The sequence below is a fragment of the Microbacterium sp. SA156 genome (genome assembly GCF_049065455.1).
Lineage (GTDB): Bacteria > Actinomycetota > Actinomycetes > Actinomycetales > Microbacteriaceae > Microbacterium > Microbacterium barkeri.
On sequence record NZ_JBAKGU010000001.1, the window covers coordinates 286,088 to 341,084 of the forward strand.

Annotated in this window: 54 protein-coding genes and 2 tRNA genes (2 of these 56 cut by a window edge); 37 read left to right on the forward strand and 19 right to left on the reverse strand. The window is 72.1% G+C overall.

Annotation, left to right across the window (positions count from 1 at the left end):
• Both mmsA and mmsB read left to right on the forward strand, forming a co-directional pair.
• A protein-coding gene (gene mmsA / locus ACOWU6_RS01145; protein ID WP_271172858.1) for a multiple monosaccharide ABC transporter ATP-binding protein crosses the window boundary here: on the forward strand, positions 1-902 show its 3' portion. 625 nt of this gene lie to the left of the window's left edge; only the last 902 of its 1,527 coding nucleotides appear in the window; its start codon lies off the left edge, out of view; the stop codon is at positions 900-902.
• Positions 889-2,106 (forward strand): multiple monosaccharide ABC transporter permease, encoded by a 1,218-nt coding sequence (gene mmsB / locus ACOWU6_RS01150; protein WP_271172693.1) that lies wholly within the window; start codon positions 889-891, stop codon positions 2,104-2,106. The genes mmsA and mmsB overlap by 14 nt, the downstream gene beginning before the upstream one ends.
• Before the next feature lie 60 nt (positions 2,107-2,166).
• Here the strand turns inward: mmsB and ACOWU6_RS01155 are convergent, their stop codons facing one another.
• Genes ACOWU6_RS01155 through ACOWU6_RS01165 form a run of 3 tightly spaced genes read right to left on the reverse strand, consistent with a single transcriptional unit; the run spans position 2,167 to position 5,083 of the window.
• Positions 2,167-2,958 carry an ABC transporter ATP-binding protein gene (locus ACOWU6_RS01155; protein WP_271172692.1) on the reverse strand — a complete coding sequence of 264 codons (792 nt, stop codon included), beginning with the start codon at positions 2,956-2,958 and terminating at the stop codon, positions 2,167-2,169.
• The gene (locus tag ACOWU6_RS01160; RefSeq protein ID WP_421074432.1) at positions 2,955-4,025 is read right to left on the reverse strand and encodes a FecCD family ABC transporter permease; all 1,071 of its coding nucleotides are present in this window, start codon (positions 4,023-4,025) and stop codon (positions 2,955-2,957) included. Before ACOWU6_RS01160 ends, ACOWU6_RS01155 begins: the two co-directional genes overlap by 4 nt.
• Positions 4,022-5,083 carry a FecCD family ABC transporter permease gene (locus ACOWU6_RS01165; protein WP_421074433.1) on the reverse strand — a complete coding sequence of 354 codons (1,062 nt, stop codon included), beginning with the start codon at positions 5,081-5,083 and terminating at the stop codon, positions 4,022-4,024. Before ACOWU6_RS01165 ends, ACOWU6_RS01160 begins: the two co-directional genes overlap by 4 nt.
• A 92-nt stretch (positions 5,084-5,175) precedes the next feature.
• Here ACOWU6_RS01165 and ACOWU6_RS01170 point away from each other — a divergent pair, with 92 nt between their 5' ends.
• Together ACOWU6_RS01170 and ACOWU6_RS01175 are read left to right on the forward strand one after the other, a co-directional pair.
• Positions 5,176-6,195, forward strand: a complete 1,020-nt coding sequence (locus ACOWU6_RS01170; protein ID WP_421074434.1) for an ABC transporter substrate-binding protein — start codon at positions 5,176-5,178, stop codon at positions 6,193-6,195.
• A 138-nt stretch (positions 6,196-6,333) separates the two neighbouring features.
• Positions 6,334-8,139, forward strand: a complete 1,806-nt coding sequence (locus ACOWU6_RS01175; RefSeq protein WP_421074435.1) for an ABC-F family ATP-binding cassette domain-containing protein — start codon at positions 6,334-6,336, stop codon at positions 8,137-8,139.
• Positions 8,140-8,150: 11 nt separating this feature from the next.
• Here ACOWU6_RS01175 and ACOWU6_RS01180 read toward each other — a convergent pair whose 3' ends face one another.
• Both ACOWU6_RS01180 and ACOWU6_RS01185 read right to left on the reverse strand, forming a co-directional pair.
• Positions 8,151-8,699: a GNAT family N-acetyltransferase gene (locus ACOWU6_RS01180; protein WP_421074436.1), complete on the reverse strand. Its 549-nt coding sequence runs from the start codon at positions 8,697-8,699 to the stop codon at positions 8,151-8,153.
• Positions 8,696-9,349, reverse strand: a complete 654-nt coding sequence (locus tag ACOWU6_RS01185; protein ID WP_421074437.1) for a GNAT family N-acetyltransferase — start codon at positions 9,347-9,349, stop codon at positions 8,696-8,698. The genes ACOWU6_RS01180 and ACOWU6_RS01185 overlap by 4 nt, the downstream gene beginning before the upstream one ends.
• 168 nt (positions 9,350-9,517) lie before the next feature.
• On the opposite strand from ACOWU6_RS01185, the gene ACOWU6_RS01190 reads away from it, so the two are divergent.
• The 3 genes from ACOWU6_RS01190 (at position 9,518) to ACOWU6_RS01200 (ending at position 12,460) form a co-directional block, all read left to right on the forward strand.
• Positions 9,518-10,060 carry a GrpB family protein gene (locus ACOWU6_RS01190; protein ID WP_421074438.1) on the forward strand — a complete coding sequence of 181 codons (543 nt, stop codon included), beginning with the start codon at positions 9,518-9,520 and terminating at the stop codon, positions 10,058-10,060.
• A 171-nt stretch (positions 10,061-10,231) separates the two neighbouring features.
• Complete coding sequence (locus ACOWU6_RS01195) at positions 10,232-11,692, forward strand: DUF222 domain-containing protein (RefSeq protein WP_421074439.1); 1,461 nt, start codon at positions 10,232-10,234, stop codon at positions 11,690-11,692.
• A 240-nt stretch (positions 11,693-11,932) separates the two neighbouring features.
• Positions 11,933-12,460 (forward strand): hypothetical protein, encoded by a 528-nt coding sequence (locus ACOWU6_RS01200; RefSeq protein ID WP_421074440.1) that lies wholly within the window; start codon positions 11,933-11,935, stop codon positions 12,458-12,460.
• A gap of 115 nt (positions 12,461-12,575) precedes the next feature.
• On the opposite strand, the gene ACOWU6_RS01205 is transcribed toward ACOWU6_RS01200, so the two are convergent.
• Positions 12,576-12,938, reverse strand: a complete 363-nt coding sequence (locus ACOWU6_RS01205; protein ID WP_271173817.1) for a MerR family transcriptional regulator — start codon at positions 12,936-12,938, stop codon at positions 12,576-12,578.
• A gap of 53 nt (positions 12,939-12,991) precedes the next feature.
• Between ACOWU6_RS01205 and ACOWU6_RS01210 the strand changes: the two genes are divergently transcribed.
• Positions 12,992-13,936, forward strand: coding sequence for an aldo/keto reductase (locus ACOWU6_RS01210; protein WP_421074441.1), 945 nt, complete (start codon positions 12,992-12,994; stop codon positions 13,934-13,936).
• Positions 13,937-13,942: 6 nt separating this feature from the next.
• On the opposite strand, the gene ACOWU6_RS01215 is transcribed toward ACOWU6_RS01210, so the two are convergent.
• Positions 13,943-14,446 carry a MarR family winged helix-turn-helix transcriptional regulator gene (locus tag ACOWU6_RS01215; protein WP_271173815.1) on the reverse strand — a complete coding sequence of 168 codons (504 nt, stop codon included), beginning with the start codon at positions 14,444-14,446 and terminating at the stop codon, positions 13,943-13,945.
• Positions 14,447-14,547: 101 nt separating this feature from the next.
• Between ACOWU6_RS01215 and ACOWU6_RS01220 the strand changes: the two genes are divergently transcribed.
• From ACOWU6_RS01220 to ACOWU6_RS01245, 6 genes are all read left to right on the forward strand, one after another.
• Positions 14,548-14,619: transfer RNA gene (locus ACOWU6_RS01220), tRNA-Gln, on the forward strand.
• 85 nt (positions 14,620-14,704) lie between these two features.
• On the forward strand, positions 14,705-16,111 hold the full coding sequence (glmU, locus tag ACOWU6_RS01225) for a bifunctional UDP-N-acetylglucosamine diphosphorylase/glucosamine-1-phosphate N-acetyltransferase GlmU (RefSeq protein ID WP_421074442.1): 1,407 nt from the start codon (positions 14,705-14,707) through the stop codon (positions 16,109-16,111).
• Positions 16,086-17,120: a ribose-phosphate diphosphokinase gene (locus tag ACOWU6_RS01230; protein ID WP_271173813.1), complete on the forward strand. Its 1,035-nt coding sequence runs from the start codon at positions 16,086-16,088 to the stop codon at positions 17,118-17,120. The genes glmU and ACOWU6_RS01230 overlap by 26 nt, the downstream gene beginning before the upstream one ends.
• Before the next feature lie 108 nt (positions 17,121-17,228).
• A complete protein-coding gene (locus ACOWU6_RS01235; protein WP_271173812.1) occupies positions 17,229-17,681 on the forward strand; it encodes an FMN-binding protein in 453 nt (150 codons plus the stop codon).
• Position 17,682: 1 nt separating this feature from the next.
• Entirely contained in the window at positions 17,683-18,546 is an 864-nt protein-coding gene (locus ACOWU6_RS01240; protein WP_421074443.1) for an FAD:protein FMN transferase, read from the forward strand.
• Positions 18,543-20,090 (forward strand): FAD-dependent oxidoreductase, encoded by a 1,548-nt coding sequence (locus ACOWU6_RS01245; protein WP_421074444.1) that lies wholly within the window; start codon positions 18,543-18,545, stop codon positions 20,088-20,090. Before ACOWU6_RS01240 ends, ACOWU6_RS01245 begins: the two co-directional genes overlap by 4 nt.
• Positions 20,091-20,142: 52 nt before the next feature.
• Here the strand turns inward: ACOWU6_RS01245 and ACOWU6_RS01250 are convergent, their stop codons facing one another.
• Positions 20,143-20,826 (reverse strand): ABC transporter ATP-binding protein, encoded by a 684-nt coding sequence (locus ACOWU6_RS01250; protein WP_421074445.1) that lies wholly within the window; start codon positions 20,824-20,826, stop codon positions 20,143-20,145.
• 26 nt (positions 20,827-20,852) lie between these two features.
• Positions 20,853-22,313, reverse strand: a complete 1,461-nt coding sequence (locus ACOWU6_RS01255) for an ABC transporter permease (RefSeq protein WP_421074446.1) — start codon at positions 22,311-22,313, stop codon at positions 20,853-20,855.
• 170 nt (positions 22,314-22,483) lie between these two features.
• Between ACOWU6_RS01255 and ACOWU6_RS01260 the strand changes: the two genes are divergently transcribed.
• Both ACOWU6_RS01260 and ACOWU6_RS01265 read left to right on the forward strand, forming a co-directional pair.
• Positions 22,484-23,224, forward strand: coding sequence for a response regulator transcription factor (locus tag ACOWU6_RS01260; RefSeq protein ID WP_271173807.1), 741 nt, complete (start codon positions 22,484-22,486; stop codon positions 23,222-23,224).
• Positions 23,221-24,717, forward strand: coding sequence for a sensor histidine kinase (locus ACOWU6_RS01265; protein ID WP_421074447.1), 1,497 nt, complete (start codon positions 23,221-23,223; stop codon positions 24,715-24,717). Before ACOWU6_RS01260 ends, ACOWU6_RS01265 begins: the two co-directional genes overlap by 4 nt.
• A gap of 171 nt (positions 24,718-24,888) precedes the next feature.
• Here the strand turns inward: ACOWU6_RS01265 and gndA are convergent, their stop codons facing one another.
• The gene (gene gndA / locus ACOWU6_RS01270) at positions 24,889-26,352 is read right to left on the reverse strand and encodes an NADP-dependent phosphogluconate dehydrogenase (protein ID WP_271173806.1); all 1,464 of its coding nucleotides are present in this window, start codon (positions 26,350-26,352) and stop codon (positions 24,889-24,891) included.
• Between the two features lie 99 nt (positions 26,353-26,451).
• A complete protein-coding gene (locus ACOWU6_RS01275) occupies positions 26,452-26,574 on the reverse strand; it encodes a hypothetical protein (RefSeq protein WP_271173805.1) in 123 nt (40 codons plus the stop codon).
• A gap of 123 nt (positions 26,575-26,697) precedes the next feature.
• Between ACOWU6_RS01275 and ACOWU6_RS01280 the strand changes: the two genes are divergently transcribed.
• From ACOWU6_RS01280 to pth, 3 genes are all read left to right on the forward strand, one after another.
• Positions 26,698-27,681, forward strand: a complete 984-nt coding sequence (locus ACOWU6_RS01280) for an alpha/beta hydrolase (protein WP_324014396.1) — start codon at positions 26,698-26,700, stop codon at positions 27,679-27,681.
• A gap of 214 nt (positions 27,682-27,895) precedes the next feature.
• Positions 27,896-28,489, forward strand: coding sequence for a 50S ribosomal protein L25/general stress protein Ctc (locus tag ACOWU6_RS01285; protein WP_271173803.1), 594 nt, complete (start codon positions 27,896-27,898; stop codon positions 28,487-28,489).
• 70 nt (positions 28,490-28,559) lie between these two features.
• A complete protein-coding gene (pth, locus tag ACOWU6_RS01290) occupies positions 28,560-29,144 on the forward strand; it encodes an aminoacyl-tRNA hydrolase (protein WP_271173802.1) in 585 nt (194 codons plus the stop codon).
• A 16-nt stretch (positions 29,145-29,160) separates the two neighbouring features.
• On the opposite strand, the gene ACOWU6_RS01295 is transcribed toward pth, so the two are convergent.
• Complete coding sequence (locus ACOWU6_RS01295) at positions 29,161-29,724, reverse strand: hypothetical protein (protein ID WP_324014398.1); 564 nt, start codon at positions 29,722-29,724, stop codon at positions 29,161-29,163.
• Between the two features lie 72 nt (positions 29,725-29,796).
• On the opposite strand from ACOWU6_RS01295, the gene mfd reads away from it, so the two are divergent.
• From mfd to hisS, 4 genes are all read left to right on the forward strand, one after another.
• Positions 29,797-33,414: a transcription-repair coupling factor gene (gene mfd, locus ACOWU6_RS01300; RefSeq protein ID WP_421074448.1), complete on the forward strand. Its 3,618-nt coding sequence runs from the start codon at positions 29,797-29,799 to the stop codon at positions 33,412-33,414.
• Positions 33,415-33,501: 87 nt separating this feature from the next.
• Complete coding sequence (locus tag ACOWU6_RS01305) at positions 33,502-34,662, forward strand: Na+/H+ antiporter NhaA (RefSeq protein WP_421074449.1); 1,161 nt, start codon at positions 33,502-33,504, stop codon at positions 34,660-34,662.
• A gap of 17 nt (positions 34,663-34,679) precedes the next feature.
• Complete coding sequence (locus tag ACOWU6_RS01310; protein WP_421074450.1) at positions 34,680-35,360, forward strand: MazG family protein; 681 nt, start codon at positions 34,680-34,682, stop codon at positions 35,358-35,360.
• Between the two features lie 25 nt (positions 35,361-35,385).
• Positions 35,386-36,681: a histidine--tRNA ligase gene (hisS, locus tag ACOWU6_RS01315; RefSeq protein WP_421074451.1), complete on the forward strand. Its 1,296-nt coding sequence runs from the start codon at positions 35,386-35,388 to the stop codon at positions 36,679-36,681.
• Between the two features lie 3 nt (positions 36,682-36,684).
• Here the strand turns inward: hisS and ACOWU6_RS01320 are convergent, their stop codons facing one another.
• Complete coding sequence (locus ACOWU6_RS01320) at positions 36,685-37,944, reverse strand: APC family permease (protein ID WP_421074452.1); 1,260 nt, start codon at positions 37,942-37,944, stop codon at positions 36,685-36,687.
• A gap of 86 nt (positions 37,945-38,030) precedes the next feature.
• Here ACOWU6_RS01320 and ACOWU6_RS01325 point away from each other — a divergent pair, with 86 nt between their 5' ends.
• From ACOWU6_RS01325 to ACOWU6_RS01380, 12 genes are all read left to right on the forward strand, one after another.
• Positions 38,031-38,381, forward strand: a complete 351-nt coding sequence (locus ACOWU6_RS01325; RefSeq protein ID WP_271173795.1) for a GntR family transcriptional regulator — start codon at positions 38,031-38,033, stop codon at positions 38,379-38,381.
• A 27-nt stretch (positions 38,382-38,408) separates the two neighbouring features.
• The gene (locus ACOWU6_RS01330) at positions 38,409-39,455 is read left to right on the forward strand and encodes a DUF1648 domain-containing protein (protein ID WP_421074453.1); all 1,047 of its coding nucleotides are present in this window, start codon (positions 38,409-38,411) and stop codon (positions 39,453-39,455) included.
• A 99-nt stretch (positions 39,456-39,554) separates the two neighbouring features.
• Complete coding sequence (locus tag ACOWU6_RS01335) at positions 39,555-40,562, forward strand: ABC transporter substrate-binding protein (RefSeq protein WP_421074454.1); 1,008 nt, start codon at positions 39,555-39,557, stop codon at positions 40,560-40,562.
• Between the two features lie 21 nt (positions 40,563-40,583).
• Complete coding sequence (locus tag ACOWU6_RS01340; protein ID WP_421074455.1) at positions 40,584-41,549, forward strand: ABC transporter permease; 966 nt, start codon at positions 40,584-40,586, stop codon at positions 41,547-41,549.
• 5 nt (positions 41,550-41,554) lie between these two features.
• Entirely contained in the window at positions 41,555-42,346 is a 792-nt protein-coding gene (locus ACOWU6_RS01345; protein ID WP_421074545.1) for an ABC transporter ATP-binding protein, read from the forward strand.
• 10 nt (positions 42,347-42,356) lie between these two features.
• Positions 42,357-43,025: an O-methyltransferase gene (locus tag ACOWU6_RS01350; protein ID WP_421074456.1), complete on the forward strand. Its 669-nt coding sequence runs from the start codon at positions 42,357-42,359 to the stop codon at positions 43,023-43,025.
• Between the two features lie 87 nt (positions 43,026-43,112).
• Entirely contained in the window at positions 43,113-44,393 is a 1,281-nt protein-coding gene (gene eno / locus ACOWU6_RS01355; RefSeq protein WP_271173789.1) for a phosphopyruvate hydratase, read from the forward strand.
• Positions 44,394-44,426: 33 nt separating this feature from the next.
• Positions 44,427-44,975 (forward strand): FtsB family cell division protein, encoded by a 549-nt coding sequence (locus ACOWU6_RS01360; RefSeq protein WP_271173788.1) that lies wholly within the window; start codon positions 44,427-44,429, stop codon positions 44,973-44,975.
• A gap of 9 nt (positions 44,976-44,984) precedes the next feature.
• Positions 44,985-45,503, forward strand: coding sequence for a DUF501 domain-containing protein (locus ACOWU6_RS01365; RefSeq protein ID WP_282979592.1), 519 nt, complete (start codon positions 44,985-44,987; stop codon positions 45,501-45,503).
• Positions 45,500-46,870 carry a S8 family serine peptidase gene (locus tag ACOWU6_RS01370; protein ID WP_324014407.1) on the forward strand — a complete coding sequence of 457 codons (1,371 nt, stop codon included), beginning with the start codon at positions 45,500-45,502 and terminating at the stop codon, positions 46,868-46,870. The genes ACOWU6_RS01365 and ACOWU6_RS01370 overlap by 4 nt, the downstream gene beginning before the upstream one ends.
• A 35-nt stretch (positions 46,871-46,905) precedes the next feature.
• Positions 46,906-48,297 carry an NAD(P)/FAD-dependent oxidoreductase gene (locus tag ACOWU6_RS01375; protein ID WP_282979590.1) on the forward strand — a complete coding sequence of 464 codons (1,392 nt, stop codon included), beginning with the start codon at positions 46,906-46,908 and terminating at the stop codon, positions 48,295-48,297.
• Positions 48,298-48,367: 70 nt separating this feature from the next.
• Positions 48,368-48,440, forward strand: a tRNA-Leu gene (locus ACOWU6_RS01380).
• A gap of 23 nt (positions 48,441-48,463) precedes the next feature.
• On the opposite strand, the gene ACOWU6_RS01385 is transcribed toward ACOWU6_RS01380, so the two are convergent.
• From ACOWU6_RS01385 to ACOWU6_RS01400, 4 genes are all read right to left on the reverse strand, one after another.
• On the reverse strand, positions 48,464-49,144 hold the full coding sequence (locus ACOWU6_RS01385) for a DNA alkylation repair protein (protein WP_421074457.1): 681 nt from the start codon (positions 49,142-49,144) through the stop codon (positions 48,464-48,466).
• Between the two features lie 24 nt (positions 49,145-49,168).
• Entirely contained in the window at positions 49,169-50,329 is a 1,161-nt protein-coding gene (locus tag ACOWU6_RS01390) for an aminotransferase class I/II-fold pyridoxal phosphate-dependent enzyme (protein WP_421074458.1), read from the reverse strand.
• Positions 50,330-50,348: 19 nt separating this feature from the next.
• On the reverse strand, positions 50,349-51,119 hold the full coding sequence (locus ACOWU6_RS01395; RefSeq protein ID WP_324014411.1) for an isocitrate lyase/phosphoenolpyruvate mutase family protein: 771 nt from the start codon (positions 51,117-51,119) through the stop codon (positions 50,349-50,351).
• 64 nt (positions 51,120-51,183) lie between these two features.
• On the reverse strand, positions 51,184-51,720 hold the full coding sequence (locus ACOWU6_RS01400; RefSeq protein WP_421074459.1) for a GNAT family N-acetyltransferase: 537 nt from the start codon (positions 51,718-51,720) through the stop codon (positions 51,184-51,186).
• Positions 51,721-51,812: 92 nt separating this feature from the next.
• Here ACOWU6_RS01400 and ACOWU6_RS01405 point away from each other — a divergent pair, with 92 nt between their 5' ends.
• Positions 51,813-52,379 carry a LemA family protein gene (locus ACOWU6_RS01405; protein WP_282979584.1) on the forward strand — a complete coding sequence of 189 codons (567 nt, stop codon included), beginning with the start codon at positions 51,813-51,815 and terminating at the stop codon, positions 52,377-52,379.
• A gap of 24 nt (positions 52,380-52,403) precedes the next feature.
• Here ACOWU6_RS01405 and ACOWU6_RS01410 read toward each other — a convergent pair whose 3' ends face one another.
• A complete protein-coding gene (locus ACOWU6_RS01410; protein ID WP_421074460.1) occupies positions 52,404-53,327 on the reverse strand; it encodes a hypothetical protein in 924 nt (307 codons plus the stop codon).
• 23 nt (positions 53,328-53,350) lie between these two features.
• Entirely contained in the window at positions 53,351-54,619 is a 1,269-nt protein-coding gene (locus ACOWU6_RS01415) for a winged helix-turn-helix domain-containing protein (protein ID WP_421074461.1), read from the reverse strand.
• Positions 54,620-54,713: 94 nt separating this feature from the next.
• Between ACOWU6_RS01415 and ACOWU6_RS01420 the strand changes: the two genes are divergently transcribed.
• Positions 54,714-54,997, forward strand: partial view of an AI-2E family transporter gene (locus ACOWU6_RS01420; protein ID WP_421074462.1) — the 5' end (the start) only. It continues 952 nt past the right edge of the window; 284 of the gene's 1,236 nt are visible here — the first part of the coding sequence; the start codon lies at positions 54,714-54,716; its stop codon lies beyond the right edge, outside the window.

The following is a 54,997-nucleotide window of genomic DNA, read 5'->3' on the forward strand; positions in this document are numbered from 1 at the left end:
TCCGCGACGGCCGCACGATCGAGACGCTCGAGCTCAAGACCGACGACGTCTCCGAGAATCGCATCATCAAGGGGATGGTCGGACGCGACCTCGAGCACCGGTACCCCGACCGCACGGTCGATGTCGGCGAGGAGGTCTTCCGCGTCGAGGACTGGTGGGTCGACCACCCCACCGAGTCCGGGCGCACGATCATCCACGGCGCGAACCTCTCGGTCCGCGCGGGAGAGGTCGTCGGCATCGCGGGGCTCATGGGCGCGGGGCGCACGGAGCTCGGCATGAGCATCTTCGGCCGCTCCTACGGATCGAACATCCGCGGCCGCGTGTACGTGCGCGGCAAGGAGGTCAACACGAAGACCGTCGCCGACGCGATCGACGCGGGGATCGCCTATGCGACCGAGGACCGCAAGGTCTTCGGGCTCAACCTCATCGACGACATCAAGCGGAACATCTCCCTCGCGTCGCTCGGCAAGCTCGCCCGACGCGGGTGGGTCGACGCGCACGAGGAGTTCGCCGTCGCCGAGCGGTACCGCAAGAGCATGAACATCAAGGCGCCGTCGGTCGCCTCGGTCGTCGGCAAGCTCTCGGGAGGCAACCAGCAGAAGGTCGTGCTCTCGAAGTGGCTGTTCTCCGACCCCGAGGTGCTCATCCTCGACGAGCCCACGCGCGGCATCGACGTCGGCGCGAAGTACGAGATCTACACCCTCATCAACGAGCTGGCGGCGCAGGGCAAGGCCATCATCGTCATCTCGTCCGAGCTGCCCGAGCTGCTCGGCATCAGCGATCGCGTCTACGCGATCTCGGAGGGGCACATCACCGGCGAGCTGCCGATCGAGCAGGCGACGCCCGAGTCGCTCATGCAGCTCATGACCAAGGAGAAGGAAGCCGACCATGTCCTCAGCTAGCGCCACCGAATCGCCCGTGCGCGGTGCGATCGCGTTCCTGACCTCACGGCTCCGGCAGATCGGCATCTTCATCGCGCTGATCGCGATCGTGCTGTTCTTCCAGATCGTCACGAGCGGTCGCCTCCTGACGGCCGGCAACGTCTCGAACATCGTCGTCCAGAACAGCTACATCCTCATCCTTGCGATCGGCATGGTGATGATCATCATCGCCGGCCACATCGACCTGTCGGTCGGATCGGTCGCGGCCTTCGTCGGCGCCGTCTCGGGTGTGCTCATCGTGCACTGGGGATGGCCGTGGTGGGCGGGCATCCTCGTCTCGCTCCTCATCGGAGCGCTCGTGGGAGCCTGGCAGGGCTTCTGGGTCGCGTACGTGGGGATCCCGGCGTTCATCGTGACGCTCGCGGGCATGCTGCTCTTCCGCGGTCTCACCCAGATCGTGCTCGGCAACACGCAGATCACCCCGTTCCCGACGGAGTACCGCCAGCTGGGCGGCGGCTACCTCTTCCCCGAGCTCTTCCCGGCGTCGAGTTCGCCCGCCGAGTGGATCACGGTGGGCCTGGGCATCCTCGCCCTCGTGCTCTACATCGGCAACTCGCTGCGCGAGCGCGGCAAGCGCGTGAAGCTCGGCCTCGAGAGCGAGCCCGCGTCGTGGTTCTACACGAAGCTCGTCTTCATCTCGGCGCTCATCGCCTACATGACGTACCTGCTCGGCGTGGCCCCCGGATCGCGCGGCACCCCGATCGTCCTGATCGTGCTCGCGGTGCTCATCCTCGCGTACTCGCTCGTGATGAACCGGTCGGTCTTCGGCCGCCACATCTACGCGATCGGCGGCAACCGCCACGCGGCCGATCTGTCGGGCATCAAGTCGAAGAAGGTGGACTTCTACCTCTTCGTGAACATGGGCGTGCTCGCCGCGCTCGCCGGCCTCGTCTTCACGGGCCGCCTCAACTCGGCGGGCCCCGGCGCGGGCAACCTGTTCGAGCTCGACGCGATCGCGGCGGCGTTCATCGGCGGTGCGGCCGTCCAGGGCGGCGTCGGCACCGTGATCGGCGCGATCACGGGCGGTCTCATCATGGGTGTCCTGAACAACGGCATGTCGCTGCTCGGCATCGGCACCGACTACCAGCAGTTCATCAAGGGCCTCGTGCTCCTGCTGGCCGTCGCGTTCGACGTCTGGAACAAGCGCCGCACGCGCGCGAGCTGACCGGCCATCCGACCGCGAAGGGCCGGGGCGTCTTCGGACGCCCCGGCCCTTCGGCGTCCGTCAGACCGGAAGGCCGAGGGGGAGCACGTGCGGCGCGCCGCCGTCGGGATCCGCGACGAGCGCGGAGCGGATGCCGAACACGCGCTGCAGGGTCTCGGGCGTCGCGATCTCCGAGGGCTCGCCCGCGGCGACGACGGCGCCGTCGCGCATGGCGATGAGCCAGTCCGCGTAGCGGGCGGCGAGCGACAGATCGTGGAGCACCATGACGATCGTGCGCCCCGACGTGCGGTTGAGCGACCTCACGAGCTCGAGCACCTCGAGCTGGTGCGCGACGTCGAGGTAGGTCGTGGGCTCGTCGAGCAGGATGGTCTCGGTCTGCTGCGCGAGCGTGAGCGAGATCCACGCGCGCTGACGCTGCCCGCCCGACAGCTCGTCGAGGGGAGCGTCCGCGAGGTCGTCGAGCCGGGTCGCGGCGAGGGCCTCGCGCACGATGCGCTCGTCCTCCCGAGAGAACCGGTCGTACCAGCGCTGATGGGGCGTCCGTCCGCGCGCGACGAGCTCGAGCACGGTCAGCCCCGATGGCGCGGACGGCGCCTGCGGGAGAAGCGCGATGCGACGCGCGATCTCGCGGTGTCCGAGCCGTGCGAGCGGAACGCCGTCCAGCAGCACCTCGCCCGCGGCCGGCGGCAGCAGCCGCCCGAACCCGCGCAGGAGCGTGGACTTGCCGCATCCGTTGGGCCCGATGATCGCCGTGACGCGACCGGCGGGGATGGCCAGCGACAGGTCGCCGACGATGACGCGGCCGTCGTAGGCGAGCGAGAGCGCCGAGGCCTCGAGGCGAGCGGACGTCATGCGATCCTCCTCCGGTTCAGGACGATGAGCCACAGCAGGTACGGGACGCCGACGAGCGCCGTGCCGATGCCCGCGGGAAGCGGGATGGGGAAGAGATGAGCGGTCACGACGTCGGCTGCGAGGAGCAGGACCGCGCCTACGAGCGCGCTCGCCCAGAGGGGAGGCGTGGGCGTGTGCGTCGCGAGGCGCGCGATCTGCGGCGCCGCGAGCGCGACGAACGAGATCGGGCCCGCGACGAGGGCCGCGAACGAGGCGAGCAGCACGGCCGTCGCGAGCACGGCGAGACGCACGGGGCCCAGGCGCACGCCGATGCCGGCTGCCGTCTGGTCGTCGAATGCGGTGAGCGCGAGCTGGTGCGCGAGCGCCGATCCGATGACGAGCAGGACGGCGATCGCTGCGACGCTCGGCGCGATCGCGCTCCACTCGCGCCCGTTGAAGGAGCCGCTCATCCAGGTCACGGCGATCGCGGCGTTCGTGACGTCGCCGAGCGTGAGCAGCCAGGTCGTGAGGCTCGTGGCGAGCCACGACACCCCGATGCCCGCGAGCACCGTGCGGTGCAGGTCGATTCCGCCGCGCCATCCGAGCACGGCGGTCGCGATTCCCGCGAGGATGCCGCCGCCGAGGGCGGCGGCGGGCATGAGCACGGACGCCGCGATGCCGCTCGCGCCCGCGCTCGCGCCGCCCGCGAGCACGAGGACGGCGACCGCGCCGAGCGCGGCGGCGGAGGTCACGCCGAGGATGTCGGGGCTCGCGAGTGGGTTCCGGGCGATGGTCTGCGTGAGGGCGCCCGACATGCCGAGCGCGAGGCCCGCGGTGAGCGCGGCCGTCGCGCGCGGGAGCCGGAAGCCGTGGACGACGAGGGCCGTCGCATCGTCGGGCGGATTCCCGAGGAGCGTCGCGACGAGCTCGGAAGGCGGGATCACCGTCGTGCCGATCGAGAGATGCAGCGCGAACGCGGCGCCCGCGAGCAGCGTGAGGGCGACTGTCGCGACGACCGAGCGCATCCGCACGAGCGCCGAGAGGCACCCGATCCTGACCGGCGCGGGCACGGCCATCCGCGCGCTCACAGCGCGATCTTCCTGCGCGAGCGGGCGATCGCGACGAACAGGGGGGCGCCCACGACCGCGAGGACGACGGTGACCGAGATCTCGCCCGGCCGTGCGACGACGCGGCCGACCGTATCGGCGACGAGGACGATCGCGGGCCCGAGCAGCGCCGACACCGTCAGCTGCCACCGGTAGTCGGGCCCCACGAGCGAGCGCGCGAGATGCGGGACGATGAGGCCCGCGAACGCGATCGGCCCGGCGAGGGTCACGGCGGATGCTCCGAGCAGGGCGATCGCGGCGATGCCGACGGCGCGGGCGCGCCAGGGCGCCTGGCCGAGAGCGGATGCGGCGTCGTCGCCCAGCGCGAGCACGTTGAGGGCGCGCGTGTTGGCGATGGCCAGGACGAGGCCGATGACGATGAGCGGCCAGACGGCGCCGATCGCGCCGCTGCGCGAGGCGAGGGAGCCGACCTGCCAGAACCGGAGCTGGTCGAGCGCCTGCAGATCGAGCAGCGAGATCGCCGTCACGAGCGACGACGCCAGCGCGGAGATCGCGACGCCCGCGAGCACGAACGACAGAGTGCCCTCGCGCCCGGGGGCGACGCGCGCGATCGCGAAGACGAGCACGGCCACCGTGAGGGCGCCCGCGAAGGCGCAGAGAGCGAGGGCGAGGGCCGGCGGGTTCGCTCCGGACGCCGTGACGACGACGATCGCGAGCGCCGCCCCCTGGTAGATGCCGAGGAGCCCCGGGTCGGCGACCGGATTCCTCGTGTGCCCCTGCGTCAGCGTGCCGGCGATGCCGAGGCACGTACCCACGACGAGCCCGAGCACGGTGCGGGGGAGGCGCAGGCCGAGGATCGTCACGTCGGCGTCCGTTCCGGTCGGCGCGAACAGGGCGCCGAGGAGCTCGCCGACGGACGTCACCCGGCCGCCGACGGCGAGACTCAGGACGACCGCGACGAGGAGGAGCAGTGCGCACAGGAGCGCGGCCGCCGGTCGGGAGCGGGGTCGGGCACGGCGCTCGCTCGGGCGCGCGATCGCGGAGACGGATGTCAGGGGAGCCTCCGGCGGTCGGGACATCGGGAGTTCTTAGGTTAGTCTACCCTTCGCGCTGACCCCGTCCGCGCGCCGTCCCCGCGACGGCCTCCTGACACCCGATAGAGGAAGACCGCATGAACACCCTGCGCACCTCGGCGTCCGCCCTCGGCATCGCCGGCCTCGCGCTCGGCCTTCTCGCCTGCGCCCCCGCGACCGCCGAGAGCGGATCCGCCCCCGAGGAGACCCCGGCGGCCAGCGCCGAGGCGTCCGAGTTCCCGATCACGATCGAGCACGCCATGGGCGAGACGACCATCCCCGAGGAGCCCCTCCGGATCGTCGCGCTCGACCCGAGCTACGTCGACGCGACCCTGCTGCTCGGCTCGCACCTCGTCGGCTACGCCCAGTACCGCCAGGACCCGGACGACCCGTTCGCCCCCTACCTCGGCGACGTCAGCGAGTTCGCGGGCGACGCCGTGAGCGTCGGCACGATGGCCGAGCCCGACCTGGAGGCGATCCTTGCGCTCGAGCCCGACCTCATCATCTCCGCGAAGGTGCGCCAGGAGGCGCTCTACCCGCAGCTGTCGCAGATCGCGCCGACCGTGTTCTCGGAGAGCACGGGCCCGACCTGGCGCGAGAACGTCGTGCTCCTCGGCGAGGCGCTCGGCAAGAAGGACGAGGCCGAGGCCGCCGTCGCCGCCTACGAGGAGCGCGCCGCAGCGGTCGGCGCCGAGATCCTCGAGGCGCAGCCCGACCTCACGGTCGACCTGGTCCGCTTCGCCGGCGAGGACACCGCGCGGCTCTACTCGAGCAACTCCTTCATCGGCGAGATCCTCACCGACATGGGCCTCCCGCGCCCCGAGACGGCGCCCGACACGACGGAGGAGATCTTCGTCCCCATCTCGCAGGAGCAGATCGTCGACGTCGACGCCGGGCTCATCCTCGTGAGCTCGTGGGAGCCCGAGGGAGCAGAGGGTGACGCGTCGCGCGCGCAGCGCGAGCAGTTCGAGTCGAACCCCCTGTGGGACCGCCTCGAGGGCGAGAAGCTCTACGTCGACGACGCGGTCTTCCTCGCGTCGGTGTCGATCCAGGGCGCGCACGAGGTCATCACCACGCTCGCCGAGCACTTCGGGGTCGACCCGCAGCTCGAGGACTGACGCGGGATCCCGGCACCATCGTCAGCATCTCGGACGGTGCCGTGAAGGTGATCGGACACGTGAACCGCTGATGCGCGAGGGGATGGTCGGCCCCGGCCATCCCCTCCGCCCAGGCCGGTCGCCTACCCTGGTAGGGACATGGCGCATCTTCTCGGGGCCGAGGCCCTGCATCTCGAGTTCCCCACCCGCATCGTCTTCGACTCCGTCACGCTCGGCGTGAACGAGGGCGACCGCATCGGCATCGTCGGCCGCAACGGCGACGGAAAGTCGAGTCTGCTCGCGATGCTCGCGGGTCGTCTCGAACCCGACAGCGGCCGCGTGACGGTGCGCGGGGGCGTGCGGATCGGCGTGCTCGACCAGGCGGACACGCTCGACGACGACGACACGATCGGGAGCGCCGTCGTCGGCGACGCCGCGGAGCACGAGTGGGCGGGCGATGCCCGCGTGCGCGATGTCATCGCGGGCCTGCTGCGCGACCTTCCGTGGGATGCCCGGCTCGCGGAGCTCTCGGGCGGTCAGCGCCGACGGGTGGCGCTCGCGCGGCTCCTCGCCGGCGACTGGGACGTCATCGCGCTCGACGAGCCCACGAACCACCTCGACGTCGAGGCGATCGCGTGGCTCGCCGCGCACCTCAAGCGCCGGTGGTCCGCGAACGCGGGCGGGCTGCTCGTCGTGACGCACGACCGGTGGTTCCTCGACGAGGTGTGCACCACGACGTGGGAGGTTCACGACCGGATCGTCGAGCCCTTCGAGGGCGGCTATGCCGCGTATATCCTCCAGCGCGTCGAGCGCGACCGGCAGGCCGCGGCGATCGAGCAGCGGCGCCAGAACCTGGCCCGCAAGGAGCTCGCGTGGCTGCGCCGGGGAGCGCCCGCGCGCACGTCGAAGCCGAAGTTCCGCATCGACGCGGCCAACGAGCTCATCGCCGACGTCCCCGACGTGCGCGACAAGGTCGCGCTCCAGTCGCTCGCCGTCTCGCGCCTCGGCAAGGACGTCGTCGACCTGCTCGACGCCTCCGTCTCGTACGGCGACCGCGAGGTGCTCCGCCGGATCGACTGGCGCATCGCACCGGGCGAGCGCACGGGCATCCTGGGCGTGAACGGCGCCGGGAAGTCGACGCTGCTCGGTCTGATCGCGGGCACCGTCGAGCCGACGGCAGGCCGGGTCAAGCGCGGGAAGACCGTGAAGGTCGCGACCCTGACGCAGCGGATGGACGAGCTCGAGCCGCACATGCAGGACCCGGTGCGCGTGGTCATCTCGAACCTGCGCACGAGCTACACGATCGGGTCGGGCTCGAAGGCGCAGGAGCTCACTCCGGGCCAGCTGCTCGAGCGCATGGGCTTCTCGTCGGTGCAGCTGTCGACGCCCGTCAAGGACCTCTCGGGCGGGCAGAAGCGGCGCCTGCAGCTCCTGCTCATCCTCCTCGATCAGCCCAACGTGCTCATCCTCGACGAGCCCACGAACGACCTCGACACCGACATGCTCGCGGCGATGGAGGATCTCCTCGACTCCTGGGCGGGCACGCTCCTCGTCGTCTCGCACGACCGGTACTTCCTCGAACGCGTCACCGATCAGCAGTACGCCGTGCTCGACGGACGACTGCGGCATCTTCCCGGCGGCGTCGACGAGTACCTCCGACTGCGTGATGCGCAGGAGGCCGCGCGTGACCGTGCCCCGGCTGCCGCGGCGGGGGCCGCCGCGGCGACGCCTGCCGCCGGGCTGTCAGGCGCCGAGCTGCGGGCCGCGCAGAAGGAGCTCGCCGCCGCGGAGCGCAAGCTCGAGAAGCTCCAGGCCGATATCGCGAAGGTGCACGACCGGATGGCCGCGCACGACCAGAGCGACTACGAGGGCCTGGGCGCGCTGTCGGCCGAGATCCGGGCGCTCGAAGAGCAGACGGCGCAGATCGAGGAGCGCTGGCTCGAGCTCAGCGAGCTCGTCGAGTAGCGCGCCCGCGGTCAGCGCCGGCCGGAGGCGATCCGCGACCAGATCCCGAGGTCGACGCGGCCGCCATCCGTGAACCCCGCATTGCGCGCCGTGCCCTCGTAGACGAACCCGGCGCGCTCGGCGACCCGCGTGGACGCCGCGTTGCCGGTCGCGATGCGGAGCTCGACGCGCTCGAACGCCTGCGCGTCGATCAGCCAGGAGGCGAGGGCATCGACGGCGCCTGCGGCGAGCCCGCGGCCCCGGTGCGCAGGTGAGAGCCAGTAGCCGAGCTCGGCGGTGCGCGCCCGCCAGTCGACGCGCTTGACGTCGATGCAGCCGGCCATCCGCTCGCCTTCCCTGATGCAGCGGACGAGCCCGGATCCCGACGCGCGGATGGTCTCAGCGACGCGGGTGCTCCAGTCGGCTGCGAGCTCGAGCGGGTACGGACGGGGGAGCGGGAGCCAGCGGCGGATCTCCACGTCGTCCACCGCGGCGTGGATGGCGGCCGCGTCGTCGGACGCGAAGGCCGTCAGGGCGACCCCCTCGCGCACAGGGATCACCTCATCGGGCAGCGCGTTCATGCCTGGGCCGGCATGAGCGCGCCGATCGCCGCCTCTGCGCCGCTCACGCGGAGGTCCCAGTCGGGGCGCGCGAACTCCGCGGCCGAGACGCGCAGGCGCACGAGATCGTCGACCTGGTCGGGACGCGCCCGGACGCGCTCGATGCCGTTCTCGCGGTAGCCCAGTGCGCGCGAGACCCCGAGCGACGCCGCATTCCAGCTGGCGGCTCCGGACTCCGCCCGCTCAGCGCCGAGCACGTCGAAGGCGAAGAGGAGGACCGCGGCCCGCATCTCGCGCCCGAGCCCGCGCCCCTGCGCGGAGCGGGTCAGCCACGAGCCGGTGTGCACCGTGCGCAGGGCGGGGAAGTCGCGTCCGTCGAGATCCTGGATCCCGATGGGCCTGCCGTCCTCGAGGACGGCGAAGCTGATGCCCCATGCCTCCGGCCGGAGCTGCGCGCGCCGGCTCCAGTGGAACCGCGCGAACTCGCGTCGCAGGATCTCGGGCTCGGCGTCGGTCCATGGCGCGCTGAACGGCATGCGGTCCGGATCGTGGATCCCCTCGATCGCCGCATCCGTGAGCGGCGCGAGGTCCTCGTCGCGCAGCGGCCTCAGGGTGAGGCGCGGCGTGGCGAGCTCGAGCGCGAACAGCGGCCAGACGGTCTCGATCCCCATCCGGTCAGGCTATGCGACGCGCGGGCGTGCGTGCGATCAGGACGCGCGGCGCGCTCACCCCGACGGCTTCATGTCGTAGGTCACCCAGGGCGTCGCGACAGCATGGGCGTCGTACACGGACCGGGCGACCGGCGGCCTTGAGGGATCGTGCTCAGGCAGACTGGAGAAGTGAGCGAAGCGGACGTCGAATGGTTCGATCAGCCGATCGGCGAGGCCGTCGAGATTCACGACCCCTCCGACGAATGGGCTGCTATCGGACATGATTGGGAAGAGCGCCTCACGGAGGCGCTCTCGCCGCTCCCCGTTCGAGTCGACCACGTCGGTTCGACTTCCGTGCCAGGGCTCGCAGCCAAGCCGGTCATCGATTTGCAGGTCCAAGTGCCGGACCTCGCAGATGAACGCGCCTATGTGCCCGCACTGGAAGGGTTGGGAATGGTGCTGCGCGCTCGCGGGTCTGACTTCCGCTTCCTTCGGCCCCCTGCGGGTCGCGCGCGCGACGTGCACATCCATGTCTGCGAGGCTGGCTCCGCCTGGGCAACGGAGCACCTGGCCTTCCGTGACGCGCTGCGCGGAGATGTCGCCCTCGCCCGCGAATACGAGAGGCTGAAACGACGTCTGGCTGAGACTGTTGTCGAACGCGCGGACTATAACGTCGGCAAGGAATCGTTCATCCTCGAGGTCGTCGCGCGGTATAGGGACTCTCGGCAATAGACATCACCGATTCGCCTCACGCTGCAGCACCTTCTGTGAGATCGAACACGGGAGGCTGACCCCGACGGCAGTGCCCTCGCCGCACGATCCGTTGCCGTTTCGTGATCGATCTCCACCGAGCCTGCGTCGTCTGGATCTGCGAATGTCGGTGGTCCTTGTGATGATGAATGTATGGAGATCAGTTCGAGTGCGCGGGCGTCGACGGGGTGGCTGCCGACGCCGGATGAGCGCGCTCGGCTGGGGGCGCTCGCGGATGCACTGGAGGTGAACGGGCGGTCCCTGGCGTCGCTCGAGGCGATGCAGGCGCTCCTGATCGCGCACATGGTGGAGGTCGCGCAGGAGCAGTACGCGCGGGAGGCGCGAGCGCTGGCCGACGGCGAGGAGGGCCGAGGGTGGTCCTTCCGGGCGCTGGCAGAGGAGATCGCGGGCGTGCTGGGATGCGCGCGGGCGACGGCCGAGGCGCGGATGGCCGACGCGGTCGCGCTGGTGAATCGGTACCCGCGGGTTCTCGCGTCGATGCAGGAGGGGCGCGTCTCGGCAGGGCAGGCGCGCGTGATCGTGGAGCTCGGGGACGAGCTGGAGTCCGCGACGGCGCGGGCGCGGTTCGAGGAGCTGGTGCTGGGCGTGCTGGCCGAGCACGCGCTGACACCCGGCCGGCTGCGTCCCGTGGCGGAGGCCGTGGCGGAGCGGCTGCAGCCGCGGTCGCTGCGAGAGCGGCACGAGGAGGAGGCCGGGCGGCGTCGGGTGGTGTTCCAGCGGGGCCGGCACGGGATGGGCTGGGTGCGGATGTACGTGTCCGCGCTGGTCGGCGAGGGGATCGTGGATCGCTCCCGGCAGCTGGCTGAGGAGCTCGCGGCGGCGGATGTCGACGGCTCTGACGAGCGCACCGCCGAGCAGCGGCAGGTGGATGTGCTGTGCGATCTCGCTCTCGCGGGGGCGCCCACAGCCGGCCCGCAGGGAGTGCCGACGGGACTCGCGGGAATCCGCGCGAGCGTGCAGATCACGATCCCCGCCCGCGCGTTCATCGCCGCTGCGGAGCACCGCGCCGCCGGCGCCGCGGAGATCGGCGGAGGGGGCGACGACGAGCTCGCCGACCCGTGTCCCGACGGTGACACCGCGGACGCGACCGCTCAGGGGTCGGGGCGTGACGCGTTCGGACGCCCGACGGAGCGCCTCGTGGGCGGGGCGGCCGTGCTGTGCGGGCACGGGGCGATCCCCATCGTGCAGGCGGTTGAGCTCGCTGTGACCGCCCCTGTGTGGGAGCGGCTGTTCGTCGACGCCGACACCGGAGCGCTGCTCACGGTGGATCTGCGCTTCCCGAATGCCGCGCAGCGCCGATACCTGAGAGCGCGCGACGAGCACTGCCGGTTCCCCGGATGCCGTCGCCCCATCCGCAAGCGCCTCTCCGACGCCGATCACACGATCGATCACTGCCTCGGCGGGCCCACCTGCGTGTGCAACCTCGCCTACCTCTGCGAGTACCATCACACCCTCAAGCACCATTCCGCATGGACGGTCGTGCAGAGACCCGGCGGCGTCCTCGAATGGACGTCGCCGACGGGACGCACCTGCACCGACGTGCCGCCGCCCGTCGTCCGCTTCATCCACGACGGCGACCCGCCACCCTTCTGAACGGTGGAGGAGGGGCTGCCCGGTGAGCCTGCGCGGTGTACGAGCGGGCAGCTGCCTGAAGGTTCGGGGAACAGTGCGCGGGAGGGGTTGACGCTCCCGTGCGCCCTGAGTAGGCCTGGGGGAGCCGGGGTCTTCCTGACCCAGGCGAGGGGGAATCGCTCGGATCGGCGTGCTCGCGTCGGTTGACGACGACCGCTCGTCGTCGGCGCCGTTCACATCCAGATCAGTTGGGGGAACAACATGAGCAATTCGGATCAGTTCGGGCAGAACGACCAGTCCGAGGGGCAGGGGGCTGAGGAGTTCGGGTCGGGTGACCAGTACTCCGGAGAGGCTTCGGAGTCGTACGGCGAGTCGTCGGAGCAGGGCGGCTCCTACGACGGGGGGTCGTCGGATTCGTCATACGGCGGCGCGTCGTCGGAGTCGTCGTACGGCGGCGAGTCGGGCGAGTCGACCGGAAGCGAGTCGTCCGGCGAGTCGTATGGAAGCGAGTCCTCGTACGGCGGGGAGTCGTCGTCGGAGTCGTCGTACGGCGGTGAGTCGGGCGAGTCCTACGGCAGCGAGTCGACGGGAGACTCCTCGTACGGCGGGGAGTCGTCCGAGTCGTCGGAGTCCTCCTACGGCAGCGAGTCGTCGGGCGAGTCGTCCGAGTCCTCCTACGGCAGCGAGTCGTCGGGCGAGGGGAGCGGCTCCTCGTACGGCGGCGACTCGTCATCGGAGTCGTCCTTCGGCGGATCCTCGGAGCAGAGCGGCTCCTACGAGGAGGAGTGAGTTCGCGGCCGTGAGGCCGATCGCGCACGGGAGCCTCGTCGGATCGGATCCGGCGAGGCTCCCGCACGTCCGTCTGCCAGCGCGTCGGCCGTCGCGGCGTTCCGGGCGTCGTCGATCACGCGCCGATCTGCTCCTCGTACCACGCGATCTTCTCGTCGAGTCTCGCGCGGCGCTGCCGCAGGAGCTCCAGCTGCGCATCGACGTCGTCCGCGTGCTCGCGCAGCAGGTCGACGCGGGCGCGCAGGGTGGACGGGTCGCGGCAGAGCTCTCCGTATCGGCGCAGCCGCTCGATCGGCATCCCCGTGTCGCGCAGGCACTTGAGGAAGTCGAGCGTCGACAGGTCGCCGTCGGTGTACACGCGCCTTCCGCCGCCGTCTCGTGCGACCGGCGGCAGGATCCCCTCGCGCTCGTAGTAGCGGAGCGTGTCGATGGAGAGGCCGGAGCGCGTGGAGGCCTCTGCCGGGGAGTAGGTCGTCATGCTCGCACGATAGCGCTTGACCTGGAGCGCGCTCCAGGTCGCATCGTGTCCTCATGACCGTCACCACCACGCCCCTCGTCCTCGGCGCCATGACCTTCGGAACCCGTCTCGACGACGAGGCGTCCTTCGCCCTTCTCGACCGCTTCGTGGAACGCGGCGGCGAGTGGATCGACACCGCCGACTGCTATGCGTTCTGGGAGAGCACGGATGGCCGCGGCGGCGCGAGCGAGACCGTCCTCGGCCGGTGGCTCGCGGCACGGCCGGGCATGCGCGAGCGCGTCCGCCTCTCGACGAAGGTCGGCGCCGAGCCGCTCTGGGCCGGGTCCTGGCCCGAGCACCGCGCGGGCCTGAGCCGTCGCGCGATCCACGACGCGTTCCGGGGAAGCCTCTCGCGCCTCGGCGTCGACTCCGTCGATCTCCTCTGGCTGCATCAGGAGGACCGGCAGACGCCGATCGAGGAGACCGTCGACGCCCTGCAGGAGCTCGTCGCGCGCGGCGAGGTGCGCAGGGTCGGGGCGTCGAACCATCCGGCCTGGCGTGTCGAGCGCGCGAGGCGGCACGCATCGGCGTCGGGTGCCCTCCCGATCGACGCGCTCCAGCTCAACGCGACCTACCTGCGGGCGCGCCCGGGCGTGCGGCCGGCGGGAGTCGTGCACCCCTTCGGCCTCCTGAGCGACGAGCAGCGCGACATCGCGCGCGAGCACCGCATGGAGATCTGGGCCTACACACCCCTCCTCGGAGGCGCCTACGACGACCCGGAGAAGGAGATCGACCCGGTATACGACCACCCGGGCAACGCGCGCCGACTCGAGGCCCTCGACGAGGTCGCCCGTGACGCGGGCGCGACCCGCGGGCAGGTCGTCCTCGCGTGGCTCGTGTCGCAGGGCATCCGCCCGATCCTCGGCGGCAGCCGGCTGCACCAGCTCGACGCCGCTCTCGACGCCGTCGCGCTCGAGCTCACGGCCGCGCAGCTCGAGCGGCTCGACGTCGAGGGCTGAGCTCGGTCAGACCCCGCCGTCGAAGCTGAGGCTGAGGCGGCGCAGCAGCGCGGCCAGCCGCGTCCGCTCGGCCGCCGACAGGCGGCCCAGCAGCTCGGCCTCGGCGTCCATGAGTCGTGTGATGGCGGCGTCGACGCGCGTGCGGCCGTCGTCCGTGAGCGTGACGAGCACGCTGCGTCCGTCGCCGGGGTCGGACTCCCGGCGGACGAACCCGCGCGTCACGAGGCGGTCGATCCGGTTCGTCATGGTGCCGCTCGACACGAGCGTCTGCTGCAGCAGCTGCTTGGGGCTCAGCTGGTATGGGGCTCCGGCCCGGCGCAGGGCCGAGAGGACATCCCACTCCCACGGCTCGATCTCCGTCCGGCTGAACGCCTCGCGGCGCGCGCGGTCGAGATGCCGCGAGAGGCGGTCGACACGCGAGAGCACCTCCATCGGCGAGAAGTCGAGATCGGGGCGCTGCGTCGCCCAGGCGCCCACGATGCGGTCGACTTCGTCGGTATCCGTGGCCATCCGTCCAGTATCACGCACGCGCGCCATCGGTCTGACGCCGGCCGACGACCCGAGCCCGACGACGCCACGTGGCAGACTTGTGGGGCGGCCAGGGGCCGTGGTCCGCCATGGTGTAACGGCAGCACGACAGCCTTTGGAGCTGTGAGGACCAGGTTCGAATCCTGGTGGCGGAGCGTGACGGAGAGCGACGTGACGGAGAACCACGTGACACAGAGCGAACTGGCGATCGTCATCCTGGCCGCGGGGCAGGGGACGCGCATGAGATCGAAGCTCCCGAAGGTGCTGCACCGGATCGGCGGTCGTCCCCTCGTCGGGCACGTCCTGCACACGGCGCAGCAGCTCGACGCGGTCGTGACGCGCGTCGTCGTGCGCCACGAGCGCGACCGGGTGGTCGAGGCGATCGCCGACTTCCCCGGCGTGGAGCCAGTCGACCAGGACGACATCCCGGGAACGGGGCGCGCGGTCCAGGTCGCGGTCGAGAACCTCCCGGACTCGTTCGGCGGCGATGTCCTCGTGCTGAGCGGCGACGTGCCGCTGCTCGATGCGGAGACTCTCGCGTCGCTCATCGAGACGCACCGCAGCTCGGGCGCCGAGGCGACCCTCCTGACCGCGTCGCTCGACGATCCGTCGGGCTATGGGCGCGTCGTCCGCGACGCCGACGGCGCGGTCGCCCGCATCGTCGAGCAGAAGGACGCGAGCGACGACGAGCTCGCCATCGCCGAGATCAACGCGGGCGTCTACGTCTTCCGCGCGCCGGCGCTGCGCGCGCAGCTCGCGCGGATCGGCACGGCGAACGCGCAGGGGGAGATGTACCTCACCGACGTCGTCCGCCTGCTCCGCGAGGAGGGCGCACGCGTCGCCGCCCAGACGGCACCCGACGCGCGCATCGCGCTCGGCGTGAACGACCGCGTGCAGCTCGCGGAGGCCGCGGCCATCCTCAATGCGCGCATCGTGCGCCGCTGGCAGGTCGAGGGCGCGACCATCCTCGACCCCGCGTCCACGTGGATCGACGACACCGCATCGCTCGCCCCTGACGTGACCGTGCTGCCCGGCACCTTCATCCTGGGCGCGACGAGCGTGGGCGAGGGGGCGACGATCGGCCCCGACACCTCCCTCCTCGACTGCGAGGTCGGCGAGGGCGCGACCGTCCGGCGCACCGACGCGACGCTCGCCGTGATCGGCGCGGGGGCGACCGTCGGTCCGTTCGCGTTCCTGCGCCCCGGAGCGGAGCTCGCGGCGGACGCGAAGGTCGGCACGTTCGTCGAGGTGAAGAACTCGACGATCGGCGAGGGCAGCAAGGTGCCGCATCTCTCGTACGTCGGCGACACGACGATCGGCCGCGGGGTCAACCTCGGCGCGGGCGCGATCACCGCGAACTACGACGACATCGCCAAGCACCGCACCGTGATCGGCGACGAGGTGCACACCGGCTCGCACAACGTCTTCGTCGCCCCCGTTACACTGGGTGACGGCGCGAAGACGGGAGCGGGCGCGGTCATCCGCAAGGATGTGCCGGCGGGCGCTCTCGCTCTCAGCGTGGCACCCCAGCGGAACATCGCCGGGTGGGTCGAGACGAACAGGGCGGGCACCGCAGCGGCAGAGGCCGCGGCTCGTGCCCGAGCGGCGGAGAAAGCAGCCGATGGCGCGCACGAAGAAGACCATTGACCTCGACCTCGAACGGGGCATCGCCCCGGGAGTCGTCACCAAGACGAAGAAGCGGCTGGTGGTGGTCGCGGGGCGCTCGCACCCCGAGCTCGCCCAGGCCGTCGGCGAGCAGCTCGGCATCGGCATCGCGCCGACCGAGCACCGCACCTTCGCGTCCGGTGAGATCTACACGCGCTTCGAGGTCTCGATGCGCGGCAGCGACGTCTTCCTCATCCAGTCGTTCAGCCAGAGCGTCAATGAGGAGCTCATGGAGATGCTCATCATGCTCGACGCCCTCAAGCGCGCGTCGGCGAAGCGCGTCACCGTGGTCGTGCCGTACTACCCGTACTCGCGCCAGGACAAGAAGGGGCGCGGCCGCGAGCCGATCTCGGCGCGCCTCGTCACCGACCTGATCGCGACGGCCGGCGCCGACCGCATCATGAGCGTCGACCTGCACGCCTCCCAGATCCAGGGCTTCTTCGACGGTCCCGTCGATCACCTCTTCGCGAAGCCGGTGCTGCTGCGCCACTTCGAGGACACCCTCACGGAGGAGGAGCGCGAGACGCTCACGGTCGTCTCGCCCGACATGGGCCGCGTCCGCGTCGCCGACACGTGGTCGGACAGCCTCTCGGCGCCGCTCGCGATCATCCACAAGCGCCGTGACCCGAAGGTCGCCAACCAGGTCTCCGTGCACGAGATCGTCGGCGAGGTGTCCGGCCGCACGTGCCTCCTCGTCGACGACATGATCGACACGGCCGGAACGATCGTGAAGGCCGCCCAGGCGCTCAAGGCCAACGGCGCGAAGAAGGTCATCGTCGGCGCGACCCACGCGATCTTCAGCGACCCCGCCGTCGAGCGGCTGCAGGATGCGTCCGTCGACCGCGTCGTGGTCACCGACACCGTGCCGATCCCGCCGGAGCGCCGCTTCGAGAAGCTCACGGTGCTCTCCGCGGCGCCGCTGCTCGCGCGTGCCATCCGCGAGGTGTTCGACGACGGATCGGTCACGAGCATGTTCGACGGCGCCGCCTGAGCGACCGTCACAGCAGACTCATAAGGTCCGCGAAGCGGTTCCCGCATCGTGCCTGGTTAGGGTTGCCTCACACGGCCGCACCGCGGCACCGATGAACAGGGGACCGACATGAACCGATCCATTCGCACCGGCGCCGCACTCGCAGGAGTCGCGGGCGTCGTGGCGCTCGCGGGCTGCGGCGCCGTCACCGTGGGAGCCACCGCGGACGACGAGACCGCGACGACGGACGCGTCGAGCGGCCAGGCGACCGACTCGGGCACGGTGGCGTACGCCGACGGCACCTACACGGCCGAGGGCAGCTACCAGACTCCGGAGACGGTCGAGACGGTCAGCGTGACCGTGACGATCGAGGACGACGTGGTGACGGCGGTCGAGGTGACCGGCGACCCGCAGGCGGCCGAGAGCCGGCAGTACCAGTCCCAGTTCATCGCCGGCATCGCCGACGAGGTCGTGGGGGTCGCCCTCGATGACCTCGCCGTGGACCGCGTGGCCGGGTCGTCGCTCACGAGCGGCGGCTTCAACGCGGCGATCGAGCAGATCAAGCAGGACGCGGCGGTCTGACGTGTCCGCGTCGGCCGTGTGGCGCTTCGACGCCATCGGCACGAGCTGGGAGATCGAGTCGGCGCAGCCGCTCGACGCGCACGTGCGCGACGCGGTGACCGCGGAGGTCGAGGCGTTCGATGCGACCTGGTCGCGCTTCCGCCCCGACTCCCTCGTCTCCCGGCTCGCCCCCGCGGGCGGCGCTGCGCCGGCGCCGCCCGACGCCGGGGCGATGCTCGACGCGTGCGCGGAGCTCTCCGCGGCGACGGATGGCGCGGTGAACCCGCTCGTCGGCGGCTCGCTCGAGCAGCTGGGGTACGACGCGTCGTACAGCCTGCGCGCGGGGGAGCCCCTCCCGGCTCCGGCGGACTGGCGTGCGCGGCTGACGTGGGGCGACGGCGAGCTCCGCCTGCGCGGCCCTGGCGTCGTCGACGTGGGGGCGCTCGGCAAGGGGCGCCTCGTCGATCTCGTCGTCGACCGCGTTCCGGGTGAGGGGGTCGTCGACGCGAGCGGCGACCTGCGGGTCCGCGGCCGCCGTCGCGTCGCCCTCGAGCACCCCTACGACCCGCGGCGCGCGATCGGCATCGTGACCGTCGAGGACGAGGCCCTGTGCGCGTCGGCGGCCAACCGCCGCACGTGGGGCGACGGGCTCCACCACGTTCTCGATGCGCGGACGGGTCTTCCGGTGCGCACGGTCGTCGCCACGTGGGCGATCGCCCCCACGGCGATGGTCGCCGACGCCGCCGCGACCGCGCTGTTCTTCGACGGCGGGCCCGAGTACGCGCACGCGCACGGCGTGCACTGGGTGCGCGTGCTGTCGGATGGCCGCGCCGAGTGGTCCTGGGGCTCCCGCGGGGAGCGGGGAGAAGCGGAGCTGTTCACATGATCGGACGACTCACCTCGGTCTATCAGCGGGGGATGCGCGCGCTCGGGCGGTTCTCGATGTACCGGCTCGTCCTCGTCGCCCTCGCGGTGCTCGCGGCCATCGCGCTCGCACTGTCCGTGTTCGGCCTGGTGCTGCCCTCGCCGGGAGCCCTCCTGGCGACCGCCGCCGTCCTCGTCGGCGTCGGCGCGATCGTCGACGCCACCGCGCACCGCATCCTCGGGCTCGTCTGGCGGCCCGAATCGACGCTCATCACCGCGGGCATCCTGCTCTTCGTCGTGCGCCCCGGGCTCGACGCCGCAGGCCTGGCGGGCGCGGCGATCGCCGCGGCGGCCGCGTCGCTCTCGAAGTACCTGATCGTCTGGCGCGGGCGCCACATCCTGAATCCCGCGGCGGTCGGGGCGACGGTCGCGACGCTCTCGACGCTCACCACCTCGGCGTGGTGGGTGGGCACCCCCGCGCTCTTCGCCCCGCTCCTCGTCCTCGCCGTCCTCGTGCTCTGGCGCACCGAGAAGCTCCGCGTCGTCGGCCTCTTCCTCGTCGTGGCGATGGTCGTCGGCGCCGCCCGCACGATCGTGCAGCTCCTCGCCGCCGGTCTCTCGCTTCCGCTCGAGAGCCTGCTGCAGGGCCTGGTCGTGCAGTCGCCCTTCCTCTTCCTCGGCGCGTTCATGCTGTCCGAGCCGCTCACGCTCCCGCCGCGCCGACGCCAGCAGTACCTCGTCGCGGTCGTGGTCGGCGTGCTCGCCGGCTGGCCGATTCCGCTGGGGATCATCACTCTCGGCCAGGAGCGCGCGCTCCTCATCGGCAACCTCATCGCCTTCGCCTTCGCGGCGCGCGGCGCCGTCCGTCTCATCCTCGTCCGGCGCGTCGCCCTGACGCCGACGGTTCAGGAGCTGACGTTCGCCGCCCAGCGGCGCCTGGCCTTCGTGCCGGGCCAGTACCTCGAGCTCGACGTGCCGCACCGTCGGCCCGATGCGCGCGGGACGCGCCGCGAGTTCTCGATCTCCTCTGCGCCTGAGGAGCTCCCGACCATCCGCATCGCCTTCCGCGAGAGCCGCGGGGGAGCGCGCTCCAGCTACAAGCGCGCCCTCGCGGAGGCGCGCGAGGGCGACGTGCTCGCGGTGACGGGAGTGTGGGGCGACTTCGTGCTGCCGCGGTCGGCGGATGCGCCGGTGCTGATGGTCGCCGCCGGCATCGGCGTGACGCCCTTCGTGTCGCAGCTGCGGCACCTGCAGCTCTCGGGCGCGCGGCGCGATGCCGTGCTCGTGCTCGTGGCCTCCCGCGCCGACGAGCTCGCGTATCGACGCGAGCTCGAGCAGACCGGCGTCCGGACGGTCGTGTTCACCCCGGATGAGCCCGCGGGCCTGCCCGCGCACTGGGCGTGGGCAGGAGGGGAGCGGCTGACGGCGGATGGCCTGGCCGCCGCGGTCCCGGACATCGCGGCCCGTCACGCGTACGTCTCCGGCCCGCCGGCCCTGATCGCCGATCTCGCGCCCGCGCTCGGCAGGGCGCGGTCGCTCACGACCGACGCCTTCGCCGGCTACTGACGCCGAGCGGCGGCGCGCCGGACGAGAGGGGCGCGCCGCCGCTCGGCCCGGCTCACCGCCGGGTGATGTCGTGCACGGCGCCGTGGTCGAGGCGGAGCCGACGACGGGCGCGACGGGCGACGGCCGAGTCGTGCGTGACGAGGACGAGGGTCAGGCCATCGGCGTTCAGGCGCTCGAGCAGGTCCATGATCTCGTCGCGCGTGCGCTCGTCGAGGTTCCCGGTCGGCTCGTCGGCGAGCAGCACCCGGGGGCGCTTCGCGATCGCACGCGCGATCGCGACGCGCTGCTGCTGGCCGCCCGACAGCTCAGCGGGACGATGGTCGGCGCGCTCGGCCAGCCCGACCTGCGCGAGGGCCTCGGCGACGCGCGCGTCGCGCTCGTCCCTCGGCAGGCGCAGCGGCTCGAGACCCATGGCGACGTTCTCCCTCGCCGTCAGGGTGGGGATGAGGTTGAACCCCTGGAAGACGAAGCCGATCTCGCCCGCGCGGAGCGCGCTGAGCTCCCCGGCTGACGCCCGGCCGAGCTCGGATCCGGCGATCGAGATCGAGCCCTTCGTCGGCGTGTCGAGCGCTCCCAGCAGCTGGAGCAGCGTGGACTTTCCGCCGCCGGTCGGCCCCTGGATCGTGACGAAGTCGCCCTGCTCGATCGTGAGATCGACGTGGGCGAGCGCGCGGATCTCGCGCCCCTTCGCCCGGTAGGTCTTCTGGACGCCCTCGAGCGCATACAGCGTGGTCATGATGTTCTCCTCTGTTCCGTCCGCGCTCAGCCGACCGAGCGCAGCGCCTCGGCGGGGCTCAGGCGCGCGGCGCGCCATCCGCCGATCGCCCCGGCCACGAGGCCGCCGGCGACCGCGAGAGCCACGGCGGCGATGATGACGACGGCGTCGAGCGGTGCCGTCAGCGCGATGTCGCTCGCGGTCTCGGCCATCGCGCCGAACGGACCGCCCATGCCGCCTGCCGCACCGGGGCCGGCGGCCGTCGCAGCGGACGACGTCGAGATCGTCGGCCGCACGAGGTCGATGATCACGGCGCCGATCACGCCGAGCGCCACGCCGGCCGCGCCGCCGATGAGCCCCTGCACGACCGATTCGCCGGCGACCTGGCGCACGACGCGCGCGTTCGTCCATCCGATCGCCTTGAGCGTGCCGAACTCGCGCGTGCGGCGCGAGACGCCGGAGAGCGTGAACAGCACCGCGAGCAGCACGGCGACCGCGAGCACGATGACCGAGAGCCACGTGCCGAGGCTCGAGATGAGGCTCGAGGCGCTCGACAGCGACCCTGAGACCGTCGACGCGAGGTCGGACTGCGAGCTCACGGTCGCCTCGGGCAGCTCCTCCTCGAGGGCGGCCTGCACGGCGGCGATGTCGCCGGCCGACGCGGCCTGCACGTAGACGGTCGAGACGACGTCGCCCGCGCCCGAGAGCTCCTGCGCGATGTCGAGCGGGATGAAGACGTCGGCCGCGGTGTCGGCGGAGTCGGTCGCGGACGCCGCGATCCCAACGATCTCGAACTCCTCGCCGCCCAGCTCGACGGCGTCCCCGACCGCGAGCTCGTTCGTCGAGGCGTAGGTCGCGTCGACGACGGCGACGGCGGCACCCGCATCGGATGCCTCCAGCGCCCGCCCGTCGGACACCTCGACCGACGAGAGCGGGCCCACCGTCGTCGCGGCGTCGTCGACACCCAGGACGCTGATCGAGTCGAGGTCGAAGGCGCCGCCGCCGAAGCCCCCGCCTCCGCCGCCCGGAGGCGCCTCTCCCTCCGCGGGCGCGGCCTGCGTGGCGTCCCCGGCGTCCTCCGGCGCGCTCGGCAGCTCGCCGTCGAACGTGAGGTTGGTGAGCGCGAGCGCGCCCGACACGGCGGAGACGCCCTCGGTGCCGGCCGCCGTCTCGACCGCGGACGACGCGAGTGTGCTCCGGCCCATCTCGACGGCGAGGCGCGACTGGCTCACCTGCGTGGTCCCGTCCTCGGCGGTCTCGCCGTCGTCCTCGCCGAACTCGAAGCGCTGGCCGCGGCCCTCGCCGGGCTCGGCCGCCGCCCCGCTGACCGTGAGGTCGGTGCCGACGCCGTAGACCGACTCGAGGGCCGCGTTCTGGGCGTCGCGGACGCCGGCCGACAGCGCATTCACGATGATCACGAGCGCGATCGCCACCGCGAGTCCGGAGGCGACGATCATCGTCTGCCGCTTCCGGCCCGCGAGCTCTCGTCGCAGGTACGTTCCGAACATGGATCTCCCTTCGCCGCTCCCCGCGAGCGGCCAGCTGCGACCGTAGGGAGCGCGGCGATGGAGGGGGCATGAGCGGCATATGAACGGGCTATGCGGCGCCGCGCGCACTCACAGCCCGCGCATAGCGCGTGCCATAGCAGACCCATAGGAAGCGGAGCACAATGGGTCGCATGACAACGCCCGCTCGCACTCCGTCGCCCGCCCTCACCCGTCCCGACGGCAGCCCCGTGCGCGTCCTCGTCGTCGACGACGAGCAGATGCTCACCGACCTGCTGTCGATGGCGCTGCGCATGGAGGGCTGGGAGGTGCGCGCAGCGGGCAGCGGCTTCGAGGCGCTCCAGGCGGTGCGCGAGTTCGATCCCGACGCGCTCATCCTCGACGTCATGATGCCCGATCTCGACGGGATGGGCGTCCTCCAGCGGCTGCGCCAGAACGGCAACGACGTGCCCGTGCTCTTCCTCACGGCGAAGGACGCCGTGAGCGACCGGGTCGCGGGACTGACGGCCGGCGGCGACGACTACGTGACGAAGCCGTTCAGCCTCGAGGAGGTCGTCGCGCGTCTGCGCGCCCTCATGCGCCGCTCCGGCACGGCCCTCGCGGCCGAGGTCGAGCCCATCCTGCGCGTCGCCGACCTCACGCTCAACGAGGACAGCCACGAGGTCGAGCGCGCGGGGACGCCGATCGAGCTCACGGCCACCGAGTTCGAGCTGCTGCGCTATCTCATGCGCAACCAGCGGCGCGTGCTCTCGAAGGCGCAGATCCTCGATCGGGTCTGGCACTACGACTTCGGGGGCAAGTCGAGCGTCGTCGAGCTCTACATCTCGTACCTCCGCAAGAAGATCGACGCCGGACGCGAGGCGCTCATCCACACGGTGCGCGGGGCCGGCTACATGATCAAGGCACCGCAGTGACCGACGCGCCGCGCGACGAGCTGGCCGCGCCGCCGCGCCGGCAGCTGACGTTCGAAGCGCGCCTCATGATCACGATCGTGTCGATCGTGTCGGTCATCCTCGTGATCATCACGACCCTCACGAGCGCGATCATGAGCAGCGTCCTCGACCAGCAGCTGAGCGAGCGCGTGGCCTCGGCCACGCAGGAGCTCGACCACCAGGTCGCCGGGGCGCTCGCGTCGGGGAAGACCGCCGCGGAGGCTCTCGTCGGCCCGCCGGTCGAGCGCGGGCTCCTCCTCGTCGCCGAGACCGACGGCGGCATCACGGGCGCGGTCGTGGGCGAGGGGAGCGTCACGGCGCTCACCGCCGAGCAGGTGGACGACGTCGTCACGGCGATGACCGGCGAGGCGCACACGGAGACGGTCGCGGTGTCCGATCTCGGCACGTACCGCGTCCGCACGGCCGTGATCCGGCAGACCGGCCAGTCGCTCGTCATCGGCCTCCCCACCGCCGAGGTCCAGGGCACGATCGGCCGGCTCTGGACGACCATCCTCTTCGCGACGATCGGCGGGATGATCCTGCTCGGCATCGCGACGACCCTCGTCATCCGCGCGGGGCTGCGCCCCCTCCGCGCAGTCGCCGAGACCGCGACCCGCGTGGCGCAGCAGCCGCTCGACCAGGGATCCGTGTCGATCGACGAGCGCGTTCCGGCCGAGCAGGCCGACCCGCGCACGGAGATCGGGCAGGTCGGCGCCGCCCTCAACACGCTGCTCGACCATGTCGAGTCGTCGCTGCACGCACGGCAGCGGAACGAGGAGCTCATGCGCCGATTCGTCGCCGACGCGAGCCACGAGCTGCGCACGCCGCTCGCGTCGATCCGGGGCTACTCCGAGCTGTCGCTGCGCGATCCGTCGCTCAGCGAGACGTCGGAGCAGGCGCTCGAGCGCATCCAGGCGCAGTCGATCCGGATGACCTCGCTCGTCGAGGACCTGCTCCTCCTCGCGCGTCTCGACGAGGGGCACGAGATCGTGCTCGGCGCCGTCGACCTGACCCAGCTCGCGGTCGAGGCCCTCGCCGATCAGCAGGCGGCGGGGCCTGATCACGATTGGTCGGTCGAGGTGCCCGAGGAGCCCGTCGTCATCGCGGGCGACCGCGGCCGTCTCACCCAGGTCGTGGTGAACCTCCTCGCGAACGCCCGCACGCACACGCCGGAGGGGACGCACGTCGAGCTCGCGGTGCGCCTCGAGGGCGAGGGGAGCGGGACGCGCGCCGTGCTCACCGTGCACGACGACGGGCCGGGCATCGACGAGGAGCTCCAGGGCGAGCTGTTCACGCGGTTCGCGCGCGGCGATCGGTCGCGGGCGCGCAAGACCGGCGGGACGGGCCTCGGGCTCTCGATCGCCAAGGCGATCGTCGAGGCGCACCACGGCGAGATCTCCGTGCGCAGCGCGCCGGGAGACACGACGTTCGAGGTGCGCTTGCCCGCGAAGCCCGCCGAGGCCCCGCCGGCCTGACCGGCGCCGGAGACGGAGCGAGCCGACCCCCGGGCGGGGGTCGGCTCGCTGCGGCGTTTCGGCTCGCTGAGGCGTTTCGGCTCGCTGCGCTCGCTCAACGACCGGAGGCGGCTCGCGGAGACCCGTGCTGAGCGAGGGAGCGCAGCGAGCGAGCCGAAGCATCGCTGAGTGCTAGTGGGTGTCCTCGGCCTCGATCTCGGTGCGGTCGCCGCTCCACTGCGTGTGGAACGTGCCCTCTTTGTCGATGCGCTTGTAGGTGTGCGCGCCGAAGAAGTCGCGCTGCCCCTGCACGAGGGCGGCGGGCAGGCGCTCGGCGCGGATGCCGTCGTAGTAGGCGAGCGACGACGAGAACGCCGGCGAGGGGATGCCCGCCTGCGTCGCGGCGACGACGACCCGGCGCCACGCCGCCTGACCGCGCGTGAGCGCCTCGGCGAAGTACGGGGCGGTCGCGAGCACCGGGAGGTCGGGCTGCTCGGCGTACGCGTCGGCGATGCGGTTGAGGAACTGGGCGCGGATGATGCAGCCGGCGCGCCAGATCTTCGACACGGCGCCGAGGTCGATCGTCCAGTTGTACTCCGCTGCGCCCGCGCGGATCTCGTCGAAGCCCTGCGAGTAGGCGATGATCTTCGACGCGAACAGGGCCTGGCGGACGTCCTCGATGAAGCCGTCGACGTCGTCGACGCGGAACTCCTCGTCGGGGCCGGGGAGCGACGCCGCCACGGCGCGCTGCTCGGGGTGCGACGACAGCGAGCGGGCGAACGTCGCCTCGGCGATGCCCGACACGGGCACGCCGAGCGCGAGAGCCGTCTGCACGGTCCAGGCGCCGGTGCCCTTCGCACCCGCCTGGTCGAGGATCACGTCGACGAGGGGCTTGCCCGTCTCGGCGTCGACCTGGCGGAGCACCTCGGCGGTGATCTCGATGAGGTACGACTCGAGCTCGCCCTTGTTCCACTCGGCGAAGACGTCGGCGATCTCGGCAGGCGTCTTGCCCGTGCCGCGGCGGATGAGGTCGTACGCCTCGGCGATGAGCTGCATGTCGGCGTACTCGATGCCGTTGTGCACCATCTTCACGAAGTGGCCGGCGCCGTCGTGTCCGACGTGCGTGACGCAGGGCTCGCCCTCGGCGACCGCCGCGATCGACTTGAGGATGGGGCCGAGCGTGACCCACGACTCGTCCGAGCCGCCGGGCATGATCGAGGGGCCCGTGAGCGCGCCCTCCTCGCCGCCCGAGATGCCCGCGCCGACGAAGTTGATGCCGGTCTCGCGGACGGCCTTCTCGCGGCGGATCGTGTCAGGGAAGTACGCGTTGCCGCCGTCGACGATGATGTCGCCCGGCTCGAACACCTCGACGAGGGAGTCGATCACGGCGTCGGTGGGACGACCGGCCTTGACCATGATGATCGCCGTGCGCGGCTTCGACAGCGAGGCCGCGAACTCCTCGTAGGAGAACGCCGGGATGAAGCCGGCCTCGGGGTGCTCGGCGACGAGCTCGTCGGTCTTCGAGCGGCTGCGGTTGTACACGGCCACCGTGTTGCCCTCGCGGCTCGCGAGGTTGCGGGCCAGGTTCGAGCCCATCACGGCGAGGCCCACGACCCCGATGTTCGCAAGGGCAGGGGTCGATGAAGCGTCAGTCACGCGCGTCTCCTTGAGGACGGGAAATGATCGTACGTAATGCAGGGTAGTGCTCCCGCGCCTCACGCGCCTCTCCGTGACGTTGTGAGTGCGCGGAGGGCGTCACTTGCGGTACGAGCTCCGGCCGAGAGCGAACATCGCGCCCGCGACGAGCACGACGAAGGTCACGGACATGCCGCCGATGACCCAGGCGATCACGTGCGAGATGGCTGCGCCGTCGATCATGGGGACTCCTTCTGCAGATGCGCGGCCCTTTCCAGGGCGCGCGCGGACGGTCGAGGACGGCGCGATGCGCCGCCTCCATCGTAGTCGCGGGCGTCGTCGGGCCCTCCTCGATAGGCTCGGCCCATGGCGGCGCGCGCGTGGGCCCCGGACATCCTGGGGGAGGGGTTCGAGCAGCTCGAGCTGCCGCTCGCTGCCGACGGCGAAGGCGACGTCGTGGCCACCCTCGTCCGGCACCTCCCGCGGCGGCGCCGGTTCCTCGAGCGCGCGCGTCCGCTCGAGGACGTCGACGTCCTCTACGTGCACGGATGGTCGGACTACTTCTTCCAGCGCCGGCTCGCGCGCTTCTGGGCCGATCGCGGCGCGCGCTTCTTCGCGCTCGATCTCCGGAAGTACGGCAGGAGCCTCCGGCCCGGTCAGACGCCCGGGTACACGACCGACCTCGACGTCTACGACGAGGACATCGCGGCGGCGCTTGCGGCGATGCAGCCCGCGGTGGGGCGGCGCCTCGTCCTGCTCGGCCATTCCACCGGAGGCCTCACGCTCAGCCTCTGGGCCGCGCGCCATCCCGACGTCGCGAGCGCGCTCATCCTCAACAGCCCGTGGCTCGAGTTCCAGCTGAGCGGCGTGCGCACCGCGATCGCCCCCGTCGTGCAGATGCAGGCGCGCTGGCGCCCCATGGACGCGGCGCCGCAGGTCGACCTGGGCTACTACTCCCGCGCCCAGCGCGAGGCGGCCGATCCCGACGACCCGGTCGAGGTGAACCCGCTCTGGCGCCCCGAGCAGACGATGACGGTCCATGCCGGATGGCTGAGCGCTGTGCTGGCCGGGCACGCGCGGGTCGCGGCCGGCCTCGGGATCGCCGCCCCGGTCTGCGTCCTGCTCTCCGCGCGCAGCGCTCCGCCCACGCGGTGGTCCGACGAGCTCACGCGCGTCGACTCGGTCCTCGTCGTCGACGACATCGCGCGCGCGTCGCTCCGGCTCGGCCGCAGCGTCACCGTGGAGCGCATCGAGGGGGCGCTCCACGACGTGTTCCTCTCGCGGCGCGACGCGCGCGAGGAGGCGTACGCGCGCATGGACCGCTGGGTGAGCGGGTTCGTCGCGGGCTGAGGCTGGGAATCCGCGGTTCTCCCGACCGCCGGCGTCGGGTAGCATGGACGACGACCTCGGCGAGGGGTGCCTCCGCGCGTGCGCGAGACGGGCATCCGTGATCGACGCGGTGATGCGGGCCCATGCCCTCCTCACGCGCAGCGTTCGAGCCGAGGACTTCCGACAGAACTTCATGCGGCTCCGCTCGGCCGCGTGTCCCACGAGGAGCAGACACATGGCTGACCAGAACAAGCTCGCGGCAGAGGTCCGCACCGAGTTCGGCAAGGGCTTCGCCCGCCGCCTCCGCGCCGCCGGCAAGATCCCCGCCGTCATCTACGGCCACGGCACCGAGCCCGTGCACGTCGCGCTGCCCGGTCACGAGACGGCGCTCATCGTCCGTCACGCGAACGCGCTGCTCGAGCTCGATGTCGAGGGCCGCGCCGAGCTCGCGCTCGTCAAGGACGTGCAGCGCGACCCGGTGCGCCAGGTCATCGAGCACATCGACCTCCTCGTCGTGAAGAAGGGCGAGAAGGTCGCCGTCGAGGTGCCCGTCACCACCGTCGGCGAGTCGTTCTCCGGCACGATCGTGAACCTCGAGACGGCGACCCTCAAGCTCGAGGTCGAGGCGACGCACATCCCCGAGCACGTCGAGGTCTCGGTCGAGGGCCTCGAGGACGGCACGGTCATCACGGCCGGCGACATCGCGCTCCCGCAGGGCGCCGTCCTCGCGGACGAGCCGGAGCTCCAGATCCTCTCGATCCTCACGCCGCGCGCGACGGTCGAGGACGAGGCTGCCGCCGAGGGCGAAGAGGCACCCGCCGCGGAGTGACGCGGATCTTCCACGCGAGGGGGTGCGACCTGGTCGCACCCCCTCGCGTCGTCTCCAGGAGGGAATGAGGATGGCCGAGACATGGCTGGTCATCGGGCTCGGCAATCCCGGCCCGCGGTATGAGCAGACGCGGCACAACGTCGGCCAGATGGTCGTCGACGAGCTCGCCGCGCGCCGCAGCGCGACGTTCCGGCAGCACAAGGCCAACGCGCGTGTGGCGGAGACGTGGCTGCGACCGGGCGCGGCGAAGCTCGTGCTCGCCAAGCCGAACACCTTCATGAACGTCTCGGGCGGCCCCGCGGCGGGCCTCGCCCGGTTCTACGGGCTCGCGGCCGATCGCGTCGTGGTCGTGCACGACGAGCTGGACATCCCGTTCGACACCATCAAGCTCAAGTCCGGCGGCGGGCACGGCGGGCACAACGGCGTCCGCGATGTCGCGAAGGCGCTCGGCACCCCGGACTTCGCCCGCGTGCGGGTCGGCATCGGGCGTCCACCCGGCCGTCAGGACCCCGCGGACTGGGTACTCGACCCGTTCGGCGCGACCGAGCGCAAGACGCTCCCGATCCTCGTGTCCGACGCGGCCGACGCCGTCGAGCGGCTCGCGGAGGACGGCCTCGTGGCCGCGCAGCAGCGCTTCCACGCCCCGCGGGCCTGATCGGCGGGGCGCGAGGTCAGAATCCGGCCTGGTCCAGGCCGGCGGCGAGCCCGATCGAGAAGCCGATCGCGGCGGACGTGGCGACGATCACGGGCGCGACCGCGGCGATGACGACGGCGGCGATCCCCGCGCCCCTGCCGCGTCGTCGTGCGATCGCGACGATGCCCTGGATCAGCGCCCACACGCCGAGCGCCGTGGCGACCCACGCGGTGATCTCGCCGGTGAGGACGGCGTCGCGCACCGGCGTGAGCAGCGACCAGTCGAACTCGGTCGCCGCCGCGAAGTCCGTGCGCCCGGCCTGCACCCCGACGAGGAAGCAGCAGACGCCGATCACGAGCGTTCCGCCGACGAGGGCCACGAGCGCGAGGAGGAGCGCGACGCGGCCGAGGGCGGCGGATGGCGCGGGCGCGGGCGCCTCGACCATGGCGGCGAAGCGCGGATCCCCCGGCTGCTGGTACGGCGCGGTCGGCGGATAGAGATAGGCGCCCGAGGGCTGCTGGCCGGGCGTGACGCCGCCGGGGGAGATCGGCGAGTGGTCGCCGGGAGCGGGCGGGTACGGCGGCTGCGGGTCGGCGCTCATGCGCCCATCCTAGGAAGGCGGGGCGCGGATGTCCGTCGTGCCCGTGTCGGAGGGCGCGACTAGACTTCTGCGGTGACTGTTCAGGGAATCGTCAGTGCTCTGGAACAGGACGGGTCCTTCCGCGACGCGCTCGCCGCGTCGGCCGTCGATGCGGATCTCTCGCTCGTCGACGGACTGGACGCCCCGATGCTCGCCGGCCTCCTCGAGCGCCGCCGTGCGAGCGGGCACGCCCCCGTCCTGCTCGTCGTCGCGCCCACCGGGCGGCGGGCGGAGGCGCTCGGCGCCGCGCTGTCGTCGGTGATGCCCGAGGCCGAGGTGCTCGACTTCCCCGCATGGGAGACGCTGCCGCACGAGCGGCTGAGCCCGAGCCCCGAGACCGTGGGCCGACGGCTCGAGACCCTCCGCCGCATCGCCGCCGCGCATTCCGGGCCGACCTCGCCGCTCATCGTGACGGCGTCGATCCGCGCCGCCATCCAGCCGATCGCGAGCGGACTCGGCGACGTGCACCCGATCGAGCTGCGCGCGGGAGGGCGCGGCCATGAGCTCGAGACCGTCGTCGAGCGCCTCGTCGAGCTCGCGTACCACCGGGTCGACATGGTGTCGCGACGCGGCGAGTTCGCCGTCCGCGGCGGCATCCTCGACGTCTTCCCGCCGGTCGCCGATCACCCGTATCGCATCGAGTTCTTCGGCGACGAGGTCGACCAGATCCGCGCCTTCTCCGTCGCCGACCAGCGCTCGCTCCCCGGCGATGTCGCGGCCGTCTCGCTCGTGCCGAGCCGCGAGCTCCTGCTGACGCCCGACATCCGCCAGCGCGCGCGCGAGCTGCAGCACGAGTACCCCGGCATCGCCCAGATGCTCGAGCGGATGGGCGAGGGCATCCCGGTCGAGGGCATGGAGTCGCTCATGCCGGTCCTCGCGGGGCCGCTCGTGTCGCTTCCGACGTACCTTCCCCGTGGCGCGGCGGTCGCGCTCGTCGATCCCGAGCGCGCGGTGTCGCGGTCCATCACCCTCGGCGAGACGAACCGCGAGTTCCTCGAGGCGGCGTGGAGCGCCGCGACGAGCGGAGCGAGCGCGCCCATCAACCTCGACGCGGGCGACTTCCTCACCCTCGCCCAGCTGCGCGACGACGTGCGAGCGGTCGGCGGCGTGTGGTGGACCCTGAGCCCCTTCGACTCGGGAGCGGCCGAGATCGCGGCCGAGCTCGCCGAGCACGACGACCTCGACGCCGTGCCCGACGCGCGAGACGCGATCCGCGTGCGCGCCTCCGCGACGCCGACCTTCCAGGGCAACGTCGAGGGCGCCACCGCGCACATCGGGCAGCTCCTGCACGACGGCTGGTCGGTGGTCGTCGCGGCGTCGGGCATCGGCCTCGTGGAACGGGCACGCGACGTGCTGTCGGAGCGCGGGCTCGCGGCGCGCATCGTCGACAGCCTCGTCGAGGCGCCGGAGCCGGGGGTCGCGACCCTCGTGCAGGCCGCGATCGAGCGCGGCTTCACGGTCGAGGGCGTGAAGCTCGCCCTCTTCACCGAGAACGAGTTCTACGGCAGGGCGATCGGCGGCGACACGCGCGCGGTCAAGAAGCTCGCGTCGCGGCGGAAGAACGTCGTCGACCCCCTTCAGCTGAAGCCGGGCGAGATCGTCGTGCACGCGACGCACGGCATCGGCCGATTCGTCGAGATGACCCAGCGCGAGGTCTCCAGCGGCGGCCGCAACGCGACGAAGACGACGCGCGACTACCTCGTGCTCGAGTACGCGCCGTCGAAGCGCGGGTATCCGGGCGACAAGCTGTACGTGCCGACGGACCAGCTCGACCTGCTCTCGAAGTACGTCGGCGGCGAGGCCCCGACGCTGTCGAAGATGGGCGGGAGCGACTGGGCGCAGGCGAAGAGCCGCGCGCGCAAGGCGGTCCGCGACATCGCTGTCGAGCTCGTCAAGCTGTACTCGGCGCGGATGGCGGCGAAGGGCCACGCCTTCGGGCCGGACACCCCGTGGCAGCGCGAGCTCGAGGAGGCCTTCCCCTTCGCGGAGACCCCCGATCAGCTGCAGACGATCGAGGAGGTCAAGCGCGACATGGAGCGCCCGATCCCGATGGACCGCCTGCTCTCGGGCGACGTCGGGTTCGGCAAGACCGAGGTCGCCGTGCGCGCCGCGTTCAAGGCGATCCAGGACGGCAAGCAGGTCGCGATGCTCGTCCCGACCACGCTGCTCGTGAAGCAGCACCTCGAGACCTTCCAGGACCGGTTCGCGGGCTTCCCCGTGAAGGTGCGCGCGCTGTCGCGCTTCCAGACCGACAAGGAGGCGCGCGAGACCATCCAGGGCCTGTCGGACGGGTCCATCGACATGGTGATCGGCACGCACCGCATCCTCACCGAGCAGGTGCGCTTCAAGGACCTGGGTCTGCTCATCGTCGACGAGGAGCAGCGCTTCGGCGTCGAGCACAAGGACGCCCTCAAGAAGCTCAAGACGAACGTCGACATCCTCGCGATGAGCGCGACCCCGATCCCGCGCACGCTCGAGATGGCGGTCACCGGCATCCGGGAGATGTCCACCCTCGCGACGCCGCCCGAGGATCGCCACCCGATCCTGTCGTACGTCGGCCCGCACAACGACAAGCAGATCGCCGCGGCCATCCGACGCGAGCTGCTGCGCGAGGGGCAGGTGTTCTTCGTGCACAACCGGGTCACGACGATCCAGAAGGTCGCCTCGCATCTCGCCGAGCTCGTTCCCGACGCCCGCATCGCGGTCGCGCACGGCAAGATGAGCGAGAACCAGCTCGAGCAGGTCGTCGACGACTTCTGGGAGCGCAAGTTCGACGTGCTCGTCTGCACGACCATCATCGAGACCGGCATCGACATCGCGAACGCGAACACGATCATCATCGACCGCGCCGACAAGTACGGGCTCGCGCAGCTGCACCAGCTGCGGGGTCGCGTCGGCCGCGGTCGCGAGCGCGCCTACGCGTACTTCGTGTACGACGAGGGCAAGCCGCTCTCCGAGACCGCGGCCGACCGCCTCGAGACGATCGCGGTGCACAACGATCTCGGCAGCGGCATCCAGGTCGCCATGAAGGATCTCGAGCTGCGCGGCGCCGGCAATCTCCTCGGCGCCGAGCAGGCCGGCCACATCGCGGGCGTCGGCTTCGACCTCTACCTGCGCATGATCGGCGAGGCCGTCGCGACGTTCCGGGGAGAGGAGACCGAGGGGCCGACCGAGCTGCGACTCGAGCTGCCCGTCGAGGCGCGCCTGCCGGAGAGCTACATCGACAGCGAGCGGCTGCGGCTCGAGGCGTACCAGAAGCTGTCGGCGGCCGCGTCGGCGACGGCGAAGGACGACGCCATCGACCTCGTCGTGGAGGAGCTCGTCGACCGCTACGGCGCGCCGCCGCCCGAGGTCGACGGCCTCATCGCCGTCGCGCGCCTGCGCCGCCGCGCGGCTCAGGCCGGTCTCGCCGATGTCGTCGCGATGGGGCGCAATCTGCGCATCGCGCCGGCGAACCTGCCCGATTCGATGAAGGTCCGGCTGCAGCGCCTGCACCCGGGCGCGAAGATCCTGAGCGGGGGAGAGGCCATGGTCGTCCCCCTTCCGCAGGCGGGCGGCGAGCCGCTCGGCGACGCCGAGCTCATCGCCTGGGTCGGGCAGCTGCTCGACGCGCTCTTCCCGGCGCCGAAGAAGGACGCTCCGGCCGAGTGACGTAAGGTGGGAGGCGGTGTGCCGGGAAGTCTGGTCGGCGGCGGGCGCTGATCGCGCCCGGTCCCCGGTCGGTCCTGAAAGGATCCCATGCTCAAGCTCCTGCGCTCCGAGCGCTTCCCCGCCTTCCTCCTCCTCGGCGCCGCGATCGTCGGCCTCGTCGTCGCGAACAGCCCGGTCGGCCCCGCGGTGCTCGATTTCAGCCATCTCCATCTCGCGGTGCCGGGAACGCCGCTCGACCTCTCGATCTCGCACTGGGTCGCCGACCTGCTGCTCGCGGTGTTCTTCTTCGGGGTCGCGATCGAGCTGCAGTACGAGCTCACGAACGGCCAGCTGAACACCGTCGGCAAGGCGCTCAAGCCCGCCATCGCCGCGGCCGGCGGTGTGATCGTGCCGATCGTCATCTATCTCGTCATCGCCTGGGATCCGGCCACGCGCGACGGATGGCCCATCCCGACCGCGACCGACATCGCGTTCGCGCTCGGCGTCCTCGCGATGTTCGGCAAGGGCCTGCCGTCGAAGGTGCGCGTGTTCCTCCTCGCGCTCGCGATCATCGACGACATCGTCGGCATCGTCTTCATCGCGGTGCTCTTCGCGACCGACATCGACTTCGGAAGCCTCGCGATCGGCGCGGTGCTCATCGTCGCCTTCGGCGCCCTGAGCCGCTTCGTGTCCGACCGCAACAAGCTCGTCGTCGTGCCGCTCATGGTGGTCATCGCGCTCGCCGCCTGGGCCTTCGTGTTCGAGGGCGGCATCCACGCGACCATCGCGGGCGTGCTGCTCGGTCTCGCCATCCGCCAGGGGGAGGGCCTGCAGGCGCGCCACGTCCTCGAGCCGTGGATCAACGGCCTCATCCTGCCGGTCTTCGCGTTCTTCTCGGCGCTCGTGGTCATCCCGCAGGTCTCCCCGAGCGAGCTCTCGCCGGCTCTGTGGGCCATCCTCATCGCGCTCCCGGTCGGCAAGATCATCGGCATCACGATCTTCGGCGGGGTCGCCATGGCCGTCCGCCCGAAGGGGACCGAGCCCGAGATCCGCCTGCCCGATCTCATCGCGGCGGGCACCCTCGGCGGCATCGGGTTCACGGTGTCGCTGCTGCTGTCGAACCTCGCGTTCGCCGACGACGCCCTCCTCCGCGACGAGGCCATCCTCGGGGTGCTCGGCGGGTCGATGATCGCGCTCGCGCTGTCTGCCGTGCTCGTGTCGCTGCGCGCGCGGCACCATCGGCGTCTCGCCGCGTCGACGTCGGCGTGATGCGGCAGGATGTCCGGATGAGCGGATCGGGGAACGAGCTGGGGCGCGCGGCCGACGTCATGCGCGACGTGCACGAGCGGTGCGTGTGGACGCAGGGCATGACGCACGAGGCGCTCGTGCCCTACCTCGTCGAGGAGTCGGCGGAGGTCGTCGACGCGGTCGAGAGCGGCGACCGCGCGGCCCTGCGCGAGGAGCTCGGCGACCTGCTGTGGCAGGTGCTCTTCCACGCCGAGATCGCCTCGCACCATCCCGACGAGCCGTTCGGGATCGACGACGTCGCGCGGGGGCTCGCCGACAAGATGATCCGCCGCCATCCGCACGTGTTCGCGGGCGAGACGGCGGAGACGCCCGAGCGCGTGCTCGAGCTGTGGAACGCCGCCAAGGCAGCCGAGAAGCGCGAGCGCACCTCGGTGCTCGACGGCGTGTCGCACGCGATGCCCGCACTCGCGCTCGCCCAGAAGGTCCTCGCGAAGGCCGAGCTGGTCGGCGTGGGGCTCGAGCTCGCCGAGGAGGTCGCCGCGGCCGAGGCCATCGCGGAGGATGATCCCGACATCCTGCCGGCGACCGAGGAGGAGCTCGGCGCCACCCTCCTCGGAGTCGTGGCGATCGCCCGCGCCCGCGGCTGGGACGCCGAGCGCGCGCTGCGCTCGGCCGTCCGCGCTCTCGAGACGGAGGTCCGAGACGCCGAGAGCGGCTGACCCGTCGTGGGAGAATGGGGGAGCTATGGCTTCCGTGAATCCGCCGCGCGGCATGCGCGACTTCCTCCCCGCTGACAAGGCCCGTCGCGAGCGCGTGCTCGCCGTCATCCGCGAGCGCTACCGCGCGCACGGGTTCGACGAGATCGAGACGCCCGTCATGGAGGAGTACGACCGGCTGCACGCCGGGGTGGGCGGCGACAACGAGAAGCTCGCGTTCAACATCCTGCGCCGCGGCCTCGACGCCGACGGCGTCCGCGCGGCGGCCGACGATCCGGCCCAGCTGAGCGACCTGGGGCTGCGCTACGACCTCACGGTTCCGCTCGCGCGCTTCTACGCGTCGCACCGGAGCGAGCTGCCGTCGGTCTTCCGCTCGGTGCAGATCGCGCCGGTGTGGCGTGCCGAGCGGCCCCAGAAGGGCCGATACCGCCAGTTCATGCAGTGCGACATCGACATCATGGGCGACGCCTCGGCGCGCGCGGAGGCCGAGCTCATCACCGCGACGCTCGACACGCTCGACGCGCTCGGGCTCGAGGGCGCGAGCGTGCGCATCAACGACCGCCGGGCACTGGACGCCATGCTCGACCTCTTCGGCTTCCCCGTCGAGGAGCGCCCGGGCGTCCTCATCACGATCGACAAGCTCGACAAGATCGGCGCCGACGGCGTCGTGGCCGAGCTGCGCGAGCGCGCGGCGTCCGACGAGGCGGCCGACGCGCTCGCGTCCTTCCTCGATCAGGTCGCGCAGCGCGCGCACGAGCCCTTCGGCGAGGCTCAGATCCGCGGGGCTCTGCCCGAGGGCGTCGACGACGCGATCATCGCGCACCTCGTCGGCATCGGAGAAGCCGTGGGCGCGGCCCGCGGCGCCGACGCCGTCGGCGCCGAGCTGCCCCTCGCGTTCGATCCGTTCCTCGTCCGCGGCATGGGGTACTACACGGGGACGATCTTCGAGATCGCCCACCCGTCGGTGTCCTACTCGCTCGGCGGAGGCGGCCGCTACGACGGCATGATCGGCCGCTTCCTCGGGCAGGACGTGCCGGCGGTCGGGTTCTCGATCGGCTTCGAGCGGATCGTCGACCTCGTCTCGCTCGCCGAGGCGGCCGCCGCCGAGGCGGTCGTGCTCGTCCACGATCGCGACGTCCCGGTCGCCGAGCTGCTCGCCCTCAAGGCGGCGCTCGTCGCGGAGGGCTCGCGCGTGCGCCTCGAGCAGCGGACGAAGAACCTCAAGGGTCTGCTCGAGCGCGCCTCCGCCGACGGCTACACGGCCTTCGCGACGGTGTCGGCGGGAGCCGAGCGCGACGATCTCGAGCTCAAGCCCCTCTCCTGACGCCTACTCCGCCGACGCCCGGCGCTCGGCCACGAGGCGGATGAGACGGTACGCCGCACCCGCGAGCACGACGACGACGCCCGCGACGACGCTCTGCCAGGGCAGGGTGAACGCCAGGACGACGCAGCCTGCCGCCCCCACGGCCTGCAGCCAGCGGGGATAGCGGCGCACCGCGCTGCCCTGTCGCCAGGCCGCGAGGTTCGCGACGAGGTAGTAGAGGAGCACGCCGAACGACGAGAAGCCGATCGCGCCGCGGAGGTCCGCGAACGCGACGATCGCGATCACGACGAGCGCGATCACGGCCTCGGCGCGGTGCGGCACGCGCGTGCGCGGGTGGATGGCGGAGAGGAAGCGGGGGAGGTCGTCCTCTCGGGCCATCGCGAGGGTCGTGCGCCCGATCCCGGCGATGAGAGCGAGGAGGGCGCCGAGCGCAGCGGCCGCCGCGCCCACGCGCACGACCGGCTGCGCCGCGTCCCACCCCGCGGCGGCGACCACGTCGGCGAGCGGCGCGGGGGAGGCGGCGAGTGCCTCGACGCCGAGCGCGTGCAGCGAGGTGAGGGCGATGACCGCGTACACGGCGATCGCGAGGCCCAGGGCGAGCGGGATGGCCCGGGGGACCGTGCGCGCGGGATCGCGCACCTCCTCGCCCATCGTGGCGATGCGCGCGTACCCCGCGAAGGCGAAGAAGAGCAGGCCAGCCGCCTGAAGCACGCCGTACGCCCCGACCCCTGGCGGCGTCTGCGCCCCGCCTGGGGCCGCGGGGGCGGCCCATCCGGCCGCGACGACGACCGCGAGGCACACGAGCACGACCGCGACGATGATCTTCGTCGCGAGCGCCGTGCGGGTCACGCCGAGCAGGTTGATCCCTGCGAGAAGGGCGACGGCGAGCACGGCGACGGGCCGCTCCCAGCCGGCGGGAGCCGCGTACGCCGCGAAGGTCAGCGCCATGGCCGCGCAGCTCGCGATCTTGCCGATGACGAAGCACCATCCGGCCAGGTAGCCCCACCACGCGCCGAGCTCGGCGCGGCCGTACGCGTACGTGCCTCCCGCCACGGGGTGGACGGCCGCGAGCTGCGCGGACGACGCCGCGTTGCAGAACGCCACGACCGCGGCGATCGCCAGCCCAGCGAGCAGCCACGGGCCCGCGGCGGCCGCGGCGGGGGCGAAGACCGCGAAGACGCCGGCCCCGATCATCGATCCGAGGCCGATCGCGACGGCGTCGCCGACGCCGAGTCGTCGTGCGAGCGCGGGAGGGGGCGTCATGCGCCGCAGTATATGAGGCGCGGGTGGCGGCGAGACGACGCGCACGGTGCGCGCGTCTGAAGTTATAGTCCTGCTAGAATAACTGCATGCTCATCCGCATCGACCCGACGCGCGAGGAGCCGGTCTTCACGCAGATCGCGGCGTCCATCCGCTCGGATGCCGCCGCCGGTCGCACGCGTCCCGGAGACCGGCTCCCGGCCGCGAAGGAGGTGGCGGCGTCGCTCGGGGTGAACCTGCACACCGTGCTCCACGCCTACCGCCAGCTGCGCGACGAGGGGCTCGTCTCGATGCGGCCCGGGCGCGGCGCCGTGGTGACCGAGGCGGCGGCTCCGCTCGCGGCGCTGGATGCCGACATCCGAGCGCTCGTGCGTCGGGCGACCGAGCACGGCGTATCCCGCGAGACGCTCGCGGCCGCCGTGCGCGCGGCCGAGCTCTGAACCGACCGAACCCTCGAGGAGGAGACGATGACCGCATCGCAGCACACCGGCGCGAAGGAGGCGCTCCGCCGTTTCCGCTGGGTGGGCCTCTGCGTCCCGCTCGCCGTGCACCTCGCGCTCGCTCTCGTGCAGCTCGCGCAGATGCCCGCGCTGCCTGACCCGGCCGCGATCCACTGGGGAGCCGCGGGCGGCCCCGACGGGTTCGGGCCGGCGTGGACCCTCCCGCTGCTGACCGCGCTCGTCGGGGGAGGGACGACGCTCGTCGTCGCGGGGCTCGCGCTCGTCGGAGCGCGCGGGGGCGCGAGCGGACGCACTCGCCGACACGGGCAGCGCATGTCCCTGCGCATGCTCGCCGCCGTCATCTGGTGGGAGGTCGGTCTGCTCGGCGTCGGGCTCTCCGTGAGCGTCTTCGCCCAGGTCGGTCTGGACGACCCGCGGGACGCGCCTCCGGTCGGGTGGGGGATGGCCGCGGGCTTCGCGGTCGGGGTCGCGCTCGGCATCGCGGCCTGGCTCGTCACGATCGACCCTCCGCACGAGGAGGGCGAGAGGCCTCGTCCGGTCGCGCTCGCGACGCACGAGCGCGCGGTCTGGGCGCGCACCGCCTCGATGGCGCCCGCCGGCATCGCGCTCCTCGCGGTCTCCGCCGCGGCCGTCATCGCGATCGCGCTCGTGACCGCCTCCCTCGATCTCGCACAGCGCGGCGCGCTCTCGGGCGGCACCTGGATCACGATCGCCGCGGCGGCGCTCGTGACGTTCCTCGTCGGCGTCGGGTGCGTCTTCCGCGTTCGCGTCGACGAGGCCGGGCTGACGGTGCGCGCGCCGATCGGCTGGCCCCGCGTGCGCATCTCCGCGTCCGACATCCGCGCGGTCGAGGTCGTCCTGGTGAATCCGATGGCCGAGTACGGCGGGTGGGGCTGGCGCTATGCGGTCGGCAGCGGCTGGGGCGTCGTGCTGCGCGCCGGCGAGGCGCTGCGGGTCACCCGGGCGAACGGCAAGGCGTTCACCGTCACCGTCGACGACGCCGACACGGCCGCGGCGCTGCTCGCCGGCTTCGCCGAGCGCGCGAGGGCGTGACGTCGCGCCTGCGCGGGCCCGTTACGATTCTGTGGACGGCGCGACGCCGCACCCGACCTCCGGCACGGCGCCGGACCCCTCACCCGAAGGACCCGATCCATGCGACTCTCCTCGTTCTCCCGCCGTGGCCTCGGCGCCGCAGGTCTCGCCGCAGGCGCGGCGCTCGTCCTCGCCGGCTGCTCGTCGGACGGCAGCGGATCGGAAGGCGGCGGGGAGGAAGCGCTGTCGATCGGCATCAGCCAGCTCGTGCAGCACCCCGCGCTCGACGCGGCGACCGAGGGCTTCAAGCAGGCCTTCGCCGACGCCGGATACGTCGAGGGCGAGACGGTCGAGTTCGACGAGCAGAACGCGCAGGGCGAGCAGGCGAACGCCGTCACCATCGCGCAGAACTTCGCCTCGAGCGACCTCGACCTCGTCCTCGCGGTCGCGACCCCCGCTGCGCAGGCGGCCGCTCAGGCCATCCTCGACACCCCGGTGCTCTTCACGGCGGTCACGGACGCCGTCTCGGCGGAGCTCGTCGACTCGAACGAGGAGCCGGGAGCCAACATCACCGGCACGAGCGACGCCGCGCCTATGGCCGAGCAGTTCGAGCTGCTCCGGCAGCTCGTGCCCGACGCCGCCACCGTCGGCATCGTCTACAGCTCGGGCGAGGTGAACTCGGAGGTCCAGGTCGCCGCGGCCGAGGAGGTCGCCGACGAGCTCGGCATCGAGATCGTCACGCAGACGGTGACCACCGCGAACGACATCGCGCAGGCCACGGAGGCGCTCGGCGACGTCGACGCGATCTACGTGCCCACCGACAACATGGTCGTCGCAGGACTCGCCTCGCTCGTCCAGGTCGCCGAGACCCAGAAGACGCCGGTCGTCGCCGCCGAGGCGGGCACGGTCGAGAGCGGCGCGATCGCGACGATCGGCATCGACTACACCGAGCTCGGCCGCCAGACCGGCGAGATGGCGCTGCGCATCCTCGAGGAGGACGCCGACCCCGCGACCATGCCCGTGGAGACGGCCAGCGAGTTCACCTACGTCGTCAACCCGGGTGCGGCCGAGCGCATGGGCGTGGAGATCCCCGCGGAGATCCTCGACCAGGCCGAGACCGTCGAGTAGAAGCCGGCAGGGAGGACGCGCATGATCGGCGCGATCGAGCTCGGCCTCGTCTACGGGGTCATGGCGCTGGGCGTGTACCTCACGTTCCGCGTCCTGAACTTCCCCGACCTGACGGTCGACGGCAGCTTCACGACGGGCGCGGCGGTCGCCGCGGCGATGATCACGACGGGGCAGAACCCCGTCGTCGCGACCCTCACCGGCGCCGCGGCGGGTGTCGTCGCGGGAGCCGTGACCGGCGTCCTGCACACGAAGGGCCGCATCGACGGCCTGCTCGCCGGCATCCTCACCATGATCGCGCTGTGGTCGATCAACCTGCGGATCATGGGCACGGCCAAGGAGGACGCCACCGTCGCGGCCAACCTGCCGCTCCTGCGCGCCGACACGCTGTTCACCCCGCTGCGCGACGCCGACCTGCTCGGCACGTGGGGCGGCGTCGCGATCATCCTCGTCGGCGTCGTCGTGCTGAAGCTCGCGGTCGACTGGTTCCTCTCGACCAACCTCGGGCTGGCGATCCAGGCCACCGGCGACAACGGGCCGATGATCCGCAGCTTCGGCGTCTCGACCGATCGCACGACCATCCTCACGCTCGCGATCTCGAACGGCTTCGTCGCGCTCTGCGGCGCGCTCGTCGCGCAGTACCAGGGCTTCTCCGACATCAGCATGGGCATCGGCCTGATCCTCGTGGGGCTCGCGTCGCTCATCCTCGGTCAGGCCGTGTTCGGCCAGCGCTTCATCTGGCTCGCGAGCCTCGCTGTCGTGCTGGGCGCGGTGCTCTACCGGCTCATCATCTTCTTCGCGATGCGGGCGGGCCTCGACCCCAACGACATGAAGCTCGTCACCGCCGTGCTCGTCGTGCTCGCGCTGCTGCTGCCGCGCTGGGGCTTCCTCAAGCGCATCCCCTCGCTCCGCGGCCGCGGCGGACGCGTCGCGCCGCGCGAACCCGAGCCCGCCGTCGCGGCGCCCGCGGGCGCCGAGAGAGGGAGGTGACCGCCATGCTCGTCATGGACGGCATCGTCAAGACGTTCTTCCCCGGCACGGTCAACGAGCGCCGCGCGCTCGCCGGGCTCAACCTCACGCTCGACGAGGGCGACTTCGTCACGGTCATCGGGTCGAACGGTGCGGGCAAGTCCACGCTGCTCAACTCGATCTCGGGGCGGATCGCCGTCGACGGCGGAACGATCTCGATCGACGGACGCCGCGTCAACCGGCTCCGCGAGTTCCAGCGAGCGCGGTACGTCGGCCGGGTCTTCCAGGACCCGATGGCGGGCACGGCGCCGAACCTCACGATCGAGCAGAACCTCGCCCTCGCCGCGCGCCGCGGCAGGCCGCGCGGCCTCGGCCGCGGGCTCACCCGGAAGCAGCGCGAGCGCTTCCGCGAGGAGCTGCGCGTGCTGGAGCTCGGCCTCGAGGACCGACTCCACGCGAAGGTCGGGCTCCTCTCGGGCGGCCAGCGCCAGGCGCTCTCGCTGCTCATGGCCGGCTTCACCCAGCCGCGCATCCTGCTCCTCGACGAGCACACGGCGGCGCTCGACCCGCAGCGCGCGGACCTCGTGACGCGGCTCACGCAGCGGATCGTCGAGCAGGGCGGCCTCACGACGCTCATGGTCACGCACAACATGGAACAGGCGCTCGCCCTCGGCAACCGGCTCATCATGATGCACGAGGGGCGCATCGTCTTCGAGGCGACGGAGGAGCGCAAGCGCAGGCTGACGGTTCCCGATCTCCTGGCCGAGTTCCAGAAGATCAAGGGCGCGACCCTCGACGACCGGGCCCTCCTGGGCTGAGAATCGGGGCATGACCGCTTCGCATCCCGACGCATGGGCCGCCGTCGACCGCTACCTCGCCGAGACCCTCGTCGGGAGCGACCCCGCGCTCGACGCCACGCTCGCGTCGCAGGATCGCGCGCATCTTCGGCCCATCGAGGTCGCGCCCGCCGCGGGCAAGCTGCTCCATCTGCTCGTGCGGATCTCCCGTGCGCGCCGGGTGCTCGAGATCGGCACGCTCGCCGGCTACTCCGCGATCTGGATGGCCAGGGCGCTGCCCGCGGACGGGCGGCTGATCTCGATCGAGGCCGAGCCGGCGAACGCCGCGCTCGCGCGGGAGAACGTCGACGCCGCCGGGGTGGGGGAGCGCGTGGACATCCGCATCGGCCGCGCCGCCGACGTGCTGCCCGGTCTCGCCGACGAGGCGCCGTTCGACCTCGTCTTCATCGACGCCGACAAGGAGTCGAACACCGTCTACCTCGACTGGGCGGCGCGGCTCTCGCAGCCCGGCGCGGTCATCGTGGTCGACAACATCGGGCGCAGCGGCGAGGTGGCGAACGCCGACACGGACGACCCTCAGATCCAGGGCGTGCGCGCCGGCCTGGCTATGCTGGGCGAGGACCCCCGCTTCGATGCGACCGGCCTGCAGACGGTCGGCGTCAAGGGCTGGGACGGCCTCGCGATCGCCGTGCGCGTCTGACCGGTCAGGACCGACCGCGCGTCGGCAATAGACTGGCCAGCGGATCGACGTCGCTCCCCGCATCACCCACCGACAAGGAGTACTTCCGTGGCACTGATTGAGGCTGTAGGCGCTCGCGAGATTCTCGACTCGCGAGGCAACCCGACCGTCGAGGTGGAGGTGCTGCTGGACGATGGCATCGTGCAGCGCGCGGCTGTCCCCTCCGGCGCGTCGACCGGCGCCTTCGAGGCATACGAGCTGCGTGACGGCGACAAGGGCCGCTACGCCGGAAAGGGCGTCCAGAAGGCCGTCGACGCCGTCATCGACGAGCTCGGCCCGGCCATCGAGGGCCTCGACGCCAGCGAGCAGCGCGTCATCGACCAGGCGCTCATCGAGGTCGACGGCACCGAGAACAAGAAGCGCGTGGGCGCGAACGCCATCCTCGGCGTGAGCCTCGCGGTCGCCAAGGCCGCCGCCGACAGCGCCGACCTGCCGCTGTTCCGCTACGTGGGCGGCCCCAACGCCCACGTGCTGCCCGTCCCCGCGCTCAACGTGATCAACGGCGGCGCGCACGCCGACACGGGCGTCGACATGCAGGAGTTCTTCCTCGTGCCGCTCGGGGCGGAGACCTTCAGCGAGTCGCTGCGCTGGGGCACGGAGACCTACCACGTGCTCAAGAGCGAGCTCAAGGCCGGCGGCTACGCCACGGGCCTCGGCGACGAGGGCGGCTTCGCCCCCGACCTCCCGAGCAACCGCGGTGCGCTCGACTTCCTCATGGCCGCGATCGAGAAGGCCGGCTTCACGCCGGGCAAGGACATCGCCGTCGGCCTCGACGTCGCGTCGACCGAGTTCTTCAAGGACGGCGTCTACCACTTCGAGGGCAAGCAGCTCACGGCCGAGGAGCTCACGTCGTACTACGAGGACCTCCTCGCGAACTTCCCGCTCGTCACGATCGAGGACGCCCTCGCCGAGGACGACTGGGAGGGCTGGAAGGCCCTCACCGATCGCATCGGCGGCAAGGTCCAGCTCGTCGGCGACGACCTCTTCGTGACCAACCCGCAGCGTCTCTCGGACGGCATCGCCAAGGGCGTCGCGAACTCGCTGCTCGTCAAGGTCAACCAGATCGGCACGCTCACCGAGACGCTCGACGCGGTCGCGCTCGCGCAGAGCAACGGCTACACCGCGATGATGTCGCACCGCTCGGGCGAGACCGAGGACACGACGATCGCCGACCTCGCGGTCGCCGTCAACTGCGGTCAGATCAAGTCCGGCGCGCCCGCTCGCAGCGACCGTGTCGCGAAGTACAATCAGCTTCTGCGCATCGAGGAGGAGCTGGGTGCCGGAGCGAAGTTCGCCGGCCGCAGCGCCTTCCCGCGCTTCACGGCGTAAGCAGGGCGAAAGTCCCGCTCGGAAGGGGGAGTCATGGCGAGAAGACCATCGGCTCCCCCTTCCGCCGTTCGCGGACGGGGCCGTGCGGACGGCCGCCCTGTCGACGTGCGCGGCTGGCTCGGCGGCATCCGCCTCTCCGGGTTCACGGTCATCATGCTCGGCCTCGTCGTGCTCGCGGCGTTCGTGCTCGTGCCGACCGCGAGCACGTACCTCGAGCAGCGCCAGCGGATCGCGTTCCTGCAGGAGGCCGTCCAGGTCAGCCAGGACGAGGTCGACGCGCTCGAGCGCGAGCGCTCCCGCTGGCAGGACCCCGCCTACATCACGACCCAGGCGCGGGAGCGCCTGTTCTACGGCTTCCCGGGGGAGGTCGTGTACATCGTGGAGAACGACCTCGAGGAGGCCGATCAACCGCGCGAGCCCGACCCCGTGAGCGCCGAGGTCGAGGAGGCCGAGCACGACTGGATGGGCCAGATGCTCCGGTCGGTCGTGGCCGCGGGGCTCACCGAGAACGCCGTCTCCGAGGAGGACGCCGCGCTCGACGGCGGGGGCGTCTTCCAGCCCGACTCCAGCACCGACCAGTAGCCTGACGGGGTGACGACTCCTCCCTTCGAGCCCGTGCGCCCCGTCGATCTCGAGGTGGTCTCGGCGCAGCTGCAGCGCGAGGCCCGCGGCGTCGTCGGCATCGCCGCGCGCTGCGTGTGCGGCAACCCCACCGTCGTCGCGACGGCGCCGCGCCTTCCCGACGGCAGCCCGTTCCCGACGTTCTACTACCTCACGCACCCCGCGGCGACCGCCGAGATGTCGCGCCTCGAGGCCAACCAGCTGATGCCCGAGCTCGCCGCGCTGCTCGAGACGGACGAGGACGTGCGCGCTGGCTACCTCCGCGCGCACGAGGCGTACCTCGCCGACCGCGCGCAGTTCGGCGACGTGCCCGAGATCGCCGGCATCTCCGCGGGCGGCATGCCGACCCGGGTGAAGTGCCTGCACGCGCTCGCCGGGCACGCCCTGGCCGCCGGTCCGGGAGCGAACCCGATCGGCGATCTCGCCCTCGAGCGATCGGCGTGGTCGCCCGAGCGGTGCGCCTGCGAGGATCCCGGCGCGGCTGCATGACCCGACGCGTCGCCTCCCTCGTCATCGCCCTCCTGGCGCTCGCGGGCGCGGCCGCTCCCGCGTCGGCGTCGGCGCTCGCGCAGACGGCGCCCGCGGCGCCGGTCGCCGCGCCCGCGACGGCGGATGACGAGGACGAGGGCGACGACGAGACCCCGTCTCCGACCCCGACGCCCACCGAGACCCCCGAGCCCGACGATCCGATCCGGTCGGCCGAGTACTGGCTCGAGGAGTACGGCATCGACGAGGCGTGGGAGACGACGCGAGGGGCCGGCGCGACGATCGCGGTGATCGACACGGGCATCGCGAAGGGTCCGGTCGAGTTCGAGGGCGCCGTCGCCGACGGCACGGATGTGTCGGGCGTCGGGTCCGAGGACGGCCGGACGCCCGTCGGCGTGCAGGACCAGAACCACGGCTCGTACGTCGCCTCCCTCGCCGCCGGGCGCGGCACAGGGGAGGACACCGGGATGATCGGCGTCGCGCCGGAGGCGGACCTGCTGTCGATCTCGATCGGCTTCGGCTCCTCGGCGGCGGTCCCGTTCGACGAGCAGGTCGCGAAGGCGATGGTGTGGGCCGTCGACCACGGTGCCGATGTCATCAACCTCTCGTTCACGACGAACACGCTCGACTGGGACGAGAGCTGGGACGACGCGTTCCTGTACGCCTTCGAGCACGACGTCGTCGTCGTCGTGGCAGCGGGGAACCGGGCGAGCGGCACGACCGTCGTCGGCGCGCCCGCGACCATCCCGGGTGTGCTCGCGGTCGCCGGGGTCGACACCCGCGGCGTGGCCTCGGTCGGCGCGTCGACGCAGGGCATCACGATCGGCGTCGCGGCGCCCAGCGAGCAGCTCCTCGGCGTCTCGGCGACGGGCGACGTCGTGACGTGGAACGGCACGAGCGGCGCGGCGCCCATCGTCGCCGGGATCGCCGCGCTCGTGCGGTCGGCGCACCCCGACCTCGACGCGGCGAACGTGATCAACCGGATCATCTCGACCGCGAACCGTCCTCCCCAGGTCGAGGACGTGCCCGACCCGCAGTACGGATACGGTCTCGTGGACGCCGAGGCGGCCGTGAGCGCTCCCGTCTCGCGGGTGGCCGAGAACCCCCTGGGGAGCCTCGCGGACTGGATCGCGCTCCACCGTCGCGCTGACTCGGGCCCCGAGCCCACGCCGACAGCGGGAGCGGTCGAGATCCCGCCCATCCCACCCGCCGATGCACCGGGTGAGGCGAGCTCTCCGTTCGCCCCCTCGGCCGACAGCATGCGCGAGGTGACGCTGCCGCTCTTCGCGCTGAGCGCCGCTGGTATTCTTGTCGTGCTCGGCGTCGTGTCTGCGGTCAGGCGCGTTCGTTCGACGCGCGCGCAGCGATAGCCAGCCGAACATCAACTCAAGGAGTGACGTTTCACGTGCCCAAGATTCTCATCGTCGGTGGTGGATACGCGGGGTTCTACACCGCGTGGAAGCTCGAGAAGCACCTGCGACGCGGAGAGGCCGAGGTCGTCCTCGTCGACCCGCTTCCGTACATGACGTACCTGCCCTTCCTGCCCGAGGTCGCGGCCGGGTCGATCGAGCCGCGCCACGCGGTGGTCTCGCACCGCCGTCACCTCAAGCGCACGAAGCTCATCACGGCGAAGGTCACGAAGATCGACCACGCCCGCAAGACGGCGACGATCACGCCCGAGGGCGGCGAGCCGTGGGAGTACACCTACGACCAGATCGTCGTGACCGCAGGGTCGGTCTCGCGCACGTTCCCGATCCCGGGCATCGCCGACAACGCGATCGGCATGAAGTCGATCGAGGAGGCCGTCGCGGTGCGCGACACCCTCATCGGCAACTTCGAGAAGGCCGCCGCCCTCCCGAAGGACAACCCCCTCCGCCAGCGCCTCCTCACGACCGTCGTCGTGGGCGGCGGCTTCGCGGGCATCGAGACGTTCGCCGAGCTCCGCTCGCTCGCGAACGCGCTGCTCGAGAAGTTCCCGGAGATCTCGTTCGACGAGACGCAGTTCCACCTCATCGAGGCGATGGGCCGCATCATGCCCGAGGTCTCGCTCGAGACGAGCGAGTGGGTCCTCAAGGACCTCGCCAAGCGCGGCGCGCACGTGCACCTCGACACGCAGGTCACCTCGGCCGTGGACGGCGTCGTCGAGACGTCGACGGGTGAGAAGTACCCGACCGACCTCATCATCTGGACCGCGGGCGTCATGGCGAACCCCATCGTCGTGAACGGCGGCGACCTGCCCAAGGAGGCCCGCGGCCGCATCAGCGCCCAGGCCGACCTGCGCGTCGTCGACGCCGACGGCAATGTCGTCGAGGGCGCGTGGACCGCGGGCGACGTCGCGGCCGTGCCCGACCTCACGGGCGGCGGCGTGGGCGGCATGTGCGTCCCGAACGCCCAGCACGCCGTGCGTCAGGCGAAGCGCCTCGCGAAGAACCTCGTGGCGGTCATCCGCGGCGAGCAGCCGGTCGACTACGTGCACAAGAACCTCGGCGCGGTCGCGGGCCTCGGGCTCTACAACGGCGCCTTCCAGTCGGGCAAGATCGCCCTCAAGGGCTTCGTCGCCTGGGTCGCGCACCGCGGCTACCACGGCCTCGCGATGCCGTCGTGGGAGCGCAAGTGGCGCGTCATCTGGGGCTGGGTGCACAACTTCTTCCTCGGTCGCGACACCGTCCAGCTCGGCACGACGCAGGCGCCCCGGGTCTTCTTCGAGACCTACGCCTCGCGGCCGAAGCCGAAGGTCGAGGAGCAGCCGGCTCCCGCCGAGCAGCCCAAGGTCGAGGAGCCTGCGGCCGCTCGTTGAGCAGCGTCGCGCGAAGGCCGTCACCGCTGGTCGGTGACGGCCTTCGCCATGCCGTAGCGTCGTTTCCACCCCCCCCGTAGCCCAACGGCAGAGGCAGGCGACTTAAACTCGCTTCAGTCTGGGTTCGAATCCCAGCGGGGGGACCGAGCGGGCCGTGCGCGCCCGATCAGCCCTCGCGGCGGCGCACGATCTCGGCGATCCAGATCGGGGCGTACGGCGACGTGCAGTTCGGCGGCGTCGGGTAGTCCTTGAGCACCTCGAGTCGCTCGCCGATCGCGATCGCCCGCTCACGCAGGTGCGGGTGGTGGATGCCGATGGTCGCGAGCGTCTGGTTCATCGCCCACTGCAGGCGGTCCGGGGCATCCCTCATGTCGGCTTCGATCCGGTCGAGGAGATCCTCGAGGTCGAGGCCCTCGGGCTTCTTCGCGACGCGGTCGGTCGTGAGGTCCCAGCCCGCGGCCGCGACCGTCGGATCCGCATCGTCGAACCAGCGCGTGCGAAGCGCCTCGGCGTGCGGCCCCTTCTTCACGACGTAGTTCACGAGCCAGTCCTGCACCTTCGGCGCGCGGGCCTCGCGCAGCATGGCGTCGAGCTCCTCCGCGGAGAGCTCGCGGGGCCGCGCGACGAGCACGGCGACGAGGCGCGCCGCCGTGTCGTCCGTGCGCCACAGCGCGCGGCAGAGCCCGTTGTCGGCGCCGAGGCGCTTCGCGACCGCCCGCAGCTTCGTGAGGTTGACGCCGTGGTCGTCGCCGTGCCGCTCGTTGACCGCGCGCATCCGCGGATCCTCCAGCGCGGCGAGCTCGGCGAGCACATCGGACACGGTCGAGTCGGCGATCCCCTGGCTCATGAGCTCAGCGTACGCGCCTGCGGCTCATGCGAGCAGGGCGCGCAGGCGCGCGAGCCCCTCGCGGAGCTCCGTGCGCGATGCCGTGTACGACAGTCGCACGTGCGTCTGCGCGGTCGCTGCGCCGAAGTCGCGGCCCGGCGTGAGCGAGACGTGCACCTCCTCGAGGGCGCGGCGGCAGAACTCCCAGGCGTCCATGCCCGTCGAGGACACGTCGGCGTAGACGTAGAACGCGCCGTCCGGGGGCACAGGCACCGACAGGCCCAGCTCCGCGAGCCCGGCGAGCGCGATCTCCCGCCGCGCGCGCAGCTCGGCCCTGCGGTCCTCGCAGACGGCGAGCGTCTCCGGCGTGAAGCACGCGAGCGCCGCGACCTGGGCGGGCGTGGACGCGCACAGGAAGTAGTTCATCGCGAGCCGCTCGACGGGCGCGACGAGCTCCTCGGGGAGCACGCACCATCCGAGACGCCATCCGGTCATCCCGAAGTACTTCGAGAAGCTCGACACGACGATCGCGTCCGGATCATGAGCCAGCACCGTCCGCGGCCGGAGCCCGTTCTCGCCCTCATCGGCGAGGTCGAGGTAGATCTCGTCGACGAGACGCCAGGCCCCGTGGTCCCGCGCGAAGGCGCAGATCGCCGCGAGCTCGTCGGGGCGGATGGTCGTGCCGGTCGGATTCGCGGGCGTCGCGATCATGACGGCGCGCGTGCGCGGGGTCCAGGCGTCCGCGACCGCGGCCGCGTCGAGCTGATAGCGCGCGGCCGCGGGAGCGGGGAGGGTCACCGCACGGGCGCCGAACGTCTCGATGAGCTGCCGGTTGCACGGGTACGAGGGGTCCGCGAGGAGCACCTCGTCGCCCTCGTCGGCGATCGCGGCCAGGGTGACGAGGAGCGCCGCAGACGCGCCCGACGTGACGGCGATGCGGCGCGGGTCGATGTCGACGCCGTGCCGGTCGCGGTAGAAGCCCGCGATCGCCGCACGCAGCGCCGGCAGCCCGAGCGCCGGCGTGTAGGGGAGCGGGCGGCCGTCCATCGCCGCCCGCATCGCCTCGCGCACGGTCGGCGGTGCGCCGAAGTCGGGCTCGCCGAGCCCGAGGCGGATGACACGGTGGCCCTCCGCCTCGAGCTCGGCGGCGCGCGCGCCGAACGCCATCGCGTGGAAGGGCTCCACGCGCTCGGCGCGGCGGGACATCCTCATGCGACGACGGCCGTCAGTTGAGGGCGGGGGTGTCCTGCGGGATCACGCCGTCTCCGTAGAGGTCGGTGGCGAGATCGCGGAGCGCGCGGAGGGCGACCCGCTGCGTCAGAGGACCGTAGGAGATGCGTGCGACGCCGAGCGCCTCGTACTCGGCGGCCGTCAGCGCGCCGGGCAGCCCGATCACGCTGACCTTGCGCTCGCCGATGCCCTCGACGAGTCGGGCGACCGTGTCGCGGTCGAGCGCGCCGGGAACGAACACGAGGCTCGCTCCGGCGTCGAGGAACGCGCGTCCGCGTGCGATCGCGTCCTCGATGCTCTCGTCGCGGGGCCGGTCGCCCGCGCGCACGAACGCGTCGGTGCGCGCATTGAGCTGGAAGGCCACGCCCTCGGCCTCCGCCGCGCGGGTGATCGCGGCGACCTTCGCGACGGAATCCTCGAACGGAGCCAGGCGGTCCTCGACGTTGGCGCCCACGACGCCCACGCCGATGGCACGGCGCACCGTGTCGGCCGCGTCGTCGTATCCCGCATCGAGATCGGCCGTGACCGGCAGGTCCACCGCCTCGACGATGCGCGCGATCGCCGCGAGGTTGACCTCGAGCGGCATCTCGCCGTCCTTGAATCCGTGCGATGCCGCGATCGAGTGGCCGGCCGTGGCGATCGCCCGCGTCCCCGGCAGGTCGGCGACCGTGCGGGCACTGATCGCGTCCCACACGTTCACGACGCGGAGGATCTCGGGGGCTTCGTGCAGCGACTTGAGGGAGAGGGCCCTGTCCTGAATGCTCATGCCTCGACGCTATCGACCCGCGGCGCCCGCCAGGGTCGTCCGCGCATGTGTGTCTCCCGTGACCTCACACGAGCGGCTTCTCGAGCTCGTCGAAGCGCAGGCCGGCCACGCGCGGCTCCCCGAAGCGCGCGTCGCCGTAGGGGAAGGGCGAGGTGCCGCCGGTGGGGCGGTAGCCGCGGCGCGCGTACCACGCGATGAGGTCCGTCCGCGCCGAGATCACGGTCATCCGCATCCGCGGGGATCCCCACTCCTCGCGTGCGACGCGCTCCGCCTCCGCGAGGAGAGCCGCGCCGAACCCGCGGGCCTGGCGGGCGGGGTCGACGGCGAACATCCCGAAGTAGGCGTGATCCGCACGCCGATCGAGGTGGCACGTCGCGACGATGTCGCCTTGATCCGAGAGCGTCAGGAGCCCGCCGGTGGCCGAGCCGACGAGCTGCTCGACCTCGTCGGCGCCGGTGCGGCGCCCGCCGATGAGGTGCGCCTCGGTCGTCCAGCCGGCGTCGTCAGCACGGTACGCGCGCTCGACGACGGAGACGATCGCCGCGACGTCGTCGACGGTCGCGAAGCGGAAGCGGAGGCAGGAGTCGGGTCGCGCGATCACGGACGCCATCGTATGCGGATGCGCAGGCGGCGCACGGTGGCCGCGGAGGGCGCGGTGTCTAGGATGGACGCAGAAACCAAGGGGGTTCCGTCGTGGAGTGGTTGATTCCCGTTCTCGTCGTGGTGGCGATCGTCGTCATCGCGGCGATCTACCTGTGGGCGACGTACAACTCGCTCGTCCAGCTCAACGTGCGCGTCGACGAGGCGTGGAGCGGGATCACGGTCCAGCTCAAGCGAAGAGCGGATCTGATCCCGAACCTCATCGAGACGGTGAAGGGCTACGCGGCGCACGAGAAGGCGGTGTTCGAGAACGTCACGCGGGCGCGCGCCGAGACGCTCGCGGCATCGGGCCCCGCGGAGGCGGGAGTCGCCGAGAACCACATCCAGCAGGCCCTCAAGAGCCTGTTCGCGGTGGCGGAGTCCTACCCCCAGCTGCAGGCAAGCCAGAACTACCTGCAGCTGCAGCACAGCCTCGTCGACACCGAGGACAAGATCCAGGCCTCGCGCCGCTTCTACAACGGCGGCGTCCGCGAGCTGAACACGAAGATCTCGGTGTTCCCGAACAACCTCTTCGCGCGCAACCTCGGATTCGCCCAGCGCGAGTTCTTCGAGGTCGACGGCGGGGCCGCGATCTCCGAGCCGCCGCGCGTCCAGTTCTGACCGCTCGGGCCGAAGGGCTCCTGCTCAGTTCACGCTGAGCAGGAGCCCTTCGTCATCGAGCGAGATCGTTCCGTAGAGGCTCCAGGCATCGGTGCGGTAGGTGAAGACGCCCTCCGTGCCGTCGGGGCGCGTGCCCGTGACGGTTGCGACGACGGCGCCGCCGGTGGCCTGGAAGGTGCCCGTCTCGAGGTCGATCGCGGTCTCGGGCATCCGGTCCGCACGGAAGGAGACCTCGGCCGCCTCCGCGAGGTCGGCCGGCCAGGGGACGATCATCCCGCAGCCCTGCGGCACCTCGGAGGCAGTCGCGAGGCAGCCCTCCAGATGGGCGGTCAGCTCGGCTTCGGCATCGGCGAGCGCCTGGTCGGTGAACGTCGGCGCGAGATCGACCGCGACCGGCTCGGCGGACGTGCCGACCTCGGCCGTGGCTGCTCCGTCGAGGTACTCGTCGGGCCACGCCGACACCTCGTACGAGCCCGGAAGGAGTGCGAGCTGCGCGGCGCCGCCCTCGAGTGCGACCGGCTCGCCGGCCACATCCACCCACGCGCCGCGCGTCGCCGTCACCGTCACGGGCGAGAGCGGGACCTCGACGACGTGCCATCCCGATGGGGACGAGGTCAGCGTGAACGCGAGCTCCAGCGGCTCCCCGTCGAGGGTCGCCTCCGCCCGCACCTGGGCGCTGTCCTCCGACTCGTCGACCTCGACGATCTCGGCGGCGGAGAGATGCGCGGACGCCGTGGAGAACGCGCTCCACGCGGTGTCCGGCACGGCATCGGCGTCTGCGAGCAGGGCGCGGACCGCGTCGGCGTCGCCCGACGAGAGCGCGTCGAGATACCGCGCGGCCGTCTCCTCCGCGCTCGCCGGTCGGCTGGTCGACCAGAAGCCGATCGCGAGCATGCCGACGACGATCACGCCGACGACGGCGAGGATCGGGACCAGGGGTCGTTTCATGCGGGCAGCCTCCACCCGCAACACTAATCAGCCGTTGCTCGGAGAGCGCCGGGATGGGCGTGGCGCGGCGCGTCGAGCACGTGCGCGACATCGTCCGCGGCATCGCCCCAGTGCGAGACGGAGATCGCGTCGAGCCCCTGCCAGGCCGCTGCCTCGCGCAGCGCCTCCGCCGCCCTCTCGGCGACGGCGGCCGGATCGACGTGCGCCTCCCACCAGGCGGACTGCACGCGCAGCGCGCCCGCCGCGCGGTCGGCCTTGAGGTCGAACCGCCCCGCGATGCGGTCTCCGACGAGCAGCGGGAGCGAGTAGTAGCCGAACCGGCGCCGCTCGGCCGGCGTGTAGATCTCGATGCGGTAGTCGAATCCGAACATCCGCTCCGCGCGCTCGCGGAACCACACGACGGGGTCGAAGGGGGTGAGCAGGGTCGCGCGGTCGATGCGCCGGGGGAGCACGGCGTCCCGATGACGCCAGGCCGGCAGCGCACGGCCCGCGCGCTCCCACCCGCGCACGGCGACGGGGACGAGCTCTCCCGCGTCCTCGAGGTCGGACACGGCGGCGAGGACGCCGCGGCGGTCGCGCAGCCGGTGGTAGTCGGCGATGTCGGATGCCGTGGCCACGCCGTATGCGAGCGCCGCCCGGCGCACCAGCTCGCGGACCGCGTCGTCGGGGGCGACGACCCGCTCGAGGTGCTCGTGCGGGATGACGTGCTCGGCGAGGCCGTAGCGGCGCTCGAACCCGTTGCGGCCGGCGATCGCGACCTCGCCGAAGCGCCACAGCATCTCGAGCGCGCGCTTGACGTCGTCCCAGCCCCACCATGGGCCACGGCTCGCCTCGACATCGCGCTCGATCTCTGCGGGGCGCAGCGGACCGCGCTCCGCGAGCTCGGCGCGCACCCAGTTCACGGTGTCGGCGTTCCCGTCGAACCAGCTTCCCTGCCCCGCGTACCGGTTCCGCATGGCGTCCATGCGGAACCGCCAGAGCGGCCAGTCCGCGACCGGGACGAAGGTCGCCTCGTGGGCGAGGTACTCGACGTGCTCGGGTGCCCGCCCCCGACGCGCGGGGGTCAGGACGAGGCGATCCAGCAGATCCCGGTCGTAGGGCCCCAGCCGCGAGAAGAGCGGCATGTAGTGCGATCGGGAGAACACGTTCACGGAGTCGATCTGCAGGACGTGCATGCGCGCGAGCTCGCGGCGGACATGACGCAGCGAGGGCGTGGCCGGACGCGCACGGGAGAGGCCCTGGGCGGCGAGGCCCAGGCGGCGGGCTTCGGCAGCCGAGAGGACATCCTTCACGCGCGCAACGCTACCGGCGACCTCCGACACCGGGTCGCGCAGGCGGCCGATCGCGTGCCGACAGCGGAATGCACCCGGGATTAGGATGACGAGGATGAGCGACGACACGCCCCCGAGCTCTCGCGCGGGATTCCTCCGTCGACGCCGCGCCGCGCCGCCGAGCGCTCTTCCCGCGAGCCCTCCGCCCGCGGATCCCGTCGAGGTCCCCGTCGGACTGCGCATCGCGACGGCCTACGGATGGCGCTTCCTCGTGCTCGCCGCCGTCGCCGCCGTGATCGTCTGGCTCGTCATCCAGTTCAAGCTGCTCGTCATCCCGATCTTCGTGGCGACGCTGCTCACCGCCCTCCTGTTCCCGTTCTTCTCGTGGATGCTGCGCCA

What these genes read in the sequence shown, in the direction of transcription:
- mmsB (WP_271172693.1), top strand. Translation starts at nt 889, where the DNA reads ATGTCCTCAGCTAGCGCCACCGAATCGCCCGTGCGCGGTGCGATCGCG.
- ACOWU6_RS01155 (WP_271172692.1), bottom strand. Translation starts at nt 2,958, where the DNA reads ATGACGTCCGCTCGCCTCGAGGCCTCGGCGCTCTCGCTCGCCTACGAC.
- ACOWU6_RS01165 (WP_421074433.1), bottom strand. Translation starts at nt 5,083, where the DNA reads ATGTCCCGACCGCCGGAGGCTCCCCTGACATCCGTCTCCGCGATCGCG.
- ACOWU6_RS01170 (WP_421074434.1), top strand. Translation starts at nt 5,176, where the DNA reads ATGAACACCCTGCGCACCTCGGCGTCCGCCCTCGGCATCGCCGGCCTC.
- ACOWU6_RS01175 (WP_421074435.1), top strand. Translation starts at nt 6,334, where the DNA reads ATGGCGCATCTTCTCGGGGCCGAGGCCCTGCATCTCGAGTTCCCCACC.
- ACOWU6_RS01180 (WP_421074436.1), bottom strand. Translation starts at nt 8,699, where the DNA reads ATGAACGCGCTGCCCGATGAGGTGATCCCTGTGCGCGAGGGGGTCGCC.
- ACOWU6_RS01185 (WP_421074437.1), bottom strand. Translation starts at nt 9,349, where the DNA reads ATGGGGATCGAGACCGTCTGGCCGCTGTTCGCGCTCGAGCTCGCCACG.
- ACOWU6_RS01195 (WP_421074439.1), top strand. Translation starts at nt 10,232, where the DNA reads ATGGAGATCAGTTCGAGTGCGCGGGCGTCGACGGGGTGGCTGCCGACG.
- ACOWU6_RS01200 (WP_421074440.1), top strand. Translation starts at nt 11,933, where the DNA reads ATGAGCAATTCGGATCAGTTCGGGCAGAACGACCAGTCCGAGGGGCAG.
- ACOWU6_RS01205 (WP_271173817.1), bottom strand. Translation starts at nt 12,938, where the DNA reads ATGACGACCTACTCCCCGGCAGAGGCCTCCACGCGCTCCGGCCTCTCC.
- ACOWU6_RS01210 (WP_421074441.1), top strand. Translation starts at nt 12,992, where the DNA reads ATGACCGTCACCACCACGCCCCTCGTCCTCGGCGCCATGACCTTCGGA.
- ACOWU6_RS01215 (WP_271173815.1), bottom strand. Translation starts at nt 14,446, where the DNA reads ATGGCCACGGATACCGACGAAGTCGACCGCATCGTGGGCGCCTGGGCG.
- glmU (WP_421074442.1), top strand. Translation starts at nt 14,705, where the DNA reads ATGAGATCGAAGCTCCCGAAGGTGCTGCACCGGATCGGCGGTCGTCCC.
- ACOWU6_RS01230 (WP_271173813.1), top strand. Translation starts at nt 16,086, where the DNA reads ATGGCGCGCACGAAGAAGACCATTGACCTCGACCTCGAACGGGGCATC.
- ACOWU6_RS01235 (WP_271173812.1), top strand. Translation starts at nt 17,229, where the DNA reads ATGAACCGATCCATTCGCACCGGCGCCGCACTCGCAGGAGTCGCGGGC.
- ACOWU6_RS01245 (WP_421074444.1), top strand. Translation starts at nt 18,543, where the DNA reads ATGATCGGACGACTCACCTCGGTCTATCAGCGGGGGATGCGCGCGCTC.
- ACOWU6_RS01250 (WP_421074445.1), bottom strand. Translation starts at nt 20,826, where the DNA reads ATGACCACGCTGTATGCGCTCGAGGGCGTCCAGAAGACCTACCGGGCG.
- ACOWU6_RS01255 (WP_421074446.1), bottom strand. Translation starts at nt 22,313, where the DNA reads ATGTTCGGAACGTACCTGCGACGAGAGCTCGCGGGCCGGAAGCGGCAG.
- ACOWU6_RS01260 (WP_271173807.1), top strand. Translation starts at nt 22,484, where the DNA reads ATGACAACGCCCGCTCGCACTCCGTCGCCCGCCCTCACCCGTCCCGAC.
- ACOWU6_RS01275 (WP_271173805.1), bottom strand. Translation starts at nt 26,574, where the DNA reads ATGATCGACGGCGCAGCCATCTCGCACGTGATCGCCTGGGTCATCGGC.
- ACOWU6_RS01280 (WP_324014396.1), top strand. Translation starts at nt 26,698, where the DNA reads ATGGCGGCGCGCGCGTGGGCCCCGGACATCCTGGGGGAGGGGTTCGAG.
- ACOWU6_RS01285 (WP_271173803.1), top strand. Translation starts at nt 27,896, where the DNA reads ATGGCTGACCAGAACAAGCTCGCGGCAGAGGTCCGCACCGAGTTCGGC.
- pth (WP_271173802.1), top strand. Translation starts at nt 28,560, where the DNA reads ATGGCCGAGACATGGCTGGTCATCGGGCTCGGCAATCCCGGCCCGCGG.
- ACOWU6_RS01295 (WP_324014398.1), bottom strand. Translation starts at nt 29,724, where the DNA reads ATGAGCGCCGACCCGCAGCCGCCGTACCCGCCCGCTCCCGGCGACCAC.
- ACOWU6_RS01305 (WP_421074449.1), top strand. Translation starts at nt 33,502, where the DNA reads ATGCTCAAGCTCCTGCGCTCCGAGCGCTTCCCCGCCTTCCTCCTCCTC.
- ACOWU6_RS01310 (WP_421074450.1), top strand. Translation starts at nt 34,680, where the DNA reads ATGAGCGGATCGGGGAACGAGCTGGGGCGCGCGGCCGACGTCATGCGC.
- hisS (WP_421074451.1), top strand. Translation starts at nt 35,386, where the DNA reads ATGGCTTCCGTGAATCCGCCGCGCGGCATGCGCGACTTCCTCCCCGCT.
- ACOWU6_RS01320 (WP_421074452.1), bottom strand. Translation starts at nt 37,944, where the DNA reads ATGACGCCCCCTCCCGCGCTCGCACGACGACTCGGCGTCGGCGACGCC.
- ACOWU6_RS01325 (WP_271173795.1), top strand. Translation starts at nt 38,031, where the DNA reads ATGCTCATCCGCATCGACCCGACGCGCGAGGAGCCGGTCTTCACGCAG.
- ACOWU6_RS01330 (WP_421074453.1), top strand. Translation starts at nt 38,409, where the DNA reads ATGACCGCATCGCAGCACACCGGCGCGAAGGAGGCGCTCCGCCGTTTC.
- ACOWU6_RS01335 (WP_421074454.1), top strand. Translation starts at nt 39,555, where the DNA reads ATGCGACTCTCCTCGTTCTCCCGCCGTGGCCTCGGCGCCGCAGGTCTC.
- ACOWU6_RS01340 (WP_421074455.1), top strand. Translation starts at nt 40,584, where the DNA reads ATGATCGGCGCGATCGAGCTCGGCCTCGTCTACGGGGTCATGGCGCTG.
- ACOWU6_RS01345 (WP_421074545.1), top strand. Translation starts at nt 41,555, where the DNA reads ATGCTCGTCATGGACGGCATCGTCAAGACGTTCTTCCCCGGCACGGTC.
- ACOWU6_RS01350 (WP_421074456.1), top strand. Translation starts at nt 42,357, where the DNA reads ATGACCGCTTCGCATCCCGACGCATGGGCCGCCGTCGACCGCTACCTC.
- ACOWU6_RS01360 (WP_271173788.1), top strand. Translation starts at nt 44,427, where the DNA reads ATGGCGAGAAGACCATCGGCTCCCCCTTCCGCCGTTCGCGGACGGGGC.
- ACOWU6_RS01370 (WP_324014407.1), top strand. Translation starts at nt 45,500, where the DNA reads ATGACCCGACGCGTCGCCTCCCTCGTCATCGCCCTCCTGGCGCTCGCG.
- ACOWU6_RS01385 (WP_421074457.1), bottom strand. Translation starts at nt 49,144, where the DNA reads ATGAGCCAGGGGATCGCCGACTCGACCGTGTCCGATGTGCTCGCCGAG.
- ACOWU6_RS01390 (WP_421074458.1), bottom strand. Translation starts at nt 50,329, where the DNA reads ATGTCCCGCCGCGCCGAGCGCGTGGAGCCCTTCCACGCGATGGCGTTC.
- ACOWU6_RS01395 (WP_324014411.1), bottom strand. Translation starts at nt 51,119, where the DNA reads ATGAGCATTCAGGACAGGGCCCTCTCCCTCAAGTCGCTGCACGAAGCC.
- ACOWU6_RS01410 (WP_421074460.1), bottom strand. Translation starts at nt 53,327, where the DNA reads ATGAAACGACCCCTGGTCCCGATCCTCGCCGTCGTCGGCGTGATCGTC.